Here is a 57,671-nt window from a genome sequence, read left to right on the forward strand (position 1 = left end):
ATGCCAACAACTTACAATCAACAATGTTTCCTCTTCGATCCTCATGACCCTGAAACGGGGTTGTGTGTGAGTGTGTGTTCGCGTCCACTAGCCGGTTCCCAGACCAACAACCCCACCCCGTGGTGTGGGGGGTTCACGGGGGTTGAAGCCTCTTCTTCTTTTGTGGGGGTGGGGGCCGTCTTCTTCCCCTCTTTTTTCGTGTGAGGCTCTGTGGGCTTTTTTGTGTCCCGCATGCCAGGATGCCACCTGTGTGGGGTGTCGCCCTCGTGGGGGCTCTGGGGGTATGACCAGCATGGTGGGGAACCCCGGCTGTTTGGTGGGGCTTGAGGGCTTTTTCTTTCCCGTGATCGTGTGGCCGCTACTTCCCTTTTCTTCCTTTATCCCGCGGGTACGGTGTAACCGGTGTGGGCTCGTAGGTGGACCTACCTTGGCCCTGACCGATGACATGTGTCTGTGTTTGGGCTGATGGGTGCTCTTGTGAACGGTATTAGCCAGACTGCTTAACGCGTTTTGAGAAAGTACTGTTCTGTCTTCGCTGAGGTCACCAAGAGTTATAGCTAACGGTGTTCACCGAAAGCCTCAATCGGTTACATGGACTATGCCTCGGGCACCGCGTTCCGCGTCAGCCATGATGTGGGTGACGAAGGTGTAGTTTCCGGCTTCAGGGAATGTGAGTTCAACGAACCCTCCTTGAGCAGGTTGCATTGCCAATGCCTGAGAACCTCCATCGCGTCCACTGGCCGGAGACTTCGCCGATCCAAGTAGGTAGGCTCCCTCAAACCACACGCGGTCGAATTGACCGCCAACGATATGGAACGACGACGCCCGTGACGGTCCAACGTCGAGAGTCCAGATGCGTACGCGTTCACCAACCGTGGCAGACAGTGGCTGCGCAACATACTGATTCGCGTATCCGTTGAACGCCACAATATCGAGGTTGGAATCACCACCAAGCGCCTTGTCGACATCGACCGGGCCACCCTGCGAGCCGAGATAGAGCTCAGACTGCACGAGTAGGTACGACTTATCAACTACAGGCAGATCGTCTGGCTCAATAACGACGGCACCGGCCATTCCATTGGCAATGTGTGCCGTCATGGGCATGGTTCCACAGTGATACATCCAGATGCCAGCTCGCTCGGCTGTGAACGTATACACCAGGGACTCTCCTGGCGGAATCGTGCGCATTGGCTCGTCGGGAGCGAGGTTGGAGGCGTGGAAGTCTATCGAGTGACCCATTGTCCCGTTGTTGACGAGAGTGATCTCAAATGTATCGCCCACCCGTCCATGCAATGCCGGGCCGGGGAACTGTCCGTTGAATGTCCACAGTTCCTGAGTGACGCCGGGTGCCACTTCCATGACCTGCTCGGTGATTTCAAACGTCAACTTCCTTGTGACAGGTTCGCCCGTTGCGGGTGGTAGTTTAGGCAGGACGGCGTCGCGGGCAGTGAAGTCGGCATGTGGTTCGGCCATGAAGTCGAGAAGATCAGCGGCGTTGCCCCTCTGCGCGGTGTCGGTATTGTGGCTACCTGAGTGGCCATTATGTCCGTTATCCTCGGAGGTCGTGCCTTGCGACGAGTCTCCACCATCGATGGCTGCGTTCACGTCGGCTGGGTCGCTGGTTTGTGAGGTTGCACCCTCGACCAGGACCTTGAACGTCATGCCCATCTGCTTATGCCCCAGGATCGAGCACCATCCATCTAGGCTCTCGTTGACGACGCCAAGATCAACCTCTGCGCTATCGTTGGGCGCGATCCGCCCGGAGGTGCGTCCATCGGTGAAGACGAGATCGTGGACATCAGCCGTATCGGTGTTATGGACCTCAATGATGAGGCGAGTGCCGGAGGGGACGGTGACGGTGTCGGGGAAGAACTTCATGTCCCGCGCCTCAACCTGGATGGTCTGCTGTGGAGCATCAACTAGGGCACCAGAATCAGCCGAAGCGGAACTGTTTCCTCCACCCAATGCGGTGACCCCAATGGAGGAAGGGCTGACTGCTACGCCAACACCCACAATGAGCGCAACCACTACAACGGCTGCGGCTGCCTGACCTGCCCGAGACCCTGCCGGTCGGTCTCCGTACGGATCACGTCCCTTAACCTCACCCCGACTGTCTACGGCATTAGAGGGAGCCGAGGCCTGCGCCGGGGACGATCCAGAGGTGAGGGACTGTGTGGGGGAGGTGCTCGTCGCCAATGAGGACGGCGCAGAAGTAGGCCGTACCAGGGATGCTGCGGATGCGGGCCGCTTGGCAGCACGCATCGCACGGAACATCAATATCAAGAAGCTCGCGGTCGCACCCAGATAGAGCATTGTGGCCAAGACCAATACGACCGAGGGTACTGGGAGTAGCGACACCACGAGCGCGAGGTTGGCTGCAACGACCCGGAAAACCGCGCCACGATCTATCTCAATGTTCGCGGCCCGCGAGGAGGCGGGACCCGAACTGACCAAAACTGGGATCAGATACGACAGGGAACCGATGAGTACCTGCACAACGAAACCAGCAGCGAAGAACGGCGCAATCGTGGTGAAGGTCGAATGCGCAAGATCCCAGTCGTTTCCGGACAAACCGCCGCGAATGAATCCGATGAGCAGGTAGGCAACGCAGATGACGAACCAGAGATAACTTGCGGCCACGGACAACGTGCACATGGCAACCGGCGGGCGCTGGGCTGCGGTCTGCGCAAACACCACACCGAGCAGAAGCAATCCGATGAGATACGCACCCAGACCCACGCACGCGATCCACAGATGTCCTGACAGGGAACCTGCCGCGGCAAGCAGCAGGCCGCCGATGAACACCCACGTCAGACGACGAGTCATAGAGGATGCCCTTGGATGGATTTTGGTGCGCAGCATGGTCGGCCACAGCGTGACCAGAGTTCCCAGGACCGTCAGGCCAATCCAGCCGAGCACGTTGAGAACCGCATGGCTAGCCTTCATCTGCCCGTGCACGGGATCAGCGAATCCACGCGCAAGCAACACACCAACTGTCACGCCGAGCGGAAGCATGGCTGAGGCTGCAACGTAGTACCAGATTGTCACAGCGAACCGGACACCCATCGCGCGACGGAAGCGCAGCAATAGGGAAACCATGTGCCAGATCACCGCGGCCGTGATGGCAGCGGCCCCAAGGATCGTGAGCAGCCACACGGTACTGAGCACCCCGGCAACGACAACCACGGCGCCGGCATTGAACAGGATCAACCGAATGTTTTGCCGACCCCTATCCGCCTCGGTTGCGGGGGTGTGCAGCAGGGCGTAGGAGAAGTGCTGCGACCATACGAGGATAGCGTGGCTCGCGGCACCGAGCAGGATCAGATGGATCAGTAGCCAACGTGGTTCGGGGAGCCAGCGGTGCCCAAGCGCCACGATGATTGCAGCGACGAACCACAGGACCGACGGCAGATCGCGCATGGGCCAGAACCGCTTGACCATCAGGGGGCGATGCGGTGATTCATGCGTCGAAATGGGGATGCGAGTGCCGAGGCTCATCAGGTGTCCTTTGGGGCAGGGGCCAGTGCAAGAAGGGTGGGCGAGGAGGAGGGTGAAACTTCTGTCGCACCGGTTGGGACGGCTGGATCGGCAGTCTCTGGGTTGGGCAGGTTAACCGTAGGCGACTTGACCGCAGGTGGCGTTTTTGTGGGAGAAGGGGCTGTTCGTGGTGGGCCAAGAATCGATGAGACCACCGCGGTGCCGAAGAACAGCAGCAACGCTATGACGTTGACGAGCCCCCCGTATTCGACCGCTTCGAGTACGCCCAGCGCATCGCCGATCCAGAGTCGCACCAGCAGTGAAGCGTGGAGTAGAAGCGCGGGAACCCACATGAATGAGCGATATGGCAGTGGTCTGCGGAGCACGGCAGGCAGGATGGTTGAGGCATGCGCCATGATCATGGACATGGTGAAGCCAATGAACACGGCATGGATGACCGCGTCGTATCGGACACCCTCAAACGCTGGTCCCAGTAACCATACGGCCCCGGCGACACCGAGCCAGAAGTAACCCGCGAGCATGCAGGCAGCCATGAACCTGCGCAGCCCATCGGTGCGAATGAGTTTCATGGCAACGTCTCGCGAACCAAGCCAGATGGTCAGTCCCAAGATCTCAGCCCCGAGTAGGGGATAGCCGACGGTAGGCCAGAGGAGTGCGCCCAAGAGCGTTAGAACGATCGCACAACTCAGCACCAGCAGCACAGTTCCGTCATGACGAGCCAGTGTTAGACGTGCGAGTTCCAGGCGTTCGCCGCAGATGGTCAGGATCAGGAACACTGCGAGCCAGGACACCACAACCCGAATGGGCACACCCGAGATGAGTAGCAGCGTCGCAATCGCCGCGACCGCAGCGCCGAGCGTTTGAATGAGGACGGCCTCGTCGCGGTTGCGCCGCCACAACACGGCGTAGTTCACGCACATTCCAGTGATCCCCACCAGCGAACACATGAACGCAATGGTCAGGGGAACCGGACTGAGTAGGAGTAGCCCGCCCAGTCCCATCGTCACGGGTGAGAGGTATCCCCACCACTTGCTGAGCGCGACCGCCCGTTCGAGGGAAATCAATGTCCCCACGAATCCGAGCGTCATGAGGTAGCCGTGGACATCTGCGAGACGGGAGAACGTCAAAGGTGCGGGGAACCCGAGCAGAAGCAGGGCGGCATCCAACCCAGCGAGTAGAGCCAGACCCGCAGGGAGAAGGAGAACGCCGCGTAGCGGTGGTAGACGGCGGGCTTGGGCGGTGGTCATGACCGGCCACCGGTCTTTGAAGCGTGGCCAACTGCCAGGCGCAGCGTGCACACTCCGGGTGCGGTGAATGGGGTGAGCGACTGTGCCGTTGCGTCGACATTGCCCTCGGCCAGCGCTCCAGCCACCAGGCCAAGGTGCACGTTACAGACGACATCTGGATGTTTTGTGGCCGCGTCCAGCAGAGGGCAGCGGTGCAGTTTGATGGTTGACTCGTCAATCACTCGCGGTGCAAAACCGAAATCCTCGAGGAAACCCGCGACGTGCTCTGCGGCAGAACTGGCAGGGTCGTGCTCGCGGATTTTTCCATTGGCGACGAGTTCCTGACCCCAGTCCTCGCCCGCGGCTCGTGCTGCGGAGACCGGGTCCGTGGCGGTCGTGGAGATGGTGTTCGCAAGCGCGGATGCAAGCCCTGCATACTCCACGGTCGATGCCGGTTGGTGTGCAGGTTCGAGTGCGAACCACAGCCATGAAGGGCGTCCCCTCCCCTCTGAGTAGGCCTGTTCCCGGGAGACGAATCCGTCCGTGAGGAGTGCGTCGAGGTGGCCGCGGACGGTGTTCTCGTGCAGTTTCACCCGAGCCACAAGGCCGGGTAGGCTCAGGGGTTCCGCTGTGGATTCGAGCGTTTCCAAGACGAGCAGGCGCGACGGAGAGAGCGCTCGCCCTCGCTTGGTCCTTCGCGTGCTCGCAGTCATCGACAACCCTCGATTATTTTCCACGGAGTTAACTGTAATAAATTAAAAGCATCAAGGGACAGGACTTAGGTGTGAGATTGCATGCCAGTCCATCCGAGATCCTGATTTCTCGAACAATTCAAGGAGTAGACATGCCAGAGGACATCGAAATCACGGAGAAGCCCACAGGCGGATGTGCGTGTGGTGAGCACGATGCCGTTGCGTTCCCAGAACTCAACGTGCAACTCATCCCGCATGAGATCCGGCACGCAACCATCTTTGGAGCGCTGGCCGGTGTGAAGCCGGGACGGGGCTTGATTATCCAGGCAACCCACGATCCGAAGCCATTGCTCGCACAACTTGAACAGCGCGAACCGGGTGTTTTCGCGGTGGAGTACATTGAGCGCGGGCCAGAGATCTGGAAGATCCAGTTCGTTCGCAACTAGTCACAGGCCGGACTTTTGCCGGACGGTCCTGCGTCCTACGATTTGAGGGTACTACTGAGACAAAAACGGTTGTGCCTATGCATGAATGATGCATAGGCACAACCGTTTTTGTCTTATGTAATGGACGTGCGGGAGGTGCCAGGGGGCGGCAGGATCGTCGGCAATAAACCAACTAGGCGGTTAACGCTGCCACGATATCGTCGAGAATGTCGAGCGGGTCCTCCAGCCCAACGGACAACCGCACGGTGGTCTCCGCCATGCCCACCGCTGCGCGCCCCTCGATCCCGAGTTTGCGATGCGTGGTCGTGGCAGGGTGCGTGATCAGCGACTTCGCATCACCGAGGTTGTTCGAGATGTCCACGAGCTCGAGCGCATCAAGGAACCGGAAGGTCCGCTTCTTCTGTTCCTCGTGCGAGGCTCCTTCCGGGGCCACCAGATCGAAGGTGACCACCGTGCCACCACCCGTCTGCTGTGCCCTCGCCAACTCATACTGAGGATGTGAGGGCAGGAACGGGTAGCGAACGTTCGTGATGCCGTCGATGTTCTCGAGCTCCTGCGCGATCTTCAGCGCGCTCTCTGTTTGCGCGGCTACGCGGATGGGAAGGGTTTCCAGCCCTTTGAGCAGCACCCAGGCGTTGAATGGGGACAGCGACGGCCCGGTGTTGCGGATCATCGTCTGCACTGGGCCCTCGATGTAGTCGCTCGGGCCAAGGATCGCCCCACCGAGTACGCGGCCCTGTCCGTCAATGTGCTTGGTCGCGGAATACACGACGATATCCGCACCCAGCTCGAGCGGCTTTTGCATGATCGGTGTTGCGAACACGTTGTCCACGATCACGAGTGCCCCGGCATTGTGTCCGAGTTCGCTGACCGCACGGACATCGATGATGTCCTGCATGGGGTTGGACGGGGTCTCGAAGAACACGATATCCGCCGGGGTCGAGAGCGCGGCCTCCCACTGCTCGATGACGTGGCCGTCGACGTAATCCGTTTGCACACCCCAGCGGGCGAAGATGTCATCGAAGATCACGAGCGACGAGCCGAACAGCGCTCGCGCGGCAACGATGCGCGAGCCCTGCTGGACAACCGCGGCAAGAGCGGTGAACACCGCGGACATTCCGGTGGCGGTGGCGTAACACGCTTCTGCGCCCTCAATGAGCCGTAGTCGTTCCTCGAACGTGTGGACCGTGGGGTTTCCGTAACGCGAGTAGATGAACCGGTCGATATCGCCATTGAATGCGGCCTCTGCCTCAGCCGCGCTGCCGTAGACGTAACCCTGCGTCAGATAGATCGGCTCGGAGGTTTCCTCGAACTCGGAGCGTGCCTGACCTCCGCGAACGCCGATCGTGCGAGGACGAAGTTCCCGGTTGTTTGGGTATCCCACTGCTACTCCCCGGCGGCGTAAGAGGTGGCGGGCAGGCCCCGAAGTCTCCAGCCGTTGATGGTGCGCTGGCCGTAAATGTCTGCATCGCCCTCGAAGCCTTCGAGGACGTTGTACGACTTGAGATATCCCTCTTCGGTCGCCGCCGTGGCGGCCCCGATTGAGCGGTTGCCTGAACGGCACAGGAAGATTACGGGAGTTTCGCTTCCGGGCTGGACGCCGATCTTGGCGAGCTGCGACAGGAAATGTACGTTTGGCCCGAATGCGGTGACCCACTCAATGAAGTGGACGTCTTTGCCCAGCGGGGTCAGGTCGGGTACGCCGATCTGCTGCCACTCCCCTTCGGTGCGGATGTCCACGAGGACTGCTTCGGGATTGGACTCGAGAATGTCCCAAGCCTCTTGTGGGGTCAGGTCGCCTGCGTATGTCATGATTTCCTCCATCGGTCATGGCGGTAGCACCCTCACCTGATGTTTCGCTCTTCCGGATGTTTCCGGCGTGGCGGTATGCCAGGGGGTTGCTGCGGCGTCATAGTGCCAAGTCACTCAGCCGCTCTGGATGGTCGTTACCTATGATATGTCACGGACCCCATGAATCTGAGACACGGTGGTCATTATGTGAGATGAATTCGTCGAGTGGTTGACACTCACCCCGCTCGACCAAGAACCTTATATGTAGGTCATGAGTTCCAGCATCAAGCCCCGGCTTGCTGGACGGCAACCCTCCACCTGCGGTGGGGTGCTCCGGGTGAAGACCGGGTTTCGCACCAACCGGTGACGAAACAAGCGCGGGATCCGTCGCACAGACACGCATCCCTTCACGTCGCCTTGCCGAATGCGCCCGCACAACGAGCGATCTCGGCGAGCGGGGTATTTCGTGTACCCCGGAGGTGGGCGGTGAGAGGTTGTGTGCGGCGAAGGGGTGGGTCCCCAACACGTTGGAGACGAACATGAACGACTTTGCTGCGCCGTGTCTGCCCGTCGTCGGATCAGACACGCTCGTGCCATTGGTTGACGGACGCCAGGTAACCTACGCGAACCTCGACTGCGCCGCCTCTGCGCCCGCATTGACTGTGGTTGCGGATCGCGTCAACCAAATCCTTCCGCTCTACGCATCCGTGCACCGCGGCGCAGGGTACCTCTCGCAGGTATCCACTGCCCTGTACGAGGAATCACGTCAGACCATCGGTCGCTTTGTGGGCGCACGGGGAGATGACGTCACGATCATCACCCGCAACACGACCGACTCCCTGAACCTCCTTGCTGGTTGCGTTCCCGCAGAACATGGGAAACCCGGCAAGGTGCTCGTACTGGACGTTGAACACCACGCGAACCTCCTACCGTGGAAGGCTGCAGTGGGTGGCGCGACCGTCTTGTATGGTGGCGCATCCGTTGCCGAAACCCTAGACCTGTTACGCACTGAACTGGCCCGCGAATCCTATTCGCTCGTCGCCGCTACCGGCGCGTCGAACGTCACGGGAGAATCCCTGCCCGTCGCCGATCTCGTTGCCATCGCGCATGCCGCTGGTGCACGCGTGGTTCTTGACGGTGCGCAACTCGTGCCGCATCGCCGCTTCTCACTTGAGGAAACCGGAGTTGATTACGTCGCATTCTCTGGCCACAAGACCTATGCACCATTCGGTGCGGGAGCCCTAGTGGGCCGTCGCGACTGGCTGGATCAGGGAACCCCATACCTTGCGGGTGGCGGAGCGGTCCGCCAGGTCACCGTGGATGAGGTGTTTTGGACCAACGCTCCGGCCCGTCACGAGGCCGGTTCGCCAAACGTTATTGGCGCCGCGGCGCTCGCCTCCGCATGCGAGGCGCTCGCAGCGCTGCCGGAGGGTGCACTTGAGGCGCACGAGAATCTGCTGCGTGCCCGGCTCGTCGAAGGACTTGAGTCCATCGACGGCATACGTATCGTGCGTGCTTGGGAGGACGCGGTCAATCCGGTTGGGGTGGTGACCTTTGCGGTACGCGACTGCGATCCCGGCCTGGTTGCCGCATACCTTTCGGCGGAGCACGGCATCGGTGTGCGAGATGGCCGTTTCTGCGCTCACCCGCTGCTCAACCGCCTGGGGTTCGACTCAGGTGCGATCCGCGCATCGGTTGGAGTGGGCACGACGATTGCCGAGGTCGACCGGCTCATCCACGCGCTACGTGTTTGGGTTGCAGAGGGCGTACATACCAACTACGAGGTCACGGACGGTTGCTGGGCGGTCAAGGACGATCCGCGTCCGACTCCCGCGAACTCCGGTCTGCACGGTCTGATTGCGACCGCTGCTGCGGCTCTGGGCGGTGTGTCGGCCTGTGGGCCGGCTCCATCTGCTGCGGCTCTGGCAGGCGCAAACGCCTGATTCTCATGGACGACGAGCCGGTTGGCTTGTCCCTCTCATCCGGCAGTGCGTGGCTTGTGTCAGAACTTCCGGGGCGCTTGCTTGTGCGGCGCTGGTTGCTTGGGGTTGCCAGCGTCGCACATTTTTATGCTCGTGTTAAACAGTTTTCTAAGTTTTTGAGAATAAGAGCACGGGCAGCACGGTGACGAATGGGAGTACAAGAACAAGGGCGGTAGAACTCCAGAGAGCGGTGGGGTTCGGGTCACTGGCCAGGTTTTGTGGCGATTCCGTCCAGCCAGAGAGTGTCCGATTCGTCGCGGTGGCTGCCCGTAGACCCGACGTGCTTTGAGTCGATCTTCGGTCCGTTCTTGATAACGTGAACGAGCGCCATCGCGTGACCGCGACCAAGCCCGTAATCCTCCGCGAGCCACGTGATGACTTCACTGGCCTTGACGCCAGGGCCTTCAAATCCGCGGGCCTTTGCCTTGTCGAGTAGTTCGCGCGGAGTGAGACCGGTCTTCTTCTCGATCGTGTCGAGGTAGGCCTGGAATGACATGACAGCTCTCCTTCGGTAGGTGAACTACAACGTACCGCACCGTACGAGGCGTCACAACGGATTCCGGTATCGTGCGCCTGCCTCGGCCCAGCGCGTTGGTGCGCCGTCCTGTGTTCCAGGTGATTGCGCCTCACGCCACGAGGTCGTGGGTGACCTGGGCGAGTACGCGCCTGATCTCCGAAATGGAGTGCAGGGTGCTTGAGTTCTCCCGCACGGACGTGAAGATGGTGCGCCGCGGGTTTCCCGGTAGCTCCAGGAGCTTGATTCCAGGCGGGCGAGATACAGTCATCAGTCCGGGGAGCAGCGCCACGGCATTGCCCGACGAGATGAGGGCCATGTGTGCCTGAAGGTCCGCGGTTTCAAAGCGCACGTCAGGTTCAAACCCCGCGGTTCGGCAGGCTTGTTCCGCCCAGTGGCGCGAGGCTGCTCCGCGTGGTTCCATCACCCAGGGCAGATTGTGGGCATCGCACAAACTCTCGACTGCGGCGAACGCAGGACCCGTGGCGGGGATGGCCAACCTGAGCGCATCGGTGGTGAGTTCCACACGGTCGAGTTCGGGGTGCCACGGGGCAGCATGCCCGGGATATTGTTCCGCGATGACGAGGTCGAAGTCGCGCGTCCAGGTTTCGCGCAGTGCGGTCTCTGGTTCGCGCTGCGTCATGGTGACGCGAAGGTCAGGGTGTTCCTCGGTGAGAATGGTTAAAACCTGCGGCATGAACGCCAACGCGGCAGACTGAAATACAGCGACCCGGACGGTTGCCTTAAGAGTTGAGTCAGAGCGAGCGACCTCGGTGTGTGCCTGTTCGAGTAGGTCCATGATCTGTGCGGCATAGGCGGCCAGGGTGTGCGCCGCTGGAGTGAGTTGCACGCGCCGGCCCGACTTGCGCAGTAGTTCGACCCCGGCCTCCTTCTCCAACAGCCCCAACTGTTGGGACACGGCGGAAGGGGTTTGGTGAAGAGCGAGGGCCACCTCCGCGAGGGTTCCGCGTCGTTGCAGTTCAAGCAGTACGCGCAGGCGTCGAACGTCGATCATTGCACCCAATCCAAACATGTAGAAGCACTAAACGAAATCGATTAAAAAACTTCACTTTACCTAAAGTGAATCACCTTTCACACTGATAGAGAAGATGACACTATGACATAAAAGGAGTGACCTTGCGCAACCTCAGCAAAGACGCTCAAGCCCTCGCGGACCAGACAACCTCACTGGTCCACGAATGGCTCACCACCGCGGACACGATCAAAGCGAGCACCGCCGCAACCCTGCTCTCGGGAGTCCTCAGCGAAGAGGGCGGACTCGACTTCACGGTCGGGTTCGTTGACGGAGTAATTCGACCCGAAGATCCGCACATCGCAGCTGGGAACTTCAGGAAGCTTGCCGCGAATACCCCGCAGTTCCTTCCGTGGTATCTGCGCAGCGCAGTCACACTCGGCGCGACCGTTTCCCATCTAGCACCCCAAGTTGTGGTTCCCGCCGCCCAGCGGGTCCTGCGCCAACTGGTCAGCCACCTCATCGTTGATGCAACCGACGCCAAACTGGGCCGCAGCATCGCGGCGCTGAAGCAAACCGGCCGCAAACTCAACGTCAACCTCCTCGGTGAAGCCGTTCTTGGGCCACGCGAAGCCGCGAAGCGCCTCGACGGAACCAAGCGACTCCTCGAACGCGATGACGTGGACTATGTGTCCATCAAGGTGTCCTCAACGGTTGCCCCACATTCCCCGTGGGCGTTCGAACAAGCCGCAGACTCCGTCATCGAACAACTGCTCCCGCTCTACCAGTACGCGGCCGCTCACCCCAGCCAAAAATTCATCAACCTCGACATGGAGGAGTACCGCGACCTCGACATGACGATCGAGGTGTTCACCCGGCTCCTCGACCGTCCAGAACTGCGGGGCCTCGAAGCAGGAATCGTGTTGCAGGCCTACCTGCCCGATGCAATGGCCGCGATGCAGCGACTCCAAGACTGGGCAGCCAGCCGCCGCGCACGAGGCGGAGCCGCAGTCAAGGTCCGGCTCGTCAAGGGAGCCAACCTCCCAATGGAACGCGTCGAAGCAGCGGTGCACGGCTGGCCACTCGCCGTGGTGGGTTCAAAGCAGGAGGCGGACACCAACTACAAGCGGGTCCTGAACTGGGCACTCACCCCGGAGCGCGTGGCAAACGTGCGGCTGGGAGTCGCCGGACACAACCTCTTCGACATCGCCCACGCCTGGCTGCTGGCCTCGCAACGCGGCGTGCGAGACGTACCCGGTGCGCTTGAGTTCGAGATGCTGCTCGGCATGGCTGAGGCCCAAGCTGAAGCCGTGTCCCGCACCGTCGGCGACCTCCTGCTCTACACCCCGGTCGTGCACCCCGCGGAGTTCGACGTGGCCATCGCCTACCTGATCCGCAGACTCGAAGAAGGCGCATCACAGGACAACTTCATGTCCGCAGTATTCGAACTGTCCGGCAACGAAGAACTCTTCGCCCGCGAACGCGCCAGGTTCGAGACCTCCCTCGCCCACGTGGACGAGACGGTACCGGAACCGAACCGCCTGCAAAACCGACTCGTCGACAATCCACACGAGCACACGCAGTTTGCGAACACCCCGGACACCGACCCTGCGCTACCCGGAAACCGGGAGTGGGCGCGGCAGATCATCGCCGCGATCCCGCAGTCCACGCTCGGCGTGGACACCGTGCGCAAACACACCATCACGGACGCCAAAACCCTCGAGGCCACTCTCGCCACCGCAGTCGATGCGGCCCCAGCGTGGGCCGCACTCGGCGGAGAAAAACGAGCGAGCGTCCTGCGCGCAGCAGCCGTCGAACTCGAAAAACGGCGCGCTCAACTCATCGAGGTCGCCGCCAGCGAATGCGGCAAAACCATCGAACAGGCAGACCCGGAAATCTCCGAGGCAATCGACTTCGCCAACTACTACGCACAACTCGCACAGGACCTCGACACACTCGACGGAGCCCGCGCCATCCCCGTGAAACTCACGGTGGTCACCCCGCCGTGGAACTTCCCCATCGCAATCCCAGCAGGATCGACACTCGCGGCGCTCGCGGCGGGGTCGTCCGTTGTCATCAAACCGGCAACGCAGGCGAGCCGGTGCGGGTCGGTCATGGTTGAAGCACTCTGGGCGGCGCTCGACAGCGTTGGCGTCTCGCGTGACGTGCTCCAACTCGCGCACGTCTCCGAAGGCGAACTCGGGCAGGTACTCGTGTCGGACCCGCGCGTGGACCGGCTCATCTTGACCGGGGCGTTCGAAACCGCCGAACTGTTCCAGAGCTTCCGCCCCGACCTGCAGTTGCTCGCGGAGACATCGGGTAAGAACTCGATCATCGTGACCCCGCACGCGGACTTGGACCTCGCGGTCAAGGACGTGGTGAACTCGGCGTTCGGTCACGCTGGACAGAAATGCTCGGCCGCTTCCCTCGTGATTCTGGTTGGGTCCGTGGGGCGTTCGCAGCGTTTCCGCAACCAGCTCCTCGACGCCGTTTCTGGGCTCAAGGTAGCGTTCCCGGATGACCCGACCGCGCAGGTAGGGCCAGTGATTGAGGCGCCCGAGGGCAAACTCAAGCACGTGCTGACGCAGCTGGAACCGGGGGAGTCGTGGGCGATCGAACCCCGCCTCCTCTCAGAGGACGGACGCCTGTGGTCGCCCGGTGTGAAGACCGGCGTGACGCCCGGATCCGAGTACCACCTGACCGAATACTTCGGCCCCGTGCTTGGGATCATGGTGGTCGATTCGCTCGAACAGGCCATTGCCGCGCAAAACGCGACGGACTATGGCCTCACCGCAGGCCTGCACTCCCTGGACCCAGCAGAGATCGCGCAGTGGACTAGCAGCGTTGAGGCCGGGAACCTGTACGTAAACCGCGGAATCACCGGGGCAATCGTGCGCCGCCAGCCGTTCGGCGGCTGGAAGCGTTCCGCCGTTGGCGCGGGCACCAAGGCCGGTGGCCCCAACTATCTGTTCGGGTTGACGGATTGGGAGAGCGTACCAGCAGCGGGAACCACTTCGATTTGCGACGATATGGCTCAGTTTGTCTCTCGGGTCCGGCAGGCCGCACCCGAGTTGGGTATCAGTGAGGCTGATCTGGACCGCTTGGGCCGTTCTATTGCTTCCGATAACGCTGCCTGGCAGACCGAATACGGGGTCATGAAGGACGTGTCTGGGCTTGTGGTTGAACGCAACGAGTTCCGTTACCTGCCCACCAGTGTCATTATCCGGTTTGGCGGAGAAACCCACAGCGACGTCACCGACCTACTCCGGGTTGTTGCCGCAGGGCTCGCCGCGCGCGGGACGTTCGAGGTGTCGCTCGCGGAGCCACACCCGGCACTCGCGCAACTGTTGACCCGTAGCGGGGTGCGAGTATCCACGCGTAGCAGCTGCGAATGGGCAACGGGACTATCCGACGTGCGGGTCCGGCTCGTTGGCTCCGCCGCCCCCACCCGACGAGAAATCGCGGAACTCACCGGCCCTCGCCCCGATGTTGCCCTGTACGATCAACCCGTCACCGAGTCCGGCCGGATCGAGATGCTCCCGTTCCTGCGTGAACAGGCAATCTCGCTGACCGCACACCGATTCGGCACGGTGCAACCCATCATCAAACTGTGAAATACCCCGGAGGGGCTGACACCTGACGTGTGTCAGCCCCTCCGGCTTGAGACAATAGAGCAATGCAGTGCCACCACTTTGACGCAGGAACGTGCGGATCATGCACCCTCCTGCGCACGCCGTATTCCCAGCAGCTCGCGGACAAGGTGGCACACGCGCAAAACCTCCTGCACGATTACCCCGACCTAGAGTGGCTTCCAGCGGTCCCGAGCGCCGAGTCTGGTTTCCGGAACAAGGCGAAGATGGTGGTCACCGGTACCTGGGAAGCGCCAGTGCTGGGCATCTTGGATGGCGAGCAGAACGGCGTCGACCTGCACGACTGCCCGCTCTACGACAACGACATGAAGGTGCTGCTGGAGGACCTGCGCGCCTTTATCACGACCGCGCGCGTGCAGCCTTACGATCTGCGTACTCGCCGCGGTGAACTCAAGTATGTGCTGGTCATGCAGTCCCCGGATGGTGAATACCTGGTCCGGTTTGTGTCGCGGTCGAGGGAACCCGAAACGCGGCTGCGTAAACACCTGCCTGCGCTGCTCGCGGTCCGTCCCGACATCGCTGTGTTCACGCTCAACATCCAACCCGAACACAAAGCGGTGCTCGAAGGCGACCTCGAAATCTTCTTGACCGAACGCGAAACTCTCACGATGCGCGTTGGCGGGGTCCCGCTCAACCTGCGCCCGCAGAGTTTCTTCCAAACCAATACGCCCATCGCCGAGGCACTGTATGCGCAGGCGCGCGATTGGATTGCCGACGAGTCTCCCGCACTCGCGTGGGATCTGTTCTGTGGGGTGGGTGGTTTCGCCCTGCACATGGCGCCCTATGCAGGCCACGTGGTGGGTATCGAGATCGCCCCGGACGCTATCGCGTCCGCGAAAACCACGGCCGCCGAACTGGGCATCACAAATCTGTCGTTCGACGCGATGGACGCGACAGCCTTCGCGGTCGCGGAACCCAGCGAGCCCACTGGACCTGACGGTGCTGCTGGTACCGCCTCAACTAGCCCCGCTGGGACGGAACGTGGGGCTGGTCCGCAGGTTATCGTCGTCAATCCGCCCCGACGTGGAATTGGAACGGAACTTGCGCAGTGGCTGGAAGCCAGCTCCGCGAATGTGGTTGTGTATTCGAGTTGCAACGCCATCACATTGGCCAAGGATCTGGCGCACATGCCGAGCCTGAAGCCCGTGGAAGCGCGAGTGCTCGACATGTTTCCGCACACCTCGCACTACGAGGTGATCGTGCTGCTCAAGCGTGCCTCCTGAGTGTTCCAGTTTCTGCCGCTTAAGCCTGATCCAACATGGTGGTTTTCCGGAATCACCAACCAAGAAAGACAACCCTATTCCCGGAAAATCACCATACGATTAGCAACGCGCTTGTCACAGGCTGCGCAAACTCGCGCGCATGGCTGTTTTATTTGAGGGTGATACCCAGTAGCCGAGCAAACGAGGGTGCCAGATCGAGGAACTGTTCGGCGTTCATGATCGTGCCCTTCAACCCGCCGATGTCGGTGACTCGGGAGATGCGTGCGCCGCGTAGATCGACCTTTGAGGCGGTCGCAGCCGTCATGACCAGGTGCTCAATCGTGCAGTCCTCGAACACGACGTTTTTGAGTGTTGCAGATGTCAGATCGAGTTCTTCTACTGTGCAGCCGGTGAACCGCGTACCGGTCAGTTTTGCTTGGCGGAGGTTGAGGTAGGTGATCTTACAGCCTTCGAATCCACCGCGAGTCCACGATGTGCCATAGGCTTGGACACCACCTAGCCGAGACTGCCCGAAGAAAACATCTTGGAGACCCGCATCAACGACCGACAGATCTGGCGCGGCACACGACTCGAACCGGACATCTGAGAAGTGTCCCCGGTCAAACTTAGCTCCATCGAACGAGCAATTACGGAACGTTGAGTCGAGGATGCGTAGGCCTTCCTCGGAGGAGTTCTCGAAACTCATGTCGGTCGCGAGCGCGCCCTCAATGTAGTCTCCATCGATCAGTTCATGAGGGTAGCGCGCCATGCGCTCAAGACTATCTTCAAACTTGCCGGGCATGGGTCAGAATGTGGTCCGCTGTCTCAACTTTGAGCGCGTGGATCGATGAGGCAGAGTGAGGGTGTCGAATGGAAAAAATTTGCCCCGGAATCACCGTAAAACATCGCGTGTTCTACATCTCTTTTAGCGCCTCTCGGCTGCATCGCGATGACCTGCGTTTCCCCGTGTGAGAGGGGCGTTTTTGGCTTGTTTGTTCACCTCGATTTCGGTTGCTCGTAGCCGTGTTGTGGCCTTGAGTTTGAGGGCGGCCATCGGGCGTGTTTTACGCCGCAGATTTGCCTCTTCCGTAGGGTGCCATTCGTGTGCTTTGATACCTGCATGCAACACGAAATTGTCCTCGAGGGATACGGCTTCCGGTTGGAGCCGCTGTCCCAAGCGCACGTTGGTGCGCTGGCTGAAATTGTCGACCCACAGTTGTGGTCCGGCATGAGTACGCCGACCCCAATTGGGGAGGTTGGCATGGCCAACTACATCGAGGACGCACTTGCCGCTAGTGATCTGTTGCCGTTCGCTGTCGTAGATACAGTGAACGGCAACGAGGTCATCGGTTCGACTGCACTGTGTGGCATCAACCTGGCACAGGAGCGCCTAGAAATCGGCCGCACCTTCTACGCCCGTTCCATGTGGGGGCGAGTGGTCAACCCCGTGTGCAAGTTCCTACTCATGCAGTATGCGTTCGAGACCCTCGGCATCTACCGCGTGAGTATGCGAGCGGATTCTCGGAACGCCCGTTCCATCTCTGCGATCACACGTCTCGGAGCCCAGTACGAGGGAACCCTCCGAGGCTTCCGCATCGCGCCTGATAACTCCCGGTGTGACTCGATGTCTTTCTCGGTTCTCGCACCGGAATGGTCCAACGTCCGCCAGGGTTTGCTGGAACGCATCGATCCGGCCCACATGATGCCCAAGATGGACTGGAACATCCCACCGAAGTTCCTCAAGAGCACGGGCGACTTAGTCACTGACGGGGCACCGGAAGAATAACGTTTGCACCTGCGCCGTGGCTCGAAACGGGCCACAATGGAGTATGAGTGTAGTGATAACGGAAGAGATTCCGACCCCAGAAGAAACGCTAGACCTCTACGCGTCAGTCGGTTGGGTTGCCTACACCAAGGACCCCGACGCACTGATGGACGCACTGCGAGGTTCCACCTATGTGCTGAGCGCACGCAACGAGACCGGTAGTCTGCTGGGATTGGCGCGCGTGATCAGTGACAACACGACAATCGCCTATGTGCAGGACATCCTGGTCAATCCTGAGTCACACCGAAGCGGCATTGGTAGCGCGCTGATGGACGAGATTCTGTCGCGATCCACAGACATTCGCCAGATCGTACTCCTGACGGACACCGAACCTGAGCAGCGGGCCTTCTACGAGTCCAAGGGATTCACTGAAATCCACGAGGTAGAACCCGCCCCGTTGCGTGGTTTTGTGCTCCTGAAGGACGCCGATAGCGTCAAGCTTCTCGACGAGTAGGGCAGCACCGCCTACATGCTGCGGTTTTGCCCGTGGCCGCGATGCGCTTCTTGCTTTATCCGATGTTGCGGTGCTGTCGGCGCTGTTTCGCTGTTTCACCGAAACAGTGCCGATGAAACCGCAACATTGGTTTGGTGAGATTGCGGTTGGACTCAAGAACAGATGCGGGAATAGCCTGCGCAAGCGGGCCGTTCCAACCCGTGTGAGCGAAAACTGGACGGGCGAACTGGAACGCGGCAGGATCGTCGGCAATGAGAACACGCGCGTGAAAATCGTGGTGATTGGAGCGGGTCAAGCTGGGTTAAGCGCCGCTCACACGCTCGTTCGCAAAAGCCTGGAACCGGGGACTGATTTCATCGTGCTCGATGCCAACGAAGGGCCTGGTGGCGCGTGGCGGCACCGGTGGCCATCGCTCACGCTCGGAAAGGCCCACGGCATCCACGACCTACCCGGCCTCGAACTCGGCAAACCCGACCCGGAAGAGCCAGCGTCAGCCGTGGTGTCACGCTATTACGGCAGCTACGAGGACGAGTTCGCGCTCGCGGTGCAACGGCCCTACCGCGTCACCGGCGTGCGTTCCACGCGTGAAAATGACCTGTCAGCACCGCTGGAGATAACTGCGCGACGAGCCGATGGAGCCGAACGCACCTGGACTGCTCAAGCGATCATCAATGCCACCGGAGCCTGGGACCAGCCATTTTGGCCCTACTATCCTGGCATTGAGAGTTTTGCTGGGCGCCAACTCCACACGAAGGACTACTGCTCACCTCAGGAGTTCGAAGGACAACGCGTACTCGTGGTGGGAGGCGGAGCAAGCGCTGTGCAGTTCCTCCTGCCGCTCGCTGAAGCAGGTATCGACACCCTCTGGTCAACGCGCCGCGCGCCCGTGTTCCTAGACCGCGAGTTCGATATGAACTGGGGCATCGATGTAGAACGTCGCGTACGGGAACGCACCGAAGCGGGACTGCAAACCCTTTCCGTTGTGGGGGCCACAGGACTCGCCCTGACCGATGAGTACAAGCGAGGAATTGACCAGGGAACCCTCATCTCACGTGGACCTCTCCGCAGTATCACGACCGATGGAGTGGTCTTTGCCGGGGTGGATGCCGAGGCTGCGGGGGATATCATGCCTGCCTGGCCAGGTGGTCACGAACATGTTGACGTGATCCTGTGGGCAACCGGGTTCAAGCCTGCGCTCAAACATCTTGCCCCGCTTAAGCTGAGGTCTCCGCACGGAGGTATCGCAACCGATGGAGCCCGTGTATTCGTAGACCCCCGCGTATACCTGGCGGGATATGGAGCAGGTGCCTCAACGATCGGAGCCACCCGTACTGGACGCCTCGCGGGAACTGCCGCTGCGCAGTTCATCGCAGATTAATCCCCAACGGATAGATGGCCGGGCCTCTGCTGGTGATCCCATCGCCATGCGCGGTACAGTCAGATGCGCGTACATGCAGATGACCGCAGAATGGAGCCATCATGGAATTCGCCCTTGGAGCAGTCGGGCTTGGTGTGGTTGCCTTCGCCGTCGTGTGGGCTATGGCCCTCACCCGCAAGGTGCGCAAGGCCGGTGCCAACTACGCTCCAGTGCGGCAAGAGACCCCGGGACAACGCCTCGCCTGGTGTGCACTCATCATCATCGGCATCACTGGCATTGCGCTGCTCACAGTGTTGAGCCCGACCCTGATCAGCGAACACTCGGGCGGTTACTCCTCGTTGCGCACAGCAGTGACCGGGCTTCTCGACGGGCCGTGCTGCGAACAGGGGTCGCAGGACGCCACTGCTGGTCAACGCATATTCGCCGTCCTGCAAAGTTTCGGGGTCATCGCGCTCGCAGGGTGGTTGTCTTGGCGTGTGGTCCGCCGCGGGCAGCACATCGTATCGACCGCGATTGCTGAACATGAGGAGACACAGAAGTAGTCACCGGAAGAACGCCCAACGACTGTGGGGTGTCGCTACCACCTCGGTAGCGACACCCCACAGTCGTTGGTTCTGGTGAAACCGGCTAGATACTCGGGTACAGGGAAGCCTCACGTAAATCGGCAGACAGGAATGGCAACGCCCGCAGGACTGCCCTGTCGATGCGCTTGTCCAACTCTGCGGAGACCACCTTGTAGTTCTCAAACTCCGAGTCGTGTCCATAGATCGTGATGGGAAGCGTGTCCGCCTGGAAGAATCCGAACAGCGGGCGGAACTGGTGCTCAAGTGCGAGCGTATGGCGTTCCGTTCCACCGGTGGCAACGAGTAGCACCGGTTTATCGGCCAGCGCCGAGGGCGGCAGCAGGTCGAATACATGTTTGAAAAGCCCCGTGTACGAACCCTTGTAGATGGGTGAGGCTGCAATCAAGAAGTCAGCGTCCGCGATGGTCGCAAGGGCGGTGGCGATGGGCGAAGATGGGTCACCGTAAGAATCCGAGAAGAACGGCACCAAATCGTTGACTGCGATGAAACGTACGTCCACGGGAAGTTTGTTTGAGAGCCGCTCGACGATTTCATGCGCAAGCGCACCCGTCTTCGAGGGGATGGATGGGCTGCCGTTCACTACCGCGATCTTGACCGGAACAGATCCGGAGATATGTGTGGGTGCGGCGGGCTCTGGTGTGGAAAACGAGGAAGTCATGGGAAACCTTAAGAAAGAAGAAACAAGGGATTCCGATGACAATTAGAACTCTATACAGGTTTTGAAATTCATGCAAGGTGTTTTTGAGTTTAGTTCAGTTCGGGGTAATCGGTTCCAAGCGAATATGTTTCAGGCTGTTAAATGTTGAGGAATCTGAAACCCTGCTTAACCGGACGGATCACGATGTGAGATTGTTGAGCGATTCGTTGACTCGGCTTGCGCATAGGCCTAAAGTCCGAGTCACTGAGCCGAAAGATGCGCTATCACCGGATGGTGCACGAGGCCCAGATGGCATACAACAGCCCGTGTCACATCGTGACGAGCACCTATGTAAGGAGGGAAACATGCGCGTTTTTTCGCACGTCAAAAACGCCGACGCTCTGTGTTTACCCTCGCAGTGCTGTCGTTGTTGTTCTTCCCTCTGTTGCACTCACTGAAGTTTTCTGACCAGAGTTCGTGTAGCAGTCCTCGCTGGCGTCAATGAGTGCTGACGGTCCTAGACATTTCATCAGCCACTTATTTGGCAGTGAGTGAAATTCCCGCGATTATTGTCGTTTCCCAGCAATTCATTTGCCTTTTCCCAAAAATCCCCGTACTGAGTGCACCCATTTTCCGATGACACGAGGGTGTGCACTCAGTGAATTCTTGAAAAGGAACTTTCATGTCCCAACTTGACCCTGCCCGAAATCGACTCCGGGCGCTTCGCCTGGGCGTTGACCTCACCGATGCAGGAGCTCACCCCACCGTTTGGCGTGAAGTCGGCACCAGACATGCACAGCAGTTCGACCTTCCAACGTTCCTGTCACATATTGCGGCAGCGCAAAATGCGGTCTTTGACTTTGCGGTCATAGGCGACAGCTTCGGAATCCAGCCTGGGGGGAACTCCGTCTACCAGGGGCGGGTTGACTCTGCTCTGATTGCATCCCGTGTGGCTCCCGTGACGAGGGGCATCGGGCTGGTGCCATCGATCAATGTCACCCACACCGAACCATTTCACGTGTCAAAGCTCGTGGCGACCCTCGATTACGTGAGCCGTGGTCGGGCGGGATGGGAACCGACGGTCTCGCTGAGCGCCACCGAAGCTAAACTGTTCGGCCGCAAAGACGTCCAAACGGCGCACAGTGCGTGGCAGGAAGCGGGCGAGGTCACCGATGTGGTGCGTAGGCTGTGGGACTCATGGGAAGACGACGCGGAGATCCGCGATGCAGCGACAAGCAGATTCGTCGATCGAGACAAGCTCCACTACGTCGACTACGAGGGCATCAACTTCAAGGTCAAGGGCCCATCCATCACGCCACGGCCGATCCAAGGGCACGCGGTCACGGTGGTGAGTATCCCTCGCGATCTGGACCAACAGGAACACGCGATTGATGTTGCGGCTCGTGAAGCGGACATCGTGCGCATCCAAGTTGAGGACGCAGAAGAGGCATCTGCTCTGAGGCAGCGACTCAAAGCGCAGGCCGCCGAGCATGGCAGAGACCCCGAGAGCGTCATCGTGCTCGCAGACATCTTTGTGGTGACCGGCGAGAACCCGTCAACCGCCCAGGTCCGCTATGACATCCTGCGTGACCTCGAGCCGGCGGGAACCTCGGACCACCTGACCCTTACGCTTCGGCATGTGGGCACGGCCGCGGCGCTCGCCGGAACGATCGCCCAGTGGTTCACCGATGGCGTGGTCGATGGCTTTGTCATCCGTCCAGCCGCACTGCACACCGATCTGCGGGAGGTCATCGACTTCACGATCCCGAAACTGCAGAACCGTGGCCTGTTCCCACGAAGCTATCGGGGCGCTACGTTCCGCGAACACCTTGGCCTTGAGCGTCCGGCTAACCGCTACGAACTCGAACGAGACCAGAACCAAGACCAAGACCAAGGCCAGAGTATTGGATCCCTACTGACTGCAGAAGCCAACGCTTCGGCGTAATGAGGAGCGAATCATGACGCAACGTAAACCAATCCACTTGGGCGTGCACTTCCCGGGGGTCAATGCCACAACCGTGTGGAGCGACCCTCGCTCAAGGTCTCAGATTGAGTTTGACTCGTTTGAATACCTTGCACGCCGCGCGGAGGACGCCAAATTCGACTTCTTCTTCCTCGCTGAGGGCCTACGACTGCGGGAACACAAGGGAAAGATCTTTGATCTGGACGTGGTTGGGCGACCAGACACCCTGCCGGTGCTCTCCGCTATTGCGGGGGTGACTGAGAAGCTGGGTCTTGCCGGGACACTGAACACGACGTTCAATGAGCCGTTTGAGGTTGCACGGCAGTTCGCGGCCCTCGATATCTTGTCTGGTGGGCGTGCCGCATGGAACCTGGTGACGAGTCCGGACGCGTTTACGGGTGAGAACTTCCGCCGTGGCGGTTACCTGCCGTATCCGCAGCGCTACGAGAGGGCTCAGGCCCTCGTGGATGCGGCGCGGGCGTTGTGGGATTCGTGGGCACCTGACGCAATAGTCGCTGATGCGCGCAGTGGGCAGTATCTGCGAGATGGAGCGGTGGCTGACTTCGAGATCCACAACGAGTTCTTCAACATTGCGGGAACCTTTGACACTCCCCGCGCTCCGCAGGGGCATCCAGTTTTGTTCCAGGCGGGCGATTCTGCTGATGGGCGTGAATTCGGTGCGCGTACAGCCGACGTTATCTTCTCAGCGCACTCAAGCTTCGATGAGGCTCGAACCTTCTATGAGGACGTGAAGGGCCGACTTCCAAAATATGGCAGGACCCGCAACGACCTCAAGATCCTTCCTGCTACGACTGCTGTGCTCGGCACATCGCTCCAAGACGCCCAGGAAAAGGCCCGTGAGATCCGGTTACAGCAGATCTCCGGCCCTGGCGCGATTGCCTTCATTGAGCAGGTGTGGGGGCGCGACCTGTCGCAATACGATCCTGAAGGGCCGCTGCCGAGCTTTGACCCGGACGTGGACAACATCAATGTCACCCGCGGTCGTGTACGTCACCACCGCGATCCACTCGCCATCGCCCGCACGTGGCGCGAACTCGCTGAAACCAACAGGTGGTCGATCCGGGAACTGGTTATTGCCGTGACCTCTCGCGCCCAGCTGATCGGTACTCCCGAGCAGGTCGCCGACGAGATCGACCGGTACGTCCAGGGTGACGCCACGGACGGATTCATCCTCGTGCCGCATCTGACTCCTGCTGGCCTAGACGACTTCTTCGACCAGGTTGTCCCGATCCTGCAGGAACGAGGCCAGTTCCGCACGCAGTACGAGGGCGACACCCTCCGCGACCACCTTGGCCTTTCGGTGCCGCAGCGCACCTCCACCCTTGAACTCGCAACTTTGGGAGCATGACATGAGCATCGTGGATGAAACGATCACGGCACGTGACACATGGCGGCAGTGGCGCGCGCAGCGCGCCGAGGACCTGTCCGCACCATTTGGTTGGCTGAGCCTCACCGCTTTGATATGGCTTTCCGACGAGCCTGCCGCCTACCGGCAACTTCCCGGTAAGTGGTGGGGTACGCAGGGCAAGATCTTCGTCCAGGCGAACGCAACCGACAAGATCGCGGTGGGGGACTCGTCGACAAGCGGAGAGATCCCGGCAGAGCTGGGATTTGAGGGTCTCCACGAGGTTGAGGTTCCCGAGGCAAGCTCAACGATCGGAGCGGTCCTTGAGGACGGTACCCGCGTTGAGTTCATCACCCGAACCGGCCAACCTGCCCTCCGATTGCGCGGCACGCAGGTCCAGCCGCTGGCTGACGGTGGTCTGGTTCCCGTGTTCGCCTATGCCCCGCAGTGGGTCAAGAGCACCACGCTTACCTGGTATCCCACCGCCATCCAGGAACAAGTGACAGGAGCGCAGCCGGGGTTGATCCACAACGTTCAGGTTGTTGGACAGATCGAGTTTGAGCACGAGGGATCAACGTACGCGCTCAAGGTGGTCGGGCAACGTGGCGGACCCGCGCAGATACTCTTCACGGATACGGCACCGGGGACGGCGCCATGGCGGATTCTGTCTCTGTCAGTCGTGGAATCAGCGAGTGAGTCCACGACCCTTGAAGTCGACTTCAACTACACGTACAACCTGCCGTACGCGTTCTCGGACTATGGCACCTGCCCTGCCCCACTGCCGGAAAACGTCCTGAAGGTCGCTATCGCTGCCGGGGAGAAGTCACCGCGATGACGGTCACGATATCCAGGCAGGGTAACTGGGAAATCGTTGACGTTCGGCTCTCGGATCCACGTGTCACCCCAATGCTTGAGGAACTGGCGCAGGAGTATTCGGCCCGATACCACGACCACCTTGATGAAGAGGAACTTCGAGAGGAGATGGTTCGGTATCCGGCAGCAGAGTTCGAACCACCCGTCGGTGGACTCATCCTGATCCTTGAAGACGGAGTGGCGGTGGCAGGTGGAGCCTTTCGACCTCGTAGTGAACCGGAACTGGGCGAGATCGATCGGGGCGCATACCCGCATGAATCCCGGACCCCAGACGATAGGCCGGCGGTCCCGACCGCCGAACTCAAACGGATCTGGACCCATCATGCGCATCGTCGAAAGGGGCTTGCAGCCCAGGTCATCGAACAACTCGAAACGCGTATCCGCGATCTCGGATACCCGCGCATCTACCTCACAACGGGTCCGAGACAACCCGAAGCAGAAGGCCTCTACCTCAAGACCGGCTACACGCCCCTTTACGAAATCGCAGACGAATACGAAGAACCACTGCCTTTCGAAAAGTGGCTGAGCGCTCCAACCCACTGAACGGAACTGACATGACGGCAACACTCGCACGACCAACGCACAGCAAGGCCACAAGCCTGGACCGCTTCGAAGGCCTCACAGTCGTTCCGCACCGGAACTACGGCAGTTGGGTCGCGACCGCGGTGGCGGCAGTTCTTCTTGCGATGGTCGCCAATTCACTGCTCACAAACCAGCGCTGGGAATGGGACGTCGTCTTCAAGTATCTGACCTGGCCGTCGGTCCTCGAGGGGGTATGGGGAACGATTCGCCTCACGGTTGTGTCCGCAGTCATCGGGTTTGGACTGGGTACAGTCCTCGCACTCATGCGACTGAGCAGGTCGTCGCTCTTGCAGTGGATTGCCTGGGCATACACCTGGGTGTTCCGCTCCGTACCACTGATTCTGCAACTGCTGCTCTGGTACAACCTCGCCTATCTTTATCCCACGCTGACACTCGGTATTCCGTTCGGGCCAGGATTCCATGAATTCGGCACGCTGGATGTGATCAACAAATTCGGGGCGGCAGTGCTCGGGCTCGGGCTTTCGCAGGCAGCCTACTCGGCAGAGATCGTGCGGGCGGGAATCCTCGGCGTGGATCAGGGACAGCACGAGGCCGCCGCAGCGCTGGGGCTTCCCGCAAAGCGGCAGAACACGAAGATCATCCTGCCGCAGGCGATGCGAACGATCGTTCCGACCTCCGTCAACGAGATCATCGGTCTGGTCAAGGGCACCTCGGTCGTGTACGTGCTCGCCTACTCTGAACTGTTCTACACGGTCGGAGTCATCTACGGACGAAACCAGCGAGTCGTGCCACTGCTCATGGTGGCCGCCATCTGGTACCTCGTCATCACGACGTTCATCACGATCGTGCAGTTCTACGTGGAACGACACTACTCAAAGGGAGCCTTGCGGACCCTTCCTCCCACACCGCTTCAAACAGCTCGGTGGACAGCGCTCATCTGGGTTGCACGCATCTCAGGACGCCCGATCCACCCAAGCGTTCCCGAATCATTCAAAGCGACCGCAGGTCTGCGCAACTCCCACCTTCTACGCACCTCGCGTGGTCTGTGACCACTCGATAAGGACACACCCATGACAACCCTCACCGACCGTACTCACCCAGATGCTCCCACCACGGGTCACCTCCAGGTGCATAACGTGCACAAGTCGTTTGGCACGCTCGAAGTGCTGCGCGGCGTTGACCTAGAGGTTCGTCCCGGTGAGGTCACAGTGATCCTCGGTCCTTCAGGCTCAGGTAAATCCACACTCTTACGGGTCATCAACCACCTGGAGCGTGCTGACAGTGGTTTCGTCGTCGTCGATGACGACCTGGTCGGATACCGCCACAAAGGCAACACACTGCGAGAACTTCCCGAACGCGAAATCCTCAAGCAACGCACCAATATCGGCTTCGTGTTCCAGAACTTCAATCTCTTCCCGCATCTCACCGCACTCGAGAACATCATCGAGGCGCCCGTGGCCGCACAGAAACGAGACAAAAACGAGGCGATCCGCGAAGCACGTCAGCTGCTGAAGAAAGTCGGGCTCGAAGACAAGGCAGATGTCTACCCCCGTCAACTATCCGGGGGACAACAACAGCGAGTAGCCATCGCGCGTGCCCTCGCAACCAACCCAAAGGTGCTGTTGTTCGACGAACCGACGAGCGCCCTCGACCCAGAACTCGTCGGTGAGGTCCTCCGCGTCATCAAGGAACTCGCACACTCGGGAACCACGCTCGTCATCGTCACCCATGAAATCGGATTCGCCAAGGAAATCGCTGACACCGTCGTTTTCATGGACCAAGGGGTGATCGTCGAACAGGGCACGCCCACTCAAGTCATCGACCAGCCTGAACAACAACGCACCCGAGCATTCCTCGAAAGCGTTCTCTGAGTTACACCAACGGCGGGCTCAGCCCGCACCCCTCAACTATTACGTGACCGTAAGAACCCGCACAGCGGGGGAGTCGTCGGCAATAGGCACAACAACCAACCGAAAAGGACACCATCATGACCGCCTACGTTTCAACCCCGCGCAAGTTCATCGCTCTGATCGCAGCAGCGCCACTCTTTATCGCCCTCGCTGCGTGCACTCCGAGCGGCGCGGAAGAAAGCGCGAGCGATCAGGAAGAAGCGGTGAAGGCCGCAGGTCTGACCGTGAACACGTCGCCAGACCAGGACCGCATCACCACCACCAAGTCCGATGAGGCCATCGCACTGCTCCCACCAGAAATCGCGGCAGACGGAAAACTGAAGGTGTCCGTGAGCGCCTACGTTCCGCCACTCGCGTTCCTCGCGGACGACGAGGCAACTCCTATCGGAAATGAACCAGACATCGCATCGCTCGTTGCGGACGCACTGGGACTTGAACTCGAACTCGAGGTCAAGGCCTGGGCCGACTGGCCGCTCGCGCTCCAGTCCGGAGACGTCGAGGCAGCCATCTCAAATGTGACTGTCACCGAGGAACGTAAGGAACTGTTCGACTTCGCGACCTACCGCAACGATGAACTCGGCTGGCTCACCCGAGCTGACTCCGAACTCGAATCCATCACCGAGGCAGCGGACATCGCTGGACTGACGGTTGCAGTTGGGTCTGGAACAAACCAGGAGAAAATCCTGCTCGCATGGGATGAGACAAACCAGAAAGCAGGACTCGAGGCCGTACAGATCGAGTACTTCGAAAACGACGGAGACACCACTCTGGCCCTGCAATCGGGCCGAATCGATGTTACCTTCGGCCCCAACGCGACAGCGGCGTTCAAGGTTGCGGTCGCCCCGCAAGATTTCAAAGTCGTTGGAACCCTCAACGGTGGCTGGCCAGAGACCGCGCGCATCGCCGTGACCTCCAAGAAGGGCAATGGACTCGTGGACGCAGTTGCGGTGGCGCTCAACCATGCAATCGAGGACGGCTCGTATGCCAAGGTACTCGAACGCTGGGGTCTCACCTCCGAGGCCGTCACCGTCTCCGAGGTCAACCCGGCAGGGCTGCCGAAGCCAGAGGAAACCGAGTGACCATGACACGGATTCCACTGTCCATACTCGACCTCGCGCCAGTCACCGAGGGAGTGAGCGGAGCAGAGGCACTACGCTCCGCGGTCGAGGTCGCACAAGCCGCAGAGGGAGCGGGGTATAAGCGGTACTGGTTCGCAGAACACCACCTTGCCCCGGGAGTCGCTTCCTCCGCGCCAGCGGTTCTCAGCGCGATCGTGGCGAGCCAAACCTCACGCATCAGGGTAGGTTCTGGTGCGGTACTCCTCTCGACCACAAGCCCTCTGGTAGCCGCTGAACAGTTCGGGACCATCTCCGCGTTCCACCCCGACAGGCTTGACCTGGGGATCGGCCGTGCCTTCCGGGTGCCCGCAGAACAGAGCGATGGGGCACAGGATAAGGCTGTACCACCTGCACGAACCCCCGCCGCGAAACCGCAGGAAATCAAGGGCATCACCTTCCCCAAAGCTCCGCATTTCCCCAATGACTCCGCCTTGCGGGAACGTTTGCTCGCCGAGAAGAAACTGCTCTCCGCCAATCGGCAACCAGCGCCGTTCGCGCAGGAAGTAGACCTGATCCTCGATCTTCAGGCAGGTAAGCACACTGACAACGACGGACGAGACCATTCAAGTCCAGCCGTCGCGGGAAGCGACTTCGAACTGTACATCCTGGCCTCCTCCGGTGGGGAGAGCGCGACGGTAGCGGCGCTAAGAGGTCTCCCGCTCGTCGCCAATTACCATGTCAGCCCTGCAACCACGCTCGACACAGTGCGGGCGTACCGGGAGAACTTCACACCGGGGGTGCTGTCGCAGCCATACGTGATCGTGTCGGCGGATGTGCTCGTTGCGGACAGCCATGAACGAGCCCAGGAGCTGGCCACCCCATACGCCGAATGGGTGCTCTCGATTCGCTCCGGACACAGCGGTGCCGCGCAATATCGGACTCCGGCACAGGCAGTGCAACGCATCTGGGCGGAAGCGGAAAAGGAACTCGTGGAGGACCGGGTGCTCACGCGGTTCGTCGGCACTGCTGAGAGTGTCACACACCAGTTGGAGGCACTCGCAGAGGTCACAGACGCAGATGAACTTCTCATCACCACGATCGCTCACACGCACATCGACCGGTTGCGGTCAGTTGAACTGCTCGCCGCGCACTGGAATGGTACGCGCCTCACCGAATCTGACCGGAAGATAGCCGACTGGGTCGCAATCTGAGGAGCTCAATACCTTCAGGCTGGGTCCTCGGGCCTCCCACCTTTACCGGGACCCAGCCGTTTAGCGCCAACCGCCGTCAGGCAAGGAACACAATCATGCGATTCCAAGTACTCGATATCATTTTCAATCCGCCGCATCCCCTCACCGGTGAACCTGTCACCCCAGCAGATCGGTTTGCTCGACTCGTGGATACGGCGGTGCTCGCGGAAGAACTGGGCTTCGATTCCTTTTCCGTCGGCGAACGCCACGCGGGGGAGGTGCTTTCCTCCTCGCCAGCCGTCGTGCTGGGAGCGATCGCGGCGCGAACCAATCGAATCCTGCTGAGCACGGGCGTCACCGTCCTGCCACTGCACGATCCTGTGCGTGTGGCAGAGGACTACGCAACCGTTGACCAACTGTCGCAGGGGCGATTCGAACTCGGTATCGGGAAAGGCAACGAAGTCCTGCAATACCCGCTACTTGGTAAGGACATCACCAGACAGTACGACTACCTCAGCGACAACGTATCGCTTCTGCGCGCGCTGATCTCCCAAGAAAACGTTACCTGGACTGGGCGAACGCACTATTCCGTTGAGGGAACCACCACAAGGCCTCGCCCATACTCCGGGCCGTTCAGGATCTGGCACGGTTCAGCGACCTCCGAGTTCGCGGTGCGGCTCGCCGCCCAGTACGGCGACCCCATCATCTCAGCCAATGCGTTGCAGCCGCGTGAGAACTACAAGGTGCTGATCGACCTGTACCGAGAACTGTGCGAGGCTGAGGGGCACGACCCGCGGTTCGCGTACGTGGGATCGGGATCGGGTGGGTTGTTCCTCGCTGAGACGACCGAGAAGGCCATAGAGGAATACCGTCCGTTCTACGAGGGAGCCGTCGCCCGTGCGGATCTGCGTCAGCACGATCCCGCAGCGAGGGGAAAGGTCACCTCGTTCCGCACAATCGAGGAGGCCGTCGAACACGGCCCCGCACTCGTCGGGTCACCCGAGAGAGTGGTGGAAAAGATCCTTTCCTACCACGCGTCATTCGATCACGACCTGCAAAGTGTCTCCGTCAATCACCTGCTTGAACCAGCACGCCAAGAAGACGTGCTCCGGCGGTTCGCTGAAGAAGTCATCCCGCACGTGAAGAAAGAAGTCAGCACAACCCTGTGGGGGCCGCAGGACACCCGCCGGCCAGCGAACTTCACAGCCGCCTAATCTCTCAGTAAAGGACAACCACACAATGAAACGATTGAGAACCTCCCTTGCTCTCGCGCTCACGGCTGCCTTCGCCTTGAGCGCGTGCAACGACGGATCATCAGCCAACGACACAACAGCAGAGCAGACAGCGCAGCCGAGTGCTGGTGCCGAAACCAATGAACCGGTTGCCGGAGGCGACCTACGCTTCGCACTTGTCGCAGCCCCAACCGGTGTGGATCCACAGCAGGTGGGTTCGAACGTTTCCATCTACATTGCCCGTTCCATCGCGGACTCACTGACTGACCAGGACCCCACCACCGGCGAGATCGTCCCGTGGCTCGCCGAGAAATGGGAGACCAACGAGGACCTGACCGAGTTCACCTTCACACTGAAGCCTGGAATCACGTTCTCTGATGGAAGCCCGCTCACAGCGCAGGTCGTCAAAGAGAACTTCGACTCGATTGTTGAGGACCTCGGTGCGCTGGCCCCACTGGGGTCGGGGTATCTTTCCGGGTACGAAGGCACAACGGTCACAGACGAACTGACATTCACCGTCGCTTTCGATGCTCCAAATGCTCAGTTCCTGCAGGCAACCGCAACACAGGCACTGGCAATCGTGTCCAGTGATACCGTCAAGACCTCACCGGAGGAGCGGCTTCAAGGACAGGTCATCGGAACAGGACCATTCGTGGTCGAGTCCTACACGCAAGATCAAGGTGCCGTTCTCGCCAAACGCGAAGGATACGACTGGGCATCCCCAGCTTTCGAGCACTCCGGTGACGCCTACCTCGACAAGATCACCTTCACGGTCGTGCCCGAGTCGGGTGTGCGTACAGGTGGGCTGGTGTCAGGGCAGTTCGATGCGATCAGTGACGCTCTGCCACAGGACATCACCCAGATCGAGGGTGCAGGCGGCAAGGTCCTCACCCGTTCGAACCCAGGACTTCCGTTTGTACTCCACCTCAATGTGGCGCGCGAACCACTCAACGACCCAGCCGTACGCAAGGCGTTGAACCCTGGAATCAACCGCCAGGAACTGGTGGATACGGTGTTGTCAGATCAGTTCAACCCCGCCACCTCGATTCTTGCCGCGACCACGCCAGGTCATGCGGATCAATCCGGTCTGCTGGCGTTTGACCCGGATGCCGCCAAGAAAATCCTTGAGGAAGCAGGGTGGGTGACGGGCGGCGATGGCATCCGTGAAAAGGACGGGAAGAAACTCAGTTTCTCAGTGGTCTACGCCCAACTGTTCTCAGGAAACCAGGCCGTACTCGAGTTGACCCAGCAACAGCTACGGGCGATTGGCGTTGACCTGCAACTCAAGCAGGCGACACCCGCCGAACAGGCGGAGATCCTGGCTAGCGGCGACTACGAGGCCTACTACTACAACTCCACACGCGCAGAAGGAGACGTACTGCGCACCAGTTTCCATGCCGGTTTGCGGAACATCGCACAGCGTGAAGCCGATGACGTCCTCGAACCGGTTCTTGAAGCCTCCCTCGCGGAGGCAGATTCAGCCAAACGCAACGAGTTGCTTGGGCAGGCCCAGGAACTCATCATAGAAAACGCCTACGCCATCCCGCTGTTCGAGTTGTCGCAGTCCATCGGAGTGGCCGGTAACGTGCACGGACTTGGATTCGAGGCATCCTCACGACTCAAGTTCTATGACACCTGGATCGCCGAGCAATAGCCATGCTGCGCTACGTCACCAAGCGTGTGGCCCAGGCCATCATCGTGGTCTGGGCCGCATACACGCTCACCTTCGTCATCCTGTATCTCCTTCCCTCTGATCCCGTCAGCATCATGCTCAATCAGAGCCAGGACGGGCACGTTGATGAGGCCCTAGCGGAACGGCTACGTGCGGAATATGGATTCGACCAGAGCACTCTCACCCAGTATGCGAACCTGCTGGGGCGAGCGATCCAGGGAGACTTCGGCACGTCAATTGCGAACGGCGCGCGAGTTTCCGACCTGATCGCTCAGGTGTTTCCCGAAACGTTGAAACTCGCTGGACTGGCGTTCCTGTTCACGATTCTGGGTGGGACGGCTCTGGCAGTAGCGTCTATCGCCACAGCCAACAAACGACTTCAGCAGTTCCTTCTGGCACTTCCACCGCTGGGGGTATCCGTACCAGGGTTCTGGATTGGTCTGATTCTGCTCCAAGTCTTCTCGTTCACTTTCCCAGTGTTCCCTGCGATCGGGAACGACGGATTCAAATCCCTCGTGCTACCCGCATTGACGCTAGCGATCCCACTGTCAGCGATGGTTGCGCAGGTACTCGCTGATTCGTTGCATTCCACGTGGCGCGAGCCGTACGTGGAAACCGCCCGTGCGAAAGGACTCACCCGGTGGCAGGCGATCACCCGGCACACGTTCAAGAACGCTGCGGTGCCAGCACTGACCATCACCGGAATGCTCGTGGGTGGACTGTTCGCTGGATCGGTGGTGGTTGAGACGGTGTTCAGCCGTGCAGGGTTCGGCAGATTGGTGCAGACCTCCGTGCAAGCGCAGGACATCCCAGTCATTCAGGGCTTTGTGGTGCTTGCTGCCGTGATCTTTGTCGCTGTCAACCTACTGGTTGACGTGCTCTACCCGCTGCTCGATCCACGTATCCGCAGCGCCAATCTAGCCCTGGCCGCATAGGGGAGCAACATGAGTGTACAGACTCGCGCAATCGACGCGGACGCACCACCCGAAAACCCGCTCACCGAGGTCGTGTCCGTGCGCGACACTGCCGTACCACAGACAGAGCCAGCAGTCGTGAGAGTTCGACGTGCCGCCATCCCACGTACGCGCATCGGTGTCGTGCTTTCCCTGCTGATCGTGGTGACAGTCGGTGCTTGGGCAGTCGCGCCAGGCCTATTCACGGGACATGACCCTATAACCGGGGTGCCAGCGGATAAGTTCTCCGCGCCGAGCACCACCTACTGGTTCGGGACCGACCACCTCGGACGTGACCTGTTCAGCCGCGTCGTGTACGGTTCTGGACTGTCCCTCCAGGCTGCTGTCATCGCAATCGGCGTCTCCCTCATCGCAGGGTGCCTCATCGGACTGCTCGCCGGTTTCAGAGGAGGATGGCTCGATGGGCTTTTCATGCGTGGAATCGACGTACTACTGGCAATCCCAAACCTGTTGCTGTCGCTCTCCATCGTGACCGTCCTGGGTTTCGGCACGGTCAAGGTGGCGCTCGCAGTCGGCGTTGCCGGAATCCCGGCGTTTGCTCGTGTCATGCGCGCCCAAGTACTGAAGATCCGACAGGCGCCCTATGTGGAGGCGGCCCGACTATTCGGGGTTCCGTCCGCGGCGATCATTCGCAGGCATATACTCCCCAATGCCTATGCACCGGTCGCCGTTCTCGCAACCGTGGAGTTCGGGGCCGTGATCCTGGCGGTGTCAGCCTTGAGCTTCCTGGGGTTTGGGGCGACCCCTCCGCAACCTGAATGGGGCAGTCTGGTCTCAGAGGGCCGCAACTATCTCGGTACATCCTGGTGGTACTCGACGCTCCCGGGTGTGGTGATTGTGCTGTTCGTCGTCAGCGTGAACGTACTGGGTCGCGCTTTGCGCAACCGGCAGGGAGAGTGAACTCGTGTCTCTATTGAGAGTTTCAGATCTGTCCGTCGGTTACGTGAACCCAAAGACCAAGATTGTCGACGAGGTGGTCACGTCGGTGACCTTCGACGTCGAGCCGGGTGAACGCGTCGCGATTGTCGGGGAGTCCGGATCGGGGAAATCCACCACAGCCCACGCGCTGATCAACCTGCTTGCGGGTGGCGGCCGACTTCTGGGAGGCTCCATCACGCTTGACGGAAGAGAAGTCGCACACCTGCCTGAGCGGGCGTGGCCTGCGCTCCGTGGCAAACATGTCGGATTGGTGCCACAAGACCCTGGGGTCAGCCTGGACCCCGTGGTACGGATCGGTGAGCAAGTCGCTGAAGCCGTACGGCAGCACACCAGGATTCCCAAGAGGTTTGCGCGAGCACGAGCCGTTGATCTCCTACGAGAGGTTGGGATTGACAATCCTGAGGGGCGTGCAGCTCAGTTCCCGCACGAACTGTCTGGCGGTATGCGTCAGCGAGTCCTGATTGCGATCGCGATCGCCTCGGAACCCGAACTGATTATCGCTGATGAGCCAACCTCAGCTTTGGACGTCACGGTACAGCGGAAGATCCTGGACCTTCTCGATCAGGTGGTGGAGAAATCGGGTGCTGCGTGGTTGTTCATCACGCATGACCTGAGTGTTGCCGCTGAACGTTCGGATCGGATCATTGTGATGCACCAGGGCACGATCGTTGAGCAGGGGCCGACTGAGCAACTGTTGAATTCCCCCACGCATGAGTACACGAGAAGACTTTTGGCGGCTGACCCGACCCACGCGCCGTATCGCCCCTTTTCCTCGGAGCAGACAGCCAAGAACACATCGGTGGCTCTTGAGGTCCGTGACCTGTCGAAGTCCTTCGCGTTGCGAGGCACGAAATCCGTGGTCCGAGCAGTTCAAGACGTGTCATTCTCGGTTCCCCGCGGTCAGACGCTAGCGCTTGTCGGTGAATCCGGTTCCGGAAAGTCGACCATCACGCGCTTGGTCTTGGGGCTTGAGCGGCCTGATCGAGGGCAGGTGCTCTGTGATGGGGTGGCAGTGGTTGGAGCATATGCGCGCAGCGGATGGACCGCCCACCGAGAAGTGCTACGCACACTGAAGGGTTTTCGTCGCAGGGCTGGTTTGGTGTATCAGAACCCGTACGCGAGCCTTGATCCATCGTTCTCAGTGTTCGAGTTGATCGCTGAACCGTTGCGGGCTGTTGGTGTACCGCAGGCTGACATCGATTCTCGAGTACCCGAGTTGCTTGATGCCGTGGGTCTCTCTCGTGACTTTACTCAACGCAGACCGCGGGCCTTATCGGGAGGGCAGCGTCAGAGGGTCGCGATTGCTCGTGCCCTCGCGTTCGACCCGGAGATATTGATCCTGGATGAGCCAACCTCAGCCCTGGACGTCTCCGTGCAGAAGCAGATCCTGGACTTACTCGTCACGCTTCAAGAAGAGCGCGGACTGACATATCTGTTTGTCACGCACGATCTGGCCGTGGTGCGCGGCTTTGCGCACAGGGTTGTGGTCATGAGCGCTGGTGAGGCTGTTGAAGAGGGCGACACTCGTGCCGTATTCGAACAACCGCAGCACCACTACACGAGGGAGCTTCTTGCTAGTCGTACAGGAGATGTGGGTTCGGTATCAGTGCGCTGAAAGGCGTAGGGTTGGTGCGTGATCGACACTGACTCCCCGCACATTCCTGAGGCCGATGACTACGCGGCCTATGCCGCCCTGCTTCTCGACGAGTGGGTTACGCCTGATTCTGAGCAGGAGTATCTGCGGGGCGAGTATGCGCAGTTCCTGCGTGCAGGCAAGGGAGCCGCAGTCCGCCGTGAGGGTGGACCTCAACACCTGACGGCTTCATCATTCGTGTTCAATGCGGATCACACCCACGTGTTGCTCTGTTTTCACCGTAAAGGACAGTTTTGGGTGCAACTGGGTGGTCACATCGAAGACGGCGATGTGAATCTAGCCGATAGCGCGTTGCGTGAGGCCATCGAGGAATCCGGAATCGATGACTTGATCCTAATCAGTCCATTTCCGGCGGATCTGAACCGACACGACCTAGGCAATGCCTTTGGGTCCTGTCAGACCCACTGGGACGTGGGTTTCGTGTTCGAGGCACCCGAAGGGGCTCAACCTCAGACCAGCGATGAATCCGAGGACGTGAAGTGGTGGCCCATCGGTGCACTACCGGAGCGCACCCCACCCGATAACCGGTCTCGTATCGCGTATGCACTGCTGGCCCTTAACGCCGATGCCTAACTAGGCGAAGCCGCAGAGATGATCCCAATCCTGTAGTTTTCAGGTGGAAGACTGATGAACGTGTACTTTTGGCCATGTACTCGGACGGTGAGTGGCCATAGTATCGGGAACGCCTGACCCTTGATCAGGCTAGATACTCTTTCTTAAAGTTGGTTCCCTGATGAAACCTGTCTCCTCTGTTCGCTCCACTCCAATGATCAGTTCCATCGCATGTGTTGCAGGAATTATGCTCGTGCTGTCTGCCTGTGGCGGTGAGTCCGTTCCAATGGATAACACGTCGTCAAATGGCACTTCGGCGAGTACTGACCTCGAACAAATCCCAGAGAACCTCCCGGAAGGTCCAACTTCCGCAGAGGACCCGACTCCTGCGGAAGAGGAAACGAAAGCCCCAGGCAGCGCGACTCCAAAGGGGCAGGAACCGCAGAAAACTGCCGAAGAGGAGACTCCGGTTCTTCGCAAGACCACGCCACAAGATCTGGGCAACTATAAACAGCAAGAGGCGGAACGTGAACTTGCGAGTACAAAACTTGAGTTGCCCGAGGGAATGAGTTTTCGCGAACCTTTCGTGTTCGAGGCCGATGAACTCATGAGGTTCGAGCCCGGATACTTCCAGATGGAGATGACGTGGGACTGGCAGTGTGCGTGGATTGCCACCGCGATTGACCACGTTAGGAACGGTGACCTCGTCAAGGCTGGTGAGGCGGTAGACGTTATTGAGACGTTGCCTGATACTGACCTGATTGAGGCTTTCCCAGACTTTGACAGAATCCTCTACATGACCAACAAACTGAGGGAGGGGATCGTGTTCCCTTCTCTGGATCAGTTTGTTGCTGGATGTCCGGCAAGTGTGCTCGGCAAATGAAGGGATGCAGTGAGCCGGGGCGCGGCTGAGGATATGGCAAAGGGAGCCAGTGCTGCAGTCGCTGACTCCCTTTGTGTATTCTCTTCAGGGTGTTCAGGCACAGTGAGTGAGGTCTGTGCGAGATACAGCGGTGCGCTTGCATGATACGACGTTCTGCTTGGTGACGAGTTGGTCACGTTGGATTCTGAACAGGACTATCTGCGCGACCAGTCCGTATAGTTCTTGCATGCGCTTATCTTCGCATCAGCGAAGAACTGCTTAACGCTTTTGAACTGGCGTAGCCTAGTGCTGTGGACGAAAACATTCGCCGGAAACCGCCGGTCATCGCAGATGTAGCTAAACGTGCGGGCGTATCCGTGCCCACTGTTTCTAGAGTCTTGTCCGGGACAACGCGGGTGAGCCCGGAGCGCCACGCACGCGTGCTCAAAGCGATCGAGGAACTGGGCTACCGCCCGAATGGTGCAGCGCAGGCATTAGCCCGCGGTGACCAAGCAATGATTGCTGTATTTACTTCGAGTATCACTTGGTACGGGTACGCTAGCACGATTCATGGTATCGAGAAGGCGGCTCGTGAAGCTGGATATCTGATCACAATCGCAGTGGTAGAAGCTACAAGTCCAGCGCAGGTGGCCGCGGCCATTAATCAGGTATTGGGTCAGCCGTTAGCAGGTGCGGTTGTGCTGGAGTATGACCCTGCAGGTGTCGCGGTGCTTGCTGCTCTACCTGAGTGGTTACCCACAGTCGCAGCGGCGGCTGGAGGAGTCAAGGCAACTGATCGTTCCCATGCCTACATGGATGATGAAGTTGCAGCCGCGCAAGCTACTAGGTATCTGCTTGATTTGGGGCACAAGACCGTTCATCACATCGCGATTCCGTCCGCAGGAAGTGAAAGCGCTCGTACGCTGGGATGGCGGCGAGCATTACGCGATCGCGGAATCTCGACTCCCGAAATCGTGGTTTCAGATTGGGCGCCGATGGCGGGATACGACGCAGCACGCCGACTTTTGCAGTCCAATGACGCCACAGCAATTTTATGCGGCAACGACGATATTGCGATCGCCGCTGCGAAAGCGGCGAGAGACTGTGGGCTGTCAGTTCCTGACGACCTAAGCCTCATCGGCTTTGATGATCAGCCCTTGAGTGCGATGTGGGATCCACCGCTAACGACCATTCGCCAGGACTTCGCAAATCTTGGGCGTGAGGCATTCAAGTTACTCATCTCAGATAGAGCAGGTGAACCGCAGAACATTCGGATTGTTCCGGATCTTGTGGTTCGGGGATCAACGGCTCCCCCGCCAGCAAGTTTGTGAAAGCGCTATCAAATTGTAATCATCTATTTTTAGAGGAGTGTTGCGCCAGTTCTTGATATGCGCTTTCATAGAGTCATCGAACAAAGGAGTATTCGATGGCGAACCTCGCTTCTGCAACCGAGTTGCAGTTATGGGCTGACGGCTCAATCCGGATCCTACTGCGGTGGAACATGTCTGGTCCCGTGGCGATCACAGTTGTTTCCTCGTCAGAGGTCGAGGAGTTTGACCCGACGGCGATCAACGAACAGCCCTTGGTGGAACTGCTGGCGGTGGGGCACGGAAGAAGCAGCGCCAACCTCAGGAACACCTCGACAGCCATCGGGAATCGACTGCGATATGTGCGGCATGACGTTGTCAAAGAAGACCCCTGGACCGTGTATGACATCGTTCAACACGATCCAATCAGCGGTTTAACCGTCACATCAGTACTGCGAGTGTTGGAGTCTCATGGGGCACTCGAATCTTGGACCAAGGTACGCAATGATTCCAGTATCGCGGTGAATCTACAGGCGGTCTCTTCCCTCATGATTGGCCGACCGATTGCGTCAACGCCTATTAGCGCTACTCGTTCAATTGAGGGTACCAGCGAGTGGTTGGGCGAGACCCGATGGGCCAACCGCCCGCTTCGCAACCAGAGTGGTTTACCCCGGCTGGATCTAGCAGCCCACCAGAGCCAGGACAGTCGTGGTTCGATTTCTTTGATTAGCCAAGGCACGTGGTCCTCTGGGCAGCGAGTGCCCTCAGGAGTGCTCGCAGCAGAAGACGGCGGACGTGCGCTCGCGTGGCAGGTGACGCACAACGGCCCGTGGCGTGTGGAGTTCTCTGAACGCCTTGGACATAACGAACGTGGATATCTGGTCCTTGGTATGTTCGGACCGACTGATGCTGACCACGCGTGGCTCCACATACTGCCATCAGGCGCCGAGTTCACAAGTGTACGAGTAGCTGTAGCTTTTGCCGATACTGGCTGGCAGAGCGCGATCGCGCATATGAGTGAGTTGCGTCGAGCAAGCAGAAGGAGAAGCAATCACAACCGCCCAGTGATTTACAACGACTATATGAACACGTTGATGGGCGACCCGACGACCGAAAAGCTGCTGCCACTCATAGATGCTGCGGCGCAGACAGGTGCTGACTACTTTTGCATCGACTGCGGTTGGTACGACGAAACAGGAGATTGGTGGGACTCGGTCGGCGAATGGACGCCGAGTACGACCCGTTTCCCAGACGGTGGGTTGATACGCGTCATCGAACATATTCGAGCAAAAGGTCTGATTCCGGGGCTTTGGCTTGAACCAGAAGTCATTGGGGTGCGCAGCCCTATGGCCAACAAACTTCCAGATTCAGCATTCTTGCAACGCAACGGTGTACGCATAGTCGAGCATGACCGCTATCTTTTGGACCTTCGTAGTCCAGCGGCAAGAGCGCACCTCGACGCTGTAGTAGACCGGATTGTGAATGAATACAAGGTCGGTTACTTCAAGTTTGACTATAACGTCACGCCTGGACTGGGGACAGATCTCAACGCGGACAGCCCGGGTGATGGGCTTCTGCAGCAGAACCGTGCGCAGTTGGAATGGGTTGCTGGAGTATTTGAGCGGCACCCCGAACTTGTCATAGAGAACTGTGCCTCAGGCGGAATGCGCGCAGACTACGCGCTCCTTGAATACTTCGATGTCCAGTCGACATCGGACCAACAAAACCCTCTGCTCTACCCACCGGTTGCTGCTGGATCGCTCGTTTCGATGTTGCCTGATCAAGCAGCCAACTGGGCCTACCCGCAACCGGAGATGACGGATGAGCAGATTGTCTTCACTATGTGCACAGGTATAGCTGGTCGTCTTCAACTCTCGGGGAAACTCGACCAAATGTCCGCGGAACAGCGGGAACTTGTCGTTCAGGGAGTTGAACTGGCGAAGAACTGGTTCCCAACCTTACGCAACGCTCGGCCATTCTGGCCGCTTGGACTCCCTCAGTGGGACTCCGAGTGGGTTGCCGTAGGGCACCGTGGCGAATATGAATCCCTCGTTGTCGTGTGGTGGCGAGGAAAAGACAATGCACAGGCCGTACTGGAGGTTCCGCCAGGTGACGTCTCAGTTGTCTATCCGGCACCGACATACGAGAGCAGCGCTTGGGAGGTGAATATCGAATCGCCGGGACGAGTACGACTGGCAGTCTCCTCCCCGCATCCACAAGCACGCGTCTTGCGGATTAGGCACACGTAAGACATTTCATCAGGAGAATTCAGTGTCAATGTTGACACCAAATCGACAAGGAGTCGATATGAAAAAGTTCTTGACCACAACAGCGCTTGTCCTCAGTGCAGGGATGTTATTGGCATCTTGCAGCGATCCAAGCGTAACCGACACCTCGGAACCTACCACTGGTAGTTCGGCAACTGGAAACACGTCGGCCGAGGGTGACTACTGGCCTGCTCAGGACACAGATCTTGAGGGCACAAAACTGACCATCTGGGCAGCACAAAACTCCAACACGGTCCCTGAATCGGTGATTGGTGCATTCTCAGAGCTGACTGGTGCCGACATCGAGGTCGTCACCATCCCCGACCCGTATGAACAGGGTGTTCAGACCAAAGTAGCGACCGGAGACAAGCCCGATCTTGCGTTCTGGCAACCCACGGGTTCTATGCTCACGGCATTGAACGCAACCACAAACCTGCAACCTCTCGACGACGCTCCGTGGATCGGAAACACACCGATGGCATTGCGTAACCTCACAGGCATACTGCATGACACCCGCTACGCGGCGCTCATCACAAGCCCTGCGGTTGAGGGCGTTTACTACAACAAGAAGGTCTTCGCGGACAACGGTGTCACAGAAATCCCAGAGGACTGGGACTCATTCATCGCTACAGCCCGTGACCTAAAATCAGCCGGTGTAACCCCATTCTTCGAGATGGCTGGTGACCGCTGGGGAACGCAATGGTGGGTCCAAGTCCAGCTTGCAGATGCAGCCGCTGATGGCCTGTGGGACCGGGTGAACAGAAACGAAGAGAAGTTCACCGACCCAACGATCCTGGGAACGATCGAGAACTACAAGGGCTTGATCGATGAAGGTCTTTTCAACTCCGACATCAAGACTGCAACTTTTGAGGATCAAGGTGATGCACTGCTGAATGGAGACGCTGCAATGGTTGTCCAAGTGAACTCCTTCTTCGGACAGTTGCAAGCGAAAACTGACAGTGCAACGCTTGACGACACCATTGGTTTCTTCCCAATTTCTCCTTCTGGAAACGTGGGAACCTTTATCCCAGATCAATCCAACGCACTCGTCGCGTTCAAGACCGGAGATGAGAAGCGTGAGTCCGCAGCGCGGCAACTCCTTTCGTTCTGGTTGGGGGATGGTTATCCGGCGTTCGTTGAAGCGCAGAACACAGTTTCTCTTTCCGACAACGTTGAGAGCCCAGCATCTGTACCTCAGGCGCTGAAAGACATCCATGCCTCATTGGATAACTCCGTTGGATCAATGCAAGCGCTGGCGGTCGCTAACCCAGACCTCTATATCTTCCTTGCCGACATGATTCAGGGCACGACTACTCCAGAGCAGGTTGCTCAGCAGACGCAAGATCAGTTCGAGCAATTGGCACGTGCGCAAGGCGTAGACGGATTCTAAGGTTCATAGGGCTACGCCGACGCCCGTCGGCGTAACCCTATGATCGGAGACCTATTAAGGAAAATGATGGCAGCAACGACGGGAAATGCCAGGCCCACACAAGTGCGCTTCCGTGGCAGGAAGACTCGTAGGCACAGGCAAAACCACCCCATGACCTTCTTGGTACCCGCATTCATTGTGCTCGGGGTATTTTTCTTCCTACCAACCCTCTTTAACTTCATCTATGCGCTCACCGACTGGTCCAGTTTCAAAAGCGAAGTCAACTTTGTGGGATTCCGAAATATCTCGGAACTATTGAGCAGCGGCACACTAGTTTCTGCTCTTCGAATTACTCTGGTGTACGCAGTGCTCGTGGCTGTTTTTCAGAACCTTTTCGGTCTGTTGCTTGCGTTACTGCTGGAGCGCGATACTCGAGTCAACCGGTTCGCACGCACGATGTTCTTCATCCCTGTCATCATGTCTGCGCTCGCAGTTGGCTATGTCTTTCAAGCCTTGCTGAAACCTGAGGGTGCATTGAACGGTGTACTGTCTCAACTCTTTGGAACAGAGATCACCATCGCGTGGCTGGGTTCGACGACGTGGACAATTTTGGTTGTCGCAATTATCCACGCTTGGAAATGGATGGGGCTTTCCATGCTCATCTATCTTGCTGGATTGAAGACCATCAGCGAAGAAGTCTACGAGGCCGCACGGCTCGATGGCGTCTCCGGCTGGGCGATGTTCCGTCAGATCAAATTTCCACTGCTTGCACCGGCCGTGACGTTCAATGTCGCTACGGCATTGCTGGGTTCGATGAACGGGTTCGATATTGTCCAAGCGACGACCGGTGGTGGCCCAGCCCGAACCACAGAGTTGCTTAACATCTTCATCTTTAGAACCTTCGGGCAAGGTCTCTTCGCGCAAGCAACAGCGATGAGTTTGGTGCTCTTCTTGATGGTGCTGGTGCTGGCGTTCCCTGTCATCCGAGTCCTACGTAAGAGAGAGGAAGTCCTATGATCCCGGAGAATCTTCGCCGACGTAGGGAAGTCCGTAGCCCGTGGGAACGCGTTCAACCATTTATTGCAGTGCTGGCGGTGGTGGTGCTCTTGGTGCCACCATTGTGGATAGCGGTAGTCACGGCAGGAAAGTCCCAGGCAGAAGCTCTAACCCCGAATCTTTCATTGCCTACGCAGTGGCAATTGTTCGAGAACTTTGCGCAGGTCTGGAATGACGGACGTATACCAAGTGCACTTGGTGGTAGTTTGCTTGTCATGGTGCCATCAGTCCTTGGTGTCCTCATGCTCGGATCAGTTGCTTCTTGGGTTTTGGCACGCCGTTCCGGACGCTTGGTAGCGATACTCTATGCCCTGGCGATCAGTGGTCTTGTTCTCCCACCAGCGGTTGTCACTATCGTGATGCTCTTACGGCAACTTGGATTGGCTGGCACTGCGTGGGGAATGATCGGGGTCTACATGGGAATGTATATGTCCACTGTCATCTTCTTTACGACCGGATTTGTTCGCACTATTCCACATGAACTCGAGGAAGCCGCCCGGATTGATGGCGCTGGCCCGCTACGCGTGTTCAGGTCTGTTATTCTTCCGATCCTCATGCCAACGCTCGCGACAGCTACCATCCTGATCTGTTTGTATGTCTGGAACGATGTGTTCTACGCGCTGTTCGTGATCGGTGGACGAATAGACACGCTTCCGCTCAACTTGTTCCAAGTTGCTAGCGCAGGACTCTATCTCAATAACTGGCACCTCATTTTTTCCTACGTTGTTCTCATGAGTTTGCCATTGTTGGTTGTTTTCATCCTCGCGCAACGCAAGATCATTTCTGGTGTGACAAGCGGTGCGGTGAAGTAAGCAGTTCACCGAAAATCTTCAAGCAAGGCTTGATATGGCAAAGGGAGCCAGCGCTGCAGTCGCTGACTCCCTTTGTGCGATCTCCTCGAAATGCCTTAATGTATTCCGGCTAATGATCTTGAAAAGATCAGCCGTGCATTACTGCTGAATACCTAAGAGCATGGATCGAAATGCTTATGCGAATCGAACCGAGGAGAACGCCTGGGGTTCATTGCTGTGAACCAAGAGAGGGCCTCCTTTCGATCGAACTTCGGCCCAAAACGCGCCGGACCCTGCAATGGGTGGGACGCGGTTTAAGCCCTGACAAGAACTAGAGTATTGCGCGGAAGATAACTCGTCCACTGATTTTCTGACCAGTGTAAATAGAGCATCAGCGGTGAGGTGGATCCGGCAATTACGTGCGTGGCAGAGGTGGCGCGATTTCGAGCCATTGAACTCGTGTAGCCTCGGTGCTCTCAGCTAGGAGTTCGGCGCGCAGATGCTTGCGCTGCGCGAGTTTTCTGCGAACCTGCTGTTCAGGGCGCAAAGAAGTGAAGATTGACATGGTGCTTACCCAATCGAAGTGGTGGTGAATCGTAAGTTTGTGTGTTGATCCAACGCCGCTTCGCGGATGCGCAGCACCTTAGAAGTGGGGGATCCTAACGGTTGCCGCGATGTACGAAGTGCGTGCGTCGACCATGGGGTGCCTTAGCCTGATTAATTCGACGTGCGGTAGGCATGCCGCCCTTGGCTAACTTTTTTCCACGTGTAGTCACAAGAATTCCCCCTTTCGGATTGTTTGACGCGGGTGTTTTTCCGCTGTTGTTGTGGACGTTCTCGTCCATGTAAAGACCCTAAGTGGGGGCAAGTGCAGACTTCCAGTTATTTTCACATTGGGTATAAAAATGGGGGCCGCTCATCAATTGATGAGTGACCCCCGTTTCATGGAAAAGCCTAGACAGTCAGTGGTTTTATCGCATCTGAGAAGTGCAACTTGGAACTCTTGCTGTTCCATCCAGTGAACTCCACTGTCTCACGTTAAGCGTGCCGCGCTCGGCTCAGCCGAGCTGGGTCGCGAGGTGACGCGCACACCGAGCCGACTCGTCGTCAATCTGAACCCACAGACACCAACCCAAAATAGGTGTATGGGTTTTGTCTTGTGCGTGAGTGTCCGGACCACTGTTAGAGAAGAAAAAACCTATACGCCTACGTGCCCAAGCGATGTTGCGGCTCCGTCGGCACTGTTGCACTAAAAAAGGGTGACAGCGCCGACAGGGCCGCAACCTCGAATCTACTGGTTGGCGGAAGTGTCAGGTCAGTGGTTTTATCGCACCGGAGAAGTGCAGTTTGGAACTCTTTCCGTTCCATCCAGTGAACTCTACGGTCTCGCCATCTAAACGGTGGATCGCTACGGCAACCTTGCTCGGCAGTAGGACTGGTTTGGCAAAATCGACATCCCACACGTAACTTTCTCCGTGCAGCCCGCGCGCTTCGGCAAGAGCTCGGGCAGCGGTGTACATGCCGTGGGCGATAGCGCGCGGGAACCCGAACGCTTTGGCCGAGAGCGCGGACATGTGGATGGGGTTTCGGTCCCCGGAGATAGCCGCGTAGTCGCGTCCAACGCCGGCGCCGAGATTCCATTGGGCGGTGGGGAAACCCGGCACAAACTCCGCGCGTTCAATAGGATCCACACCGCGCCCGCGCAGGTACTTCCCCTTCGCGAGGTAGGTTGACGTGCCGCGCCACACAACCGAGCCCGTGATCTGTACCTCAACCACCAGTTCCACGGAAGTTCCCTTGGCATGACCGGCGAGATTCTGTGCCCAGGCGAATACTTCGCATTCCTCGTCTGCCCGAATTGTGCGAGCGACCTCGACCCGGTTCGACAGGTGCACCATCCCCATGAGCGGGAGCGGAAACTCTGGCGCAACCATGAGGGCCATTGCCACGGGAAACGCAGTCACCTGCGTGAAGCCCGCAGGAACCTCATCGGTGTGCGGCAGGCTGAACAGGCTCTGATAGCGCGCAAGCAACTCGGCGTCGAACCGCACCCCGCGTGCAGCGTAGGTAACGTCCGGCAGCGAGAGCGTCTCGGCCTTAACCGTGGGGTTTGAATCCCCGAAAACCCCGAGCGGAAGCACCTTGCCCACGGCCTCGCGCACGGCAGCACCAGACGGTACGAGGGCCTTGCCGTAGAGCGACCCTAGTCCTGGGACGCTGGGCAAAATGGTGACCGACTCGGGCCTATCAGCGGGGTACAGAGCAGCGGAGCACATCAGGCACCCACCAGGTTCTGGCCGCACACACGGATCGTGATGCCGCTGATACCACCGGACGCAGGCGAGGCAAGGAACGCGATCGTCTCGGCCACGTCAACCGGCTGGCCGCCCTGCTGCAGGGAGTTCAAGCGCCGGGCAACCTCGCGGGTGGCGAGCGGAATCTTTGCGGTCATCTTGGTTTCGATGAACCCGGGCGCTACAGCGTTCGCGGTTCCATCGACTGCTTCGAGCAGCGGTGAGGTTGCGGCAACCATCGCGACAACACCGGCCTTGGATGCACCGTAGTTGGTTTGCCCGCGGTTGCCCGCGATACCGGAGGTCGAGGCGAGCGAAACGATGCGTGGCGCGTCCTTGAAGTGCTCGGATGCGAGGAACGCCTCGTTCATCCGCAACTGCGACTCAATGTTGACCGCGATGACCGAATCCCACCGAGCATCGTCCATGTTGGCGAGCAATTTGTCGCGAGTGATTCCGGCGTTGTGCACCACGATGTCCAAGCCGCCATGACGGCCAACAGCGTGTTCGATGATGCGTGCACCCGCATCATCGGCGGTCACATCGAGTTGCAGTGCGGTGCCCTTGATCTCGTTGGCCACGCGGGCGAGTGAGTCACCGGCAGCAGGAATATCGACCGCCACGACCTTAGCGCCATCACGCGCAAGAGTCTTGGCAATGGCGGCACCGATTCCCTGCGCAGCACCTGTCACAACAGCGACTTTGCCTGCGAGCGGCTGGTTCCAGTTGGCGGGAGCAGTTCCAGCGTCCCGCTTCACACGCACAACCTGGCCGTCCACGAACGCCGACTTCGGCGAGAGGAAAAAGCGCAGAGCGCTCAGCACGGAGGTGCTGGTAACCGGGGTGTCGTCGGCAATCTCGAGGGCGTTTGCGGTCGCGCCCGACCGCAGTTCCTTACCCAGCGAACGCATTGTGCCGAGCACGCCCTGGCGTGCGGCGGCGACCGCTGGGATTGCCGACGAGTCGGCTGGGCGGGTGACGAACAGGACGCGTCCGCTCGGGGCTAGGGAGCGCAGTTGCGAGCCCAGCGTACGCACGGACTCGGACAGGTCCGCAGGGGTGGACAGCGAGGTCAGCACAACGACGATGGCTCCCCAGCGCACCCCGCCCGAGGTGATTGCTTGGCGGCGCACATCGATCTGTTCGCCGCTGCCGAGTCCGTCGAGCAGCAGTTCGGCGACTGCGTTGGTGTCAGCGCAGCCGGACGGACCGAGGACCAGAACCGGACTAGCGACCAGAGGTTGTCCGGGCTTGAACCGCTTGAGGCGGACCGGCTGTGGCAGGCCGAGTTTCTTTGCGAGAGTCTTGCCGAATCCGCCGCTCACGAAATCCGTGTACTTATCAGCCATGTCGAGTTCCCTTTCAGTTGGCAGATTCGATGATTGCGACTGCACCCAAACCACCGGCGGCGCAGACCGAAATCAGTGCGCGGGCGGTTGTTCCGGTTTCGGCAGCCTTCTGGTTGACGAGTTTTGCAGCGGTTGCGATGATGCGTGCACCGGTCGCGGCGAATGGGTGTCCGGCGGCAAGCGACGAACCCGCCACGTTCAACTTTGCGCGGTCCACGGTTCCGAGCGCGCCCTCAAGACCGAGTTCGGTGCGGCAGTAGTCGTCGTCCTCCCAGGCGGCGAGCGTGGTCAAGACAGTCGATGCGAAGGCCTCGTGGATTTCAAAGAAGTCGATGTCCTCAAGCGTCAATCCGTTGCGTCCCAGCAGAACCGGAACGGCGTGTGCGGGAGCCATGAGCAAACCCTCGTGGCCGTGCACGAAGTCCACCGCTGCGGTCTGCGCGTCCACGAAACGTGCGAGCACAGGGAGGTTGCGCTCGGACGCCCAGTCGCGGGATGCGACCAAGACGGCGGAAGCTCCATCGGACAGCGGAGTCGAGTTTGCTGCGGTCATCGTTGCCGGGGTGCTCAGCGTCTTGCCGAACACCGGTGCGAGTGAGCCGAGCTTTTCCAGGGTTGATTCTGGGCGCAGGTTCTGGTCCCGGGTCAGTCCCTTGAACGGAGTGATCAGGTCATCAAACAGGCCCCGGTCGTAGGCGCGGGCGAGGTTCTGGTGCGAGTTGAAGGCAAGTTCGTCCTGGGCCTCGCGGCTGATACCCCACTTGGCGGTGGTGATTGCCTGGTGTTCACCCATGGACAGGCCGGTGCGTGGTTCATCGGTGCGCGGGGTTGCGGGAGCGAGATCCGCAGGGCGGACTGTGGACAGTGCCTTGAGGCGCTGGCCGAGAGTCTTTGCGTGCGAGGCCTTCAGCAGGGCGGTGCGCAGACCGTCTGAGACTGCGATGGGGGCATCGGACACGGTGTCCGTGCCTCCGGCGATCGCGGAGTCGATCTGGCCGAGTTGGATCTTGTTGGACACGGTGATGAAGGCTTCGAGTCCGGTTGCGCACGCCTGCTGAAGATCAAAGGCTGGAGTGGCCGGAGAAAGGGAGGAACCGAGGACGCATTCACGGGTCAGGTTGAAGTCTCTGGCATGCTTGAGAACCGAGCCGGCAACGACTTCGCCCACGGTTTCACCCTGGAGGCCAAAGCGTGCCACTAAACCATCGAGTACCGCGGTGAGTATGTCCTGGTTCGAGGCGTTGGCGTACTTGCTGCCAGCCTTGGCGAACGGGATGCGGTTTCCACCGACGATCACCGCATCGCGCAGTGAGGTGCTGGTCTTCTCTGTCGTGCTAGATGTGCGTGGATGTGCTGCCACGATGTCTCCTTGCGTCATTGCTTCAGGGTTCCTGTGGGTGCCCAATGGGGGAAGGGGACTTTTGTCCGTTGCGTTCCCCTCGAGAACACTCATGAAATCTTTATAGAACTCAGAGTACCTGATACTCTGAGTATCGTGAGTTCAGTCACAGAGAAAATCAACGATGATGGGCGCTCCACCCGATGGGACGAGCACCGCTCCGCACGGCGTCAAGAACTAGCCGTCGCGGCTCGCAAAGCTGTTCACCTCTACGGGACAGACCTCTCCATGGATGACATCGCAACCTATGCGGGAACATCCAAATCGATCGTCTACCGCTACTTCGTGGACAAAAGTGGACTACAACGTGCCGTGTCAGAAGCGGTCATGCAGGACATCCGCGAAACACTGCGCGAAGCGGTGACGACCGCCCCCACCCCACTTCAATCCGTTCGAGCGATGGTTGCGACCTACCTCGAAATGATCGAACACTCTCCAAACGTCTACCACTTTGTGACGCGCGGAGCCTCCGCCCTGCCTTTCCTCGACGAAATGATCGAGGTCGCGGCAATCCCATATGCCCGTGAACACGACACCTCGCCCGCCGCCGCCTCAGCATGGGCTGCAGGGGCAGTGGGATTTGTCCAAGGCACCGGAGAATGGTGGCTCGCAAACGGCGATGCCCCCGAAAACCCCAGCAGAACCGAAATGACAGAGTCAATCACCGCATGGCTCTGGAACGGCCCCGCGGTAGCTACACAAAGGAGTGAGCCATGACAGCCGTTGATCAGACGCCAGCGACCCACCAGGTAACGGCCAAGATCGATAAGACCTACCTTGAGGACAAACTCCTCGGGCGTTGGAAGGATTTGCGTCTCATCGCGCGCGGATTCGCCCGTGATCCGCGTATCATCCGCGATCCCTCCCTCGGTATGGACGAGCACCGCGAACGAGTGCTCGAACAACTGAAGATCCTTGTCTCCGAGGCGCAAGTGCTCCGAGCCTTCCCCGAACGCCTCGGAGGAAGCGATGACTCCGGTGGAGGAATCGCCGGATTCGAGGAACTTCTCGCGGCGGACCCATCACTCCAGATCAAGGCCGGTGTGCAGTGGGGTCTGTTCTGCGCCGCGATCCACCACCTATCGACCCCAGAGCAGCAGGACCGCCTGCTCGGTGCGGCCATGCGACTTGAGGTACCCGGCGCGTTTGCCATGACCGAGATCGGTCACGGCTCCGACGTGGCCTCCATCGCCACCACCGCGACCTTCAACGAAGACAGCGGCGACTTCACACTCCACACCCCATTCCGTGCGGCATGGAAGGACTACCTCGGCAACGCTGCGCTGCACGGCCAGGCAGCGGTCGTGTTCGCGCAGCTCATCACCAAGGGCGTCAACCACGGCGTGCACGCGTTCTACGTACCCATCCGGGAGCAAAACGAAGACGGCAGCACCGGCGCGCTCCTGCAGGGAGTCTCGTCCGAGGACGACGGACTCAAAGGCGGGCTCAACGGCATCGACAACGGCCGCCTCGCGTTCGACAACGTGCGCGTACCGCGCGAGAACCTGCTCGCCCGCTATGGCGAGGTGAGCGCGGACGGAACCTACTCGTCGCCAATCGAAAGCCCCGGGCGCAGGTTCTTCACCATGCTCGGCTCACTCGTGCAAGGACGCGTCTCGCTCGACGGCGCAGCCGGAGTCGCCAGCAAAATCGCACTGACCACTGCGATCACCTACGGTAACCAGCGTCGCCAATTCAACGGCGCGAGCGACACCGAGGAAACCGTGCTGATGGACTACCAAACCCACCAGCGCAGGCTCCTGCCGCTACTCGCAGAAGTGTACGCAGGACACTTCGCGCACGACCGCCTACTCGACCTGTTCCACGCCGTGTTCTCCGAAGAGGGCATGGACACCCCAGAGTCGCGCGAGGATCTCGAAACCCTCGCCGCAACGCTCAAGCCAGTGTCCACCTGGCGTGCACTGCACGCATTGCAAACAGCACGCGAGGCATGCGGCGGAGCGGGATTCATGACCGAGAACCGACTCGTGCAACTACGCCAAGACATGGACATCTACGTCACCTTCGAAGGCGACAACACCGTTCTGCTGCAACTCGTGGGAAAGCGCCTGCTCACGGACTACGCCAAGCAGTTCAAGGGCATCACCGGCATGAACATGGCACGCTTCGTGATCGACCGCGCCGCAGACACCGTGCTCTACCGCACCCCACTCAACCGGGCCGTGCAATCCATCGCCGACACCGGACGTAGGGCACGATCCGCAAACGAGTTGCGCGATGAGGAAACCCAGCGAGAACTACTCACCGACCGCGTGGAAACCATGGTCGAAAAGGTGGCCGCAGCGCTGCGCCCAGCAGCCAAGATGAGTCAAGCCGACGGAGCCGCACTGTTCAACGAACACCAAAGCGAACTCATCGAAGCGGCCAAAGCCCACGCCGACCTCGTGCAATGGGAAGCGTTCACCAAGGCGCTGCGCGATATCGAAGACCCAGGCACCCACTCGGTTCTCGTAGCGCTCCGCGACCTGTACGCACTCAGCCGCATCGAAGCGAACCTCGCCTGGTATCTGATCAACGGACGACTCTCCACCCAGCGCGCAGAGACCGTCACCTCCTACATCAACCGCCTGCTCACCCGTCTACGCCCACATGCACAAGACCTCATCGAAGCCTTCGGTCTCGACGATGAACTCGTGCGCGCGACCATCGCAACCGGAGTGGAACAGAAGCGCCAAGATGAGGCCCGCGAGTACTATCGCAAGCAACGAGCCAGTGGAGATGCTCCCATCAGCGAAAAAACACTCGCAAAGGCAAAGAGGGCCACGAAACGTTAGGAAAGAGTTCGTCACAAAATTGTTCTAAACGCTGTTGGAACTAAATTGTTCTTGGCATAGTTATATCTACCTGAGTGTTACGAACTTACATTCGCTGCGCTGCGGTAGGTGTTTGCCTCGCGAAACCCCTACGCTGCGCTGCTTTGTTCGTAATAGAACTTCGCGCACCATGCGCACCCCGCCCGGTAGCAACCCGACTGGATGCTACCGGGCGGACCTAACTTTCAACAGAAAGGCCATAGTGGACAATCCCGGTCATAGTCCCAACCACCTCCTCTCCGCGCCGCGCAGTGATGCGACGGCCTACAGCGCCCAGGAGGTGGACCCGTGGTAATAGTCTCCATAATCATCGGACTTCTGCTTATGGCAGCCGGCGCAATGTTCGTGGCCGCCGAGTTCTCGCTTGTGACGGTCAACAAGAACAACGTCAAGGCGGCAGCAGAACAGGGAGACAAGAAAGCAGATGGCGTGCTCAAAGCACTGTCCACGCTTTCCACTCAACTTTCCGGAGCACAGCTCGGAATCACCATCACAAACCTTGGAATGGGTTTTGTGGCGGAGCCAGCCATCGCAGTGCTCATCACTCCCGTCCTTGAGGACCTTGGCATGTCCGCCACTCAAGCACGCGGAGTCTCGGTCACGCTCGCACTCGTGCTCATGACCGCACTGACCATGGTGTTCGGTGAACTTGTCCCCAAGAACCTGGCACTGGCGAAACCGCTCGAAACCGCACGTTTCGTCACGGGATTCCAGCGCGGATTCTCCAAGGCAACCGCATGGATCATCACGTTCTTCAACGGAACCGCCAACCGCGTTCTCGGATTGTTCGGCATCGAACCACAAGAGGAACTCGCATCCGCACGTTCTGCCGAAGAACTTGGGTTCCTGGTACGCCACTCGGCGCAGCAGGGAGTGCTCCCATCGCAAACCGCGCAACTCGTGGAACGCTCCCTTGCATTCGGTGAGCGCCGTGCGCACGACGCTATGACACCGCGCTCGCGGATGATGCACGTCACCAGTGCAACCACGCTCCTTGAACTGCTCGCACTAGCCAAGGAGACCGGACACTCCCGCTTCCCTGTGCTCGAACCCGGTGCGCGCGAAGTAGACGGTCTCGTGCACGTCCGCCAAGCCCTAGCTGTCCCATTCGACGAGCGCGCCACTGCGACCGTCGCGCAGGTCATGGGCGAAGCAACCCTCGTGCCCGACACCGTTGAACTCGACGACCTCATGGACACCCTGCGCGCAGGCGGACTCCAGATGGCCGTCCTGATCGACGAATCTGGAGACATCGCCGGAATCATCACCCTTGAGGACCTCGTGGAGGAACTCGTGGGCGAAGTCCGCGACGAACACGACCCAGACGGTGGTGAGATCGAATTTGTGTCCACCCACGAATGGACCGTCGACGCCTCGATTCGCCCAGACGAACTCGACGACGCGATCGACTTCGACATCCCCGAACACGAGGAATACGAGACCCTAGCAGGTCTGGTCACCCTCGAACTGGGACGTCTCGCACAACTTGGCGATACCGTCTACGTGTGCGAAGACGGACGAGTCTCCGAGGAACCATTCGACAACGAAGAGGACGGTTCGCACCCGCAATACCTGCGGCTCATCGTCACCGAACTCGACAGCTCCCGCATCGAACGCCTGCACGTCACCCAACTGGGGCAGCGCAAAGAACACCAAGGCGCCGTCAAGGAAGGTGAAGCACGATGAACCTCTGGCAAGGACTATTACTGACAGCCGGTCTGCTCGCCGCCAACGCGTTCTTTGTTGGTGCCGAGTTCGCGCTCATCGCAGCACGCCGCTCCATCATCGAGCCAAAAGCCCAAGAGGGTGGCCGCGCGGCGAAGATGACCCTGTGGGCCATCGAGAACGTGTCGTTCATGATGGCCGCAGCCCAAATGGGTATCACGCTGTTCTCACTGCTCCTCGGAGCACTCTCCGAACCGATCATCGCGCACGCGCTGGAAGGCCCGTTCGAGCAGATCGGCATCCCAGAGAACCTGGTGCACCCCGTTGCGGTCGCGATCACGCTGCTGTTCATCACCTACCTGCACGTCGTGCTCGGTGAAATGGTGCCGAAGAACATTGCGCTCGCAGGGCCAGAACGCGCTGCGCTCGTGCTTGGTCCACCGCTCGTGATCATTGCCCGGATTTTCAAGCCTGTCCTGTGGACGCTTAACGGGCTCGGTAACGCTGTTCTGCGCCTTATGAAGGTCGAACCCAAGAACGAGGTTGCCACAGTGTTCACTCAGCATGAGGTGGCAGACCTGGTTGAGGAATCGCAGGACGGCGGCATGATTTCCGAAGAAGACGAGCAACTCCTCTTGAGTGCGCTCACGTTCGAGTCTCGCTCGGTGGAGAACGTTGTGATCCCGATGGCGCAGATGCGCACCCTTCAGGAGGGCTTCACCGCGGCAGCGGCGGAGGACGTGGCCCGCAACGGTTTCTCCCGCTTCCCCGTGGTCGGTAAGAACGGTCGTCCTATCGGTTACGTGCACATCAAGGACTTCCTTGACGTTGGCGCCGCTGAACGCGACCTTCCGGTGAAACCTGAGGTCATCCGCGCGATGCCTACCCTGAACGCGGGCGACTCACTCCAGATGGTGCTCTCCACGATGCAGCGCGATGGTGCACACCTCGCGCTCGTGGATGGCCCGCACGGACTGATCGGCGTGGTCACGCTGGAGGATGTTCTCGAAGAACTGGTTGGACAGATTCGCGACGATTCGAGGGCTTCCCGCGCATAGTCACCTCATGGCGGTGGCTGGCTGAGGGCCGCGAAACCCTGACGGGTTTCGCGGCCCTCATGCGTTTGTTGGGGGTGTGGGCCGGTCTCGCTGATACAGCGCCGAGTGCGGTCGGGCATCTGCGGTAGTTGATCGATCTGGAACCAGCGTGCTCCAAGGCTCTCGCCATCAGCCGGGTAAGGATCGCCGGATACCCACTCGGACCGGAAGGTCAGGTCAATACGTGATGACAGCGGTAGCCCCCGAAAGCCACAGGGGAGTAGTACCGACCTTGTCGCGTAACGCGAGGACGAACTCTGGAATGGCCGTGTTCATCAACGTACCCGAGCCTGCAAGAAGGCTCGCGAAGACGCCACCTTCACATGTGCAGCCAGAAACGGGCTACACGCCTGGACACAAAATGTGTCTGCAATGTGAGTAGGACTATTCTCCTAGCGCCGCGGATAGGCTAACCTAATGCGCAGTGCGTACTTTCGCACCCACACCAGCTTTAAAAGGACAACAATGAGCACTCCAAACACGCAGTTTCAGCAGCCGGGTGCTGCAGGCCCTGTAGGCAGCAAATCGAAGATCGTCGCCGGAATTCTCGGAATCCTCCTTGGAGGCTTTGGCGTTCACAACTTCTATCTCGGCAAGACGCAACGTGCGGTCATCCAGATCGTCGTCACCGTCGTTACGCTCGGTGCAGGTGCTATCTGGGGCTTCGTCGAGGGCATCCTGATCCTCGTGTCGAAGCCAGGCACCGACTGGCACAAGGACGCAGAGGGCCTCGAACTCCAAGACTGAAGATGGTCTGAGGAATCAGAGTTCAGAACGCTAGGAGTCACGCCGGGCGGCCGCTTTCATGAGAGAGTGGCCGCCTTCGGTATACCTGCAGAAAATGTGTCGGAGGGCTGCGCTAATCTTTAAAGGACAAACGTGTTTACCAGCAAAGGACACTCATGAGCACGCCGAACGATCCAGCCAGTCAGACCAACCCATACGGTGGGCAGTCGGGCAACAGCGGCAACCCATACCAGAGCGGCCAACCGTATGGTGGCCCTCAGCAAGGTCAGCCCTACCAGCAGCAACCATATGGTCAGCAGGGCCCATACGGCGGACAACAGCCTCCCTATATGCAGCCGCCAACCGGCCAGAAATCCAAGATCGTTGCCGGAATCCTCGGCATCTTGCTTGGCGTTTTTGGCGTACACAACTTCTACCTGGGTAACACGGGCAAGGCGGTCGCCCAACTTCTGATCACGGTTGTCAGTGTGGGAACGCTTGCGGTGATCTCCAGCATCTGGGGTCTCGTTGAGGGTATCCTGATCCTCGTGTCAAAGCCGGGCGATCCATGGCACCGCGACGCTCGTGGTTTCGAGTTGCAGGACTGAAACTGCTTCACTCTCACGGATTGCATCGGGCTGCCAGGAGACTGAGCAGCCCGATGTCGTCATACCAGGTCTCCAGGTTCCACGTATCCTTGCTCTGCGCGCCGATAGCGTGGCACTGGAACTGGTGTTCAAGCGACTCTCCGGGATGTTCGGTCACTTCGGGCAGGTCTCGCACAACGCTGTGCCAACCATAGTCTGAGACCGCAAGCCCGCCGTTACGTGCCCAACTGCTCGGCGTGATGAACAGGCGAGGTCCTTCGCGTTCATCCACCCATCGCGCAGACTCCACTGCCGTCTCGCCGAAAAACGCGGACAGTTCGGTGTCCTCCTCGAGGTTGCTGCGCCGCGTTGCCGTGAACACAATCTGATCGGCATGGTCTACGCGCTCCCATGCCCATGCGTTTACGGGCGCACCAGGAGAGCGGGGCATGCTGATCCCCAGCACGAATGTGTCATCGATAAGCACCGCAACCGATTGGTCGACTAGGAGGCGTGTTGTCATGTCTTCGTGTTCGTCAAGTGCAATGACCAGTCCGTTGGCACTCGGCGCGGAGATCTCCAGCCCACCGCCGATGATCTCACCGGTACTTAGTCGTGGCAGATTATTCTCCCAGGTCACCGTAGCGGTTGTCGTAACCGTTCCCATTTCCGACGAAGTGGTGTCTTTGTCCGGCGCCTCACCTTCGGATGTCGTTTGGGTGCGGATCTCAGGTTCCGGCACCGCAGGTGCCGGAACCTGGGTGGACTGCCCGGCGGGCACGAGCGAACACCCTGCCAAAGCGAGAACTGGAAGGGCGGCAACCAGAATCGTCGAAAAGCGCCTCATGGCATCAACGATGCCATGGCAACCTGGCAACCCAACCGCCGAGACGCCAACTACGCGTAAGCGGCGTGCAGGTTGCGGGGACCAGTGAGTCATGTCCTCTGGGAGGTGCGAGGACTCGCCACCGAAGCACGGGTCACAAGAGAGACCTCGAGAGAGATCGGCGGGGGAGTCCCCTGCCCCTTTTCGACCTCTTGAAGGACCAAGCGCGCGGCTTCTGCGCCTTTGGCTTGAATGTCCTGCGCCACGGTGGTCAGTCCTGGAGTCACCAGCGCGCTCATCTCAATGTTGTCGAAGCCAATGACGGAGATATCCTCGGGAACCCGAACACCGGCCTCGTTCAGACCCGCGAGGATTCCGATTGCGAGGGAGTCAGCGGTTGCGAAGACCGCAGTTACGTCAGGGTGGTCCTTCCTGAGTCTGCGTCCGAGAGCCTGTCCGTCCTC

At 59.5% G+C, this 57,671-nt stretch carries 49 protein-coding genes and 2 riboswitches (1 of these 51 running past the window's edge); of the genes, 34 read left to right on the forward strand and 15 right to left on the reverse strand.

All coding sequences use genetic code 11. From position 1 onward, the window contains the following. Window positions 1-579: 579 nt before the first annotated feature. From ACFSYH_RS13470 to ACFSYH_RS13480, 3 genes are read right to left on the reverse strand one after another with little or no spacing between them, the layout of a single operon-like run. Window positions 580-3,498, reverse strand: a complete 2,919-nt coding sequence (locus ACFSYH_RS13470) for a multicopper oxidase domain-containing protein (protein ID WP_377467675.1) — start codon at window positions 3,496-3,498, stop codon at window positions 580-582. Beyond that, window positions 3,498-4,745, reverse strand: a complete 1,248-nt coding sequence (locus ACFSYH_RS13475; RefSeq protein WP_377467677.1) for a hypothetical protein — start codon at window positions 4,743-4,745, stop codon at window positions 3,498-3,500. Before ACFSYH_RS13475 ends, ACFSYH_RS13470 begins: the two co-directional genes overlap by 1 nt. Further along, a complete protein-coding gene (locus tag ACFSYH_RS13480; protein WP_377467679.1) occupies window positions 4,742-5,461 on the reverse strand; it encodes a helix-turn-helix transcriptional regulator in 720 nt (239 codons plus the stop codon). The genes ACFSYH_RS13475 and ACFSYH_RS13480 overlap by 4 nt, the downstream gene beginning before the upstream one ends. Before the next feature lie 107 nt (window positions 5,462-5,568). Between ACFSYH_RS13480 and ACFSYH_RS13485 the strand changes: the two genes are divergently transcribed. Then, complete coding sequence (locus ACFSYH_RS13485) at window positions 5,569-5,862, forward strand: DUF2249 domain-containing protein (RefSeq protein ID WP_377467681.1); 294 nt, start codon at window positions 5,569-5,571, stop codon at window positions 5,860-5,862. A 172-nt stretch (window positions 5,863-6,034) separates the two neighbouring features. On the opposite strand, the gene ACFSYH_RS13490 is transcribed toward ACFSYH_RS13485, so the two are convergent. Next, window positions 6,035-7,246 (reverse strand): O-succinylhomoserine sulfhydrylase, encoded by a 1,212-nt coding sequence (locus ACFSYH_RS13490; protein WP_377467683.1) that lies wholly within the window; start codon window positions 7,244-7,246, stop codon window positions 6,035-6,037. A gap of 2 nt (window positions 7,247-7,248) precedes the next feature. Then, a complete protein-coding gene (locus ACFSYH_RS13495) occupies window positions 7,249-7,674 on the reverse strand; it encodes a rhodanese-like domain-containing protein (RefSeq protein WP_377467685.1) in 426 nt (141 codons plus the stop codon). Window positions 7,675-7,679: 5 nt separating this feature from the next. Beyond that, window positions 7,680-7,808: riboswitch (SAM riboswitch) on the reverse strand. A 112-nt stretch (window positions 7,809-7,920) separates the two neighbouring features. Beyond that, a riboswitch (SAM riboswitch) is annotated at window positions 7,921-8,037 on the forward strand. 155 nt (window positions 8,038-8,192) lie between these two features. Between ACFSYH_RS13495 and ACFSYH_RS13500 the strand changes: the two genes are divergently transcribed. Further along, complete coding sequence (locus tag ACFSYH_RS13500) at window positions 8,193-9,596, forward strand: aminotransferase class V-fold PLP-dependent enzyme (RefSeq protein ID WP_377467687.1); 1,404 nt, start codon at window positions 8,193-8,195, stop codon at window positions 9,594-9,596. Window positions 9,597-9,837: 241 nt separating this feature from the next. Here the strand turns inward: ACFSYH_RS13500 and ACFSYH_RS13505 are convergent, their stop codons facing one another. Further along, complete coding sequence (locus ACFSYH_RS13505; RefSeq protein WP_377467689.1) at window positions 9,838-10,131, reverse strand: DUF4287 domain-containing protein; 294 nt, start codon at window positions 10,129-10,131, stop codon at window positions 9,838-9,840. A gap of 130 nt (window positions 10,132-10,261) precedes the next feature. Beyond that, a complete protein-coding gene (locus ACFSYH_RS13510; protein ID WP_377467692.1) occupies window positions 10,262-11,164 on the reverse strand; it encodes a LysR family transcriptional regulator in 903 nt (300 codons plus the stop codon). A gap of 116 nt (window positions 11,165-11,280) precedes the next feature. On the opposite strand from ACFSYH_RS13510, the gene ACFSYH_RS13515 reads away from it, so the two are divergent. Further along, complete coding sequence (locus ACFSYH_RS13515; protein WP_377467694.1) at window positions 11,281-14,736, forward strand: bifunctional proline dehydrogenase/L-glutamate gamma-semialdehyde dehydrogenase; 3,456 nt, start codon at window positions 11,281-11,283, stop codon at window positions 14,734-14,736. 62 nt (window positions 14,737-14,798) lie between these two features. Then, on the forward strand, window positions 14,799-15,995 hold the full coding sequence (locus ACFSYH_RS13520) for a methyltransferase domain-containing protein (protein ID WP_377467696.1): 1,197 nt from the start codon (window positions 14,799-14,801) through the stop codon (window positions 15,993-15,995). Window positions 15,996-16,143: 148 nt separating this feature from the next. Here the strand turns inward: ACFSYH_RS13520 and ACFSYH_RS13525 are convergent, their stop codons facing one another. Continuing rightward, a complete protein-coding gene (locus ACFSYH_RS13525; protein WP_377467698.1) occupies window positions 16,144-16,743 on the reverse strand; it encodes a pentapeptide repeat-containing protein in 600 nt (199 codons plus the stop codon). 351 nt (window positions 16,744-17,094) lie between these two features. Here ACFSYH_RS13525 and ACFSYH_RS13530 point away from each other — a divergent pair, with 351 nt between their 5' ends. From ACFSYH_RS13530 to ACFSYH_RS13545, 4 genes are all read left to right on the forward strand, one after another. After that, complete coding sequence (locus ACFSYH_RS13530; RefSeq protein ID WP_377467700.1) at window positions 17,095-17,760, forward strand: GNAT family N-acetyltransferase; 666 nt, start codon at window positions 17,095-17,097, stop codon at window positions 17,758-17,760. A 43-nt stretch (window positions 17,761-17,803) separates the two neighbouring features. Further along, window positions 17,804-18,253, forward strand: a complete 450-nt coding sequence (locus ACFSYH_RS13535) for a GNAT family N-acetyltransferase (protein ID WP_377467703.1) — start codon at window positions 17,804-17,806, stop codon at window positions 18,251-18,253. A 112-nt stretch (window positions 18,254-18,365) separates the two neighbouring features. Further along, the gene (locus tag ACFSYH_RS13540) at window positions 18,366-19,631 is read left to right on the forward strand and encodes an NAD(P)-binding domain-containing protein (protein WP_377467705.1); all 1,266 of its coding nucleotides are present in this window, start codon (window positions 18,366-18,368) and stop codon (window positions 19,629-19,631) included. 101 nt (window positions 19,632-19,732) lie between these two features. Then, window positions 19,733-20,173 carry a hypothetical protein gene (locus ACFSYH_RS13545; RefSeq protein ID WP_377467708.1) on the forward strand — a complete coding sequence of 147 codons (441 nt, stop codon included), beginning with the start codon at window positions 19,733-19,735 and terminating at the stop codon, window positions 20,171-20,173. A gap of 85 nt (window positions 20,174-20,258) precedes the next feature. On the opposite strand, the gene ACFSYH_RS13550 is transcribed toward ACFSYH_RS13545, so the two are convergent. Then, entirely contained in the window at window positions 20,259-20,873 is a 615-nt protein-coding gene (locus tag ACFSYH_RS13550; RefSeq protein ID WP_377467710.1) for an NAD(P)H-dependent oxidoreductase, read from the reverse strand. A gap of 661 nt (window positions 20,874-21,534) precedes the next feature. On the opposite strand from ACFSYH_RS13550, the gene ACFSYH_RS13555 reads away from it, so the two are divergent. The 20 genes from ACFSYH_RS13555 (at window position 21,535) to ACFSYH_RS13650 (ending at window position 44,451) form a co-directional block, all read left to right on the forward strand. Then, a complete protein-coding gene (locus ACFSYH_RS13555; RefSeq protein ID WP_377467712.1) occupies window positions 21,535-22,797 on the forward strand; it encodes an LLM class flavin-dependent oxidoreductase in 1,263 nt (420 codons plus the stop codon). A 13-nt stretch (window positions 22,798-22,810) separates the two neighbouring features. Further along, window positions 22,811-24,184: an NtaA/DmoA family FMN-dependent monooxygenase gene (locus tag ACFSYH_RS13560; protein ID WP_377467715.1), complete on the forward strand. Its 1,374-nt coding sequence runs from the start codon at window positions 22,811-22,813 to the stop codon at window positions 24,182-24,184. 1 nt (window position 24,185) lies between these two features. Then, window positions 24,186-25,016: a DUF1684 domain-containing protein gene (locus tag ACFSYH_RS13565; protein ID WP_377467718.1), complete on the forward strand. Its 831-nt coding sequence runs from the start codon at window positions 24,186-24,188 to the stop codon at window positions 25,014-25,016. Continuing rightward, window positions 25,013-25,597: a GNAT family N-acetyltransferase gene (locus ACFSYH_RS13570; protein WP_377467720.1), complete on the forward strand. Its 585-nt coding sequence runs from the start codon at window positions 25,013-25,015 to the stop codon at window positions 25,595-25,597. The genes ACFSYH_RS13565 and ACFSYH_RS13570 overlap by 4 nt, the downstream gene beginning before the upstream one ends. An 11-nt stretch (window positions 25,598-25,608) precedes the next feature. Further along, a complete protein-coding gene (locus tag ACFSYH_RS13575) occupies window positions 25,609-26,646 on the forward strand; it encodes an amino acid ABC transporter permease (protein ID WP_377467722.1) in 1,038 nt (345 codons plus the stop codon). A gap of 21 nt (window positions 26,647-26,667) precedes the next feature. Further along, window positions 26,668-27,468 (forward strand): amino acid ABC transporter ATP-binding protein, encoded by an 801-nt coding sequence (locus ACFSYH_RS13580; protein ID WP_377467724.1) that lies wholly within the window; start codon window positions 26,668-26,670, stop codon window positions 27,466-27,468. Window positions 27,469-27,584: 116 nt separating this feature from the next. After that, window positions 27,585-28,586, forward strand: coding sequence for an ABC transporter substrate-binding protein (locus ACFSYH_RS13585; RefSeq protein ID WP_377467726.1), 1,002 nt, complete (start codon window positions 27,585-27,587; stop codon window positions 28,584-28,586). Between the two features lie 2 nt (window positions 28,587-28,588). Continuing rightward, window positions 28,589-29,776: an LLM class flavin-dependent oxidoreductase gene (locus ACFSYH_RS13590; protein ID WP_377467883.1), complete on the forward strand. Its 1,188-nt coding sequence runs from the start codon at window positions 28,589-28,591 to the stop codon at window positions 29,774-29,776. A gap of 95 nt (window positions 29,777-29,871) precedes the next feature. Continuing rightward, entirely contained in the window at window positions 29,872-30,969 is a 1,098-nt protein-coding gene (locus tag ACFSYH_RS13595) for an LLM class flavin-dependent oxidoreductase (RefSeq protein WP_377467729.1), read from the forward strand. A 25-nt stretch (window positions 30,970-30,994) separates the two neighbouring features. Then, on the forward strand, window positions 30,995-32,641 hold the full coding sequence (locus tag ACFSYH_RS13600; RefSeq protein WP_377467731.1) for an ABC transporter substrate-binding protein: 1,647 nt from the start codon (window positions 30,995-30,997) through the stop codon (window positions 32,639-32,641). A 2-nt stretch (window positions 32,642-32,643) separates the two neighbouring features. Then, window positions 32,644-33,594, forward strand: coding sequence for an ABC transporter permease (locus ACFSYH_RS13605; RefSeq protein WP_377467734.1), 951 nt, complete (start codon window positions 32,644-32,646; stop codon window positions 33,592-33,594). A 9-nt stretch (window positions 33,595-33,603) separates the two neighbouring features. Beyond that, window positions 33,604-34,533 (forward strand): ABC transporter permease, encoded by a 930-nt coding sequence (locus tag ACFSYH_RS13610; protein ID WP_377467736.1) that lies wholly within the window; start codon window positions 33,604-33,606, stop codon window positions 34,531-34,533. 4 nt (window positions 34,534-34,537) lie between these two features. Then, window positions 34,538-36,187, forward strand: a complete 1,650-nt coding sequence (locus ACFSYH_RS13615) for a dipeptide ABC transporter ATP-binding protein (protein ID WP_377467738.1) — start codon at window positions 34,538-34,540, stop codon at window positions 36,185-36,187. Window positions 36,188-36,205: 18 nt separating this feature from the next. Beyond that, window positions 36,206-36,799, forward strand: coding sequence for an NUDIX hydrolase (locus tag ACFSYH_RS13620; protein WP_377467740.1), 594 nt, complete (start codon window positions 36,206-36,208; stop codon window positions 36,797-36,799). Window positions 36,800-36,959: 160 nt separating this feature from the next. Further along, entirely contained in the window at window positions 36,960-37,661 is a 702-nt protein-coding gene (locus ACFSYH_RS13625) for a hypothetical protein (RefSeq protein WP_377467742.1), read from the forward strand. 290 nt (window positions 37,662-37,951) lie between these two features. Further along, window positions 37,952-38,971: a LacI family DNA-binding transcriptional regulator gene (locus ACFSYH_RS13630; RefSeq protein ID WP_377467745.1), complete on the forward strand. Its 1,020-nt coding sequence runs from the start codon at window positions 37,952-37,954 to the stop codon at window positions 38,969-38,971. 95 nt (window positions 38,972-39,066) lie between these two features. Further along, a complete protein-coding gene (locus ACFSYH_RS13635) occupies window positions 39,067-41,196 on the forward strand; it encodes a glycoside hydrolase family 36 protein (protein WP_377467747.1) in 2,130 nt (709 codons plus the stop codon). A 58-nt stretch (window positions 41,197-41,254) separates the two neighbouring features. Then, window positions 41,255-42,604 (forward strand): ABC transporter substrate-binding protein, encoded by a 1,350-nt coding sequence (locus ACFSYH_RS13640; protein ID WP_377467750.1) that lies wholly within the window; start codon window positions 41,255-41,257, stop codon window positions 42,602-42,604. A gap of 150 nt (window positions 42,605-42,754) precedes the next feature. After that, window positions 42,755-43,600: a carbohydrate ABC transporter permease gene (locus ACFSYH_RS13645; protein WP_377467753.1), complete on the forward strand. Its 846-nt coding sequence runs from the start codon at window positions 42,755-42,757 to the stop codon at window positions 43,598-43,600. Next, window positions 43,597-44,451, forward strand: coding sequence for a carbohydrate ABC transporter permease (locus ACFSYH_RS13650; protein ID WP_377467755.1), 855 nt, complete (start codon window positions 43,597-43,599; stop codon window positions 44,449-44,451). The genes ACFSYH_RS13645 and ACFSYH_RS13650 overlap by 4 nt, the downstream gene beginning before the upstream one ends. Window positions 44,452-44,845: 394 nt before the next feature. Here the strand turns inward: ACFSYH_RS13650 and ACFSYH_RS13655 are convergent, their stop codons facing one another. The 4 genes from ACFSYH_RS13655 to ACFSYH_RS13670 form a co-directional block, all read right to left on the reverse strand. Further along, the gene (locus ACFSYH_RS13655) at window positions 44,846-44,995 is read right to left on the reverse strand and encodes a hypothetical protein (protein WP_377467757.1); all 150 of its coding nucleotides are present in this window, start codon (window positions 44,993-44,995) and stop codon (window positions 44,846-44,848) included. Between the two features lie 745 nt (window positions 44,996-45,740). Next, window positions 45,741-46,706 (reverse strand): MaoC family dehydratase, encoded by a 966-nt coding sequence (locus ACFSYH_RS13660; RefSeq protein WP_377467759.1) that lies wholly within the window; start codon window positions 46,704-46,706, stop codon window positions 45,741-45,743. Next, window positions 46,706-48,073: a 3-oxoacyl-ACP reductase gene (locus tag ACFSYH_RS13665; protein WP_377467761.1), complete on the reverse strand. Its 1,368-nt coding sequence runs from the start codon at window positions 48,071-48,073 to the stop codon at window positions 46,706-46,708. Before ACFSYH_RS13665 ends, ACFSYH_RS13660 begins: the two co-directional genes overlap by 1 nt. Before the next feature lie 13 nt (window positions 48,074-48,086). Continuing rightward, on the reverse strand, window positions 48,087-49,451 hold the full coding sequence (locus ACFSYH_RS13670) for an acetyl-CoA C-acetyltransferase (RefSeq protein WP_377467763.1): 1,365 nt from the start codon (window positions 49,449-49,451) through the stop codon (window positions 48,087-48,089). A 117-nt stretch (window positions 49,452-49,568) separates the two neighbouring features. Here ACFSYH_RS13670 and ACFSYH_RS13675 point away from each other — a divergent pair, with 117 nt between their 5' ends. From ACFSYH_RS13675 to ACFSYH_RS13700, 6 genes are all read left to right on the forward strand, one after another. Next, window positions 49,569-50,189: a TetR family transcriptional regulator gene (locus tag ACFSYH_RS13675; RefSeq protein ID WP_377467765.1), complete on the forward strand. Its 621-nt coding sequence runs from the start codon at window positions 49,569-49,571 to the stop codon at window positions 50,187-50,189. Next, window positions 50,186-52,267, forward strand: coding sequence for an acyl-CoA dehydrogenase family protein (locus ACFSYH_RS13680; protein WP_377467767.1), 2,082 nt, complete (start codon window positions 50,186-50,188; stop codon window positions 52,265-52,267). The genes ACFSYH_RS13675 and ACFSYH_RS13680 overlap by 4 nt, the downstream gene beginning before the upstream one ends. Window positions 52,268-52,594: 327 nt before the next feature. Continuing rightward, window positions 52,595-53,992 (forward strand): hemolysin family protein, encoded by a 1,398-nt coding sequence (locus tag ACFSYH_RS13685; protein WP_377467769.1) that lies wholly within the window; start codon window positions 52,595-52,597, stop codon window positions 53,990-53,992. Next, window positions 53,989-55,029, forward strand: a complete 1,041-nt coding sequence (locus tag ACFSYH_RS13690; RefSeq protein WP_377467771.1) for a hemolysin family protein — start codon at window positions 53,989-53,991, stop codon at window positions 55,027-55,029. Before ACFSYH_RS13685 ends, ACFSYH_RS13690 begins: the two co-directional genes overlap by 4 nt. A gap of 504 nt (window positions 55,030-55,533) precedes the next feature. Beyond that, window positions 55,534-55,815, forward strand: a complete 282-nt coding sequence (locus tag ACFSYH_RS13695) for a TM2 domain-containing protein (protein ID WP_377467773.1) — start codon at window positions 55,534-55,536, stop codon at window positions 55,813-55,815. Between the two features lie 155 nt (window positions 55,816-55,970). Then, window positions 55,971-56,402: a TM2 domain-containing protein gene (locus tag ACFSYH_RS13700; protein WP_377467775.1), complete on the forward strand. Its 432-nt coding sequence runs from the start codon at window positions 55,971-55,973 to the stop codon at window positions 56,400-56,402. 13 nt (window positions 56,403-56,415) lie between these two features. Here the strand turns inward: ACFSYH_RS13700 and ACFSYH_RS13705 are convergent, their stop codons facing one another. Further along, window positions 56,416-57,228, reverse strand: a complete 813-nt coding sequence (locus ACFSYH_RS13705; protein WP_377467778.1) for a DUF2599 domain-containing protein — start codon at window positions 57,226-57,228, stop codon at window positions 56,416-56,418. Between the two features lie 89 nt (window positions 57,229-57,317). Continuing rightward, window positions 57,318-57,671: the final stretch of a LacI family DNA-binding transcriptional regulator gene (locus tag ACFSYH_RS13710; RefSeq protein ID WP_377467780.1), read on the reverse strand. The gene runs 672 nt beyond the window's last position; 354 of the gene's 1,026 nt are visible here — the last part of the coding sequence; its start codon lies beyond the right edge, outside the window — the gene reads right to left on this strand; the stop codon is at window positions 57,318-57,320.

This window comes from Populibacterium corticicola, assembly GCF_042683685.1.
Classification (GTDB): Bacteria; Actinomycetota; Actinomycetes; order Actinomycetales; family Cellulomonadaceae; genus Timonella; species Timonella corticicola.

Excerpts from the sequence above, each read along its gene's own strand:
- ACFSYH_RS13580 (WP_377467724.1), top strand. The coding sequence starts at position 26,668 with ATGACAACCCTCACCGACCGTACTCACCCAGATGCTCCCACCACGGGT.
- ACFSYH_RS13595 (WP_377467729.1), top strand. The coding sequence starts at position 29,872 with ATGCGATTCCAAGTACTCGATATCATTTTCAATCCGCCGCATCCCCTC.
- ACFSYH_RS13520 (WP_377467696.1), top strand. The coding sequence starts at position 14,799 with ATGCAGTGCCACCACTTTGACGCAGGAACGTGCGGATCATGCACCCTC.
- ACFSYH_RS13565 (WP_377467718.1), top strand. The coding sequence starts at position 24,186 with ATGAGCATCGTGGATGAAACGATCACGGCACGTGACACATGGCGGCAG.
- ACFSYH_RS13500 (WP_377467687.1), top strand. The coding sequence starts at position 8,193 with ATGAACGACTTTGCTGCGCCGTGTCTGCCCGTCGTCGGATCAGACACG.
- ACFSYH_RS13705 (WP_377467778.1), bottom strand. The coding sequence starts at position 57,228 with ATGAGGCGCTTTTCGACGATTCTGGTTGCCGCCCTTCCAGTTCTCGCT.
- ACFSYH_RS13680 (WP_377467767.1), top strand. The coding sequence starts at position 50,186 with ATGACAGCCGTTGATCAGACGCCAGCGACCCACCAGGTAACGGCCAAG.
- ACFSYH_RS13535 (WP_377467703.1), top strand. The coding sequence starts at position 17,804 with ATGAGTGTAGTGATAACGGAAGAGATTCCGACCCCAGAAGAAACGCTA.
- ACFSYH_RS13605 (WP_377467734.1), top strand. The coding sequence starts at position 32,644 with ATGCTGCGCTACGTCACCAAGCGTGTGGCCCAGGCCATCATCGTGGTC.
- ACFSYH_RS13525 (WP_377467698.1), bottom strand. The coding sequence starts at position 16,743 with ATGGCGCGCTACCCTCATGAACTGATCGATGGAGACTACATTGAGGGC.
- ACFSYH_RS13540 (WP_377467705.1), top strand. The coding sequence starts at position 18,366 with ATGAAACCGCAACATTGGTTTGGTGAGATTGCGGTTGGACTCAAGAAC.
- ACFSYH_RS13590 (WP_377467883.1), top strand. The coding sequence starts at position 28,589 with ATGACACGGATTCCACTGTCCATACTCGACCTCGCGCCAGTCACCGAG.
- ACFSYH_RS13660 (WP_377467759.1), bottom strand. The coding sequence starts at position 46,706 with ATGTGCTCCGCTGCTCTGTACCCCGCTGATAGGCCCGAGTCGGTCACC.
- ACFSYH_RS13530 (WP_377467700.1), top strand. The coding sequence starts at position 17,095 with ATGCAACACGAAATTGTCCTCGAGGGATACGGCTTCCGGTTGGAGCCG.
- ACFSYH_RS13640 (WP_377467750.1), top strand. The coding sequence starts at position 41,255 with ATGAAAAAGTTCTTGACCACAACAGCGCTTGTCCTCAGTGCAGGGATG.
- ACFSYH_RS13690 (WP_377467771.1), top strand. The coding sequence starts at position 53,989 with ATGAACCTCTGGCAAGGACTATTACTGACAGCCGGTCTGCTCGCCGCC.
- ACFSYH_RS13470 (WP_377467675.1), bottom strand. The coding sequence starts at position 3,498 with ATGAGCCTCGGCACTCGCATCCCCATTTCGACGCATGAATCACCGCAT.
- ACFSYH_RS13585 (WP_377467726.1), top strand. The coding sequence starts at position 27,585 with ATGACCGCCTACGTTTCAACCCCGCGCAAGTTCATCGCTCTGATCGCA.
- ACFSYH_RS13495 (WP_377467685.1), bottom strand. The coding sequence starts at position 7,674 with ATGACATACGCAGGCGACCTGACCCCACAAGAGGCTTGGGACATTCTC.
- ACFSYH_RS13635 (WP_377467747.1), top strand. The coding sequence starts at position 39,067 with ATGGCGAACCTCGCTTCTGCAACCGAGTTGCAGTTATGGGCTGACGGC.
- ACFSYH_RS13555 (WP_377467712.1), top strand. The coding sequence starts at position 21,535 with ATGTCCCAACTTGACCCTGCCCGAAATCGACTCCGGGCGCTTCGCCTG.
- ACFSYH_RS13610 (WP_377467736.1), top strand. The coding sequence starts at position 33,604 with ATGAGTGTACAGACTCGCGCAATCGACGCGGACGCACCACCCGAAAAC.
- ACFSYH_RS13655 (WP_377467757.1), bottom strand. The coding sequence starts at position 44,995 with ATGTCAATCTTCACTTCTTTGCGCCCTGAACAGCAGGTTCGCAGAAAA.
- ACFSYH_RS13485 (WP_377467681.1), top strand. The coding sequence starts at position 5,569 with ATGCCAGAGGACATCGAAATCACGGAGAAGCCCACAGGCGGATGTGCG.
- ACFSYH_RS13645 (WP_377467753.1), top strand. The coding sequence starts at position 42,755 with ATGACCTTCTTGGTACCCGCATTCATTGTGCTCGGGGTATTTTTCTTC.
- ACFSYH_RS13510 (WP_377467692.1), bottom strand. The coding sequence starts at position 11,164 with ATGATCGACGTTCGACGCCTGCGCGTACTGCTTGAACTGCAACGACGC.
- ACFSYH_RS13560 (WP_377467715.1), top strand. The coding sequence starts at position 22,811 with ATGACGCAACGTAAACCAATCCACTTGGGCGTGCACTTCCCGGGGGTC.
- ACFSYH_RS13650 (WP_377467755.1), top strand. The coding sequence starts at position 43,597 with ATGATCCCGGAGAATCTTCGCCGACGTAGGGAAGTCCGTAGCCCGTGG.
- ACFSYH_RS13670 (WP_377467763.1), bottom strand. The coding sequence starts at position 49,451 with ATGACGCAAGGAGACATCGTGGCAGCACATCCACGCACATCTAGCACG.
- ACFSYH_RS13700 (WP_377467775.1), top strand. The coding sequence starts at position 55,971 with ATGAGCACGCCGAACGATCCAGCCAGTCAGACCAACCCATACGGTGGG.
- ACFSYH_RS13545 (WP_377467708.1), top strand. The coding sequence starts at position 19,733 with ATGGAATTCGCCCTTGGAGCAGTCGGGCTTGGTGTGGTTGCCTTCGCC.
- ACFSYH_RS13575 (WP_377467722.1), top strand. The coding sequence starts at position 25,609 with ATGACGGCAACACTCGCACGACCAACGCACAGCAAGGCCACAAGCCTG.
- ACFSYH_RS13625 (WP_377467742.1), top strand. The coding sequence starts at position 36,960 with ATGAAACCTGTCTCCTCTGTTCGCTCCACTCCAATGATCAGTTCCATC.
- ACFSYH_RS13665 (WP_377467761.1), bottom strand. The coding sequence starts at position 48,073 with ATGGCTGATAAGTACACGGATTTCGTGAGCGGCGGATTCGGCAAGACT.
- ACFSYH_RS13600 (WP_377467731.1), top strand. The coding sequence starts at position 30,995 with ATGAAACGATTGAGAACCTCCCTTGCTCTCGCGCTCACGGCTGCCTTC.
- ACFSYH_RS13475 (WP_377467677.1), bottom strand. The coding sequence starts at position 4,745 with ATGACCACCGCCCAAGCCCGCCGTCTACCACCGCTACGCGGCGTTCTC.
- ACFSYH_RS13570 (WP_377467720.1), top strand. The coding sequence starts at position 25,013 with ATGACGGTCACGATATCCAGGCAGGGTAACTGGGAAATCGTTGACGTT.
- ACFSYH_RS13505 (WP_377467689.1), bottom strand. The coding sequence starts at position 10,131 with ATGTCATTCCAGGCCTACCTCGACACGATCGAGAAGAAGACCGGTCTC.
- ACFSYH_RS13550 (WP_377467710.1), bottom strand. The coding sequence starts at position 20,873 with ATGACTTCCTCGTTTTCCACACCAGAGCCCGCCGCACCCACACATATC.
- ACFSYH_RS13695 (WP_377467773.1), top strand. The coding sequence starts at position 55,534 with ATGAGCACTCCAAACACGCAGTTTCAGCAGCCGGGTGCTGCAGGCCCT.